Origin of the sequence: Streptomyces sp. NPDC048349 (assembly GCF_040651925.1) — a bacterium.
Classification (GTDB): Bacteria; Actinomycetota; Actinomycetes; order Streptomycetales; family Streptomycetaceae; genus Streptomyces.
In genome coordinates this window covers 1-54,088 of record NZ_JBEZLA010000056.1, presented here as the reverse complement: position 1 = coordinate 54,088, position 54,088 = coordinate 1, and the positions used below count along the sequence as shown (strand labels likewise).

Here is a 54,088-nt window from a genome sequence, read left to right as displayed (position 1 = left end):
CCCGTACTGGACGTACTTGGGCTTTCGGCCGGTGCGGCGAGAGTGCGTGCCGGGCACCGCGACGCCGCGGACCTCCGTCAGACACCCCCTAGACCCGCGCCGCCTTGTCGGCCTTGGCCTTGCGGATGTAGTACCAGGCCATGTTGGACGTGAGGCCCGCCAGCAGCACCCACACGATCCCGAGGAAGCTGCCCTCCACGAAGGCGACGACGGCTGCGGCGACGGCAAGGACGCAGACGACTACGGCGAACACGGCAAGGCGGGGCATGGGGGGAGCTCCTCGAAAACACTGAACGGGGTCGAGCCCCACCAGTGTCTCCCATGCCCCGCAATGGTTCCGTAAGGACGGCCGGAATCCCGGTCCGGCCCGGTCAGACGTCCGTGAGGCGCAGGCCCGCGTGGGCCTTGTAGCGGCGGTTGGCCGAGATGAGGTTGGCCACCAGGGATTCGACCTGGTGGGCGTTGCGCAGGCGGCCCGCGAAGACGCCGCGCATGCCCGGGATGCGGGCGGCGAGGGCCTGGACGAGGTCGGTGTCCGCGCGGGATTCGCCGAGGACCATCACGTCGGTGTCGATCTCCTCGATCGACTCGTCCTGGAGCAGGACCGCCGAGAGGTGGTGGAAGGCCGCGGTGACGCGGGAGTCCGGGAGCAGGGCGGCGGCCTGCTGGGCGGCGCTGCCTTCCTCGACCTGGAGGGCGTAGGCGCCCTGCTTGTCGAAGCCGAGCGGGTTGACGCAGTCCACGACGAGCTTGCCCGCGAGGTCCTCGCGCAGCGCCTCCAGGGTCTTGGCGTGACCCTCCCACGGCACCGCGATGATCACGATGTCGCTGCGCCGCGCGCATGTGGCGTTGTCCGCGCCCTCCACGCCGAGGCCCAGTTCCCCGGCGGCGGTGTGCGCGCGGTCGGCGGCGCGCGAGCCGATGATCACCTTCTGGCCGGCCCGGGCGAGCCGGTAGGCCAGGCCGCGCCCCTGGTCACCGGTGCCGCCGAGGACGCCGACGACGAGGCCGGAGACGTCCGGGAGGTCCCAGGGGTCCTTGGCGGGCGCCTTGGCTGGGGGCTGCTGCGTGCTGTCTGTGGAGGTCATGGGGGCGAGGGTACTGCCGAGTACCGCACAGTCGAAGGGGAGGGATCTCGGGAGGCGGGAGCGGAAGAAGTGCTCCCGCTTGTCCGGTTCATGGTGCAGGATGCCGCTATGGATGCCGTGAGAGTCGCGCTGCTGCGCGAGGTCCTCGCCGGTACGCAGTGGCCCGGCGCCGCGCGCCGCTTCGCCGGTTCGCTGCGGCGCTCGGTCGTCCCGGCCGGCGGGAACCTGCTGCTCGTGGGGACCGAGCGGTACGAGCCCTGGCACCTGGCGGCGCACCTGGTGGACGAGGCCGCGTGGTCGGGGCTGCCGGAGCTGGCGCCCACCCTCGTACGGCACCGCGTGCTGCCCGGGGAGCCGCCGCACCTGTCGGTGGGGCTGGGCAGGCTGGCGGCGGCCCGGCGCGGGCACACGCTGCTGGTGGTGGCTCCGCAGGAGCCGGGCGAGGGCCTGCTGGAGCGGGTCCACGACGCCCGGCGCGCGGGGGCGACCGTCCTGGCCCTCGACGGAGGCGACGGGGACCTGGGCACGCTCGCGCACGACGCGCTCTCGGTCCCCGGCGACTGCGCGGAGCTGGACCTGGACACCGTGCAGCACCTGGTCAGCGCGGCGGCCGGGGAGAACAGCCTGCCGGTGCAGCGCGGGCCGCGCAGGTTCCGCGACCGGCTGGCGCGGCTGGCCGATCAGCTGACCGCGCCGCCGCCCAGCCGCTGGTAGCCGCCGTCAGGGGGCGGTGCCCCCCTCTTCCTCGCGCGTCTTGTCGTTCCACTTGGGATCGGTCTGCCATTCGAGGTTGCGTTCCTGCGCCGTCTCCATGGCGTGCGCCGCCTCCTCCGGCGTCCCGTACGGACCGAAGCGGTCCTTGGCGGGGCACTCGGGACCTTCCTCGACCTTCTGGTGGACCAGGCAGTAGTACCACTCGCCCGGTTTGCCCACTTGGCGCTTCTTGAAAAGGGCCATTGCTGTCGGGCTCCTCTCGATACCGCTGCTACCGCTCTCTGCCGCCATGCTGCCCCATCCCCGCTGGATACACTCGCTTGCATGTCTGGCCAGTCGCTGCTCGTACCAGGCGAGCTCTCTCCCGCCCGTTCCGTCCCCGGAAACATCCGCCGTCCCGAGTACGTGGGCAAGCCCGCACCCACCCCGTACACCGGACCGGAGGTGCAGTCGGCCGAGACCATCGAGGCCATGCGCATCGCCGGCCGGATCGCCGCCCAGGCGATGGAGGAGGCCGCCAAGCTGATCGCTCCGGGGGTGACCACCGACGAGCTGGACCGGGTCGCGCACGCGTACATGTGCGATCACGGCGCCTACCCGTCGACGCTGGGCTACCGGGGCTTCCCGAAGTCGCTGTGCTCCTCGGTGAACGAGGTCATCTGCCACGGCATCCCCGACTCCACCGTGCTGCGCGACGGCGACATCGTGAACCTCGACGTGACCGCGTACATCGGCGGGGTCCACGGTGACAACAACGCCACCTACCTGTGCGGGGAGGTGGACGAGGAGTCGCGGCTGCTGGTGGAGCGCACCCGGGAGGCACTGAACCGTGCCATCAAGGCCGTCAAGCCGGGCCGCCAGATCAACGTCATCGGCCGGGTCATCGAGTCGTACGCGAAGCGCTTCGGATACGGCGTGGTCCGGGACTTCACCGGCCACGGCATCAATTCCTCGTTCCACTCCGGCCTGATCATCCCGCACTACGACAGCCCCCACGCCACCACCGTCATCGAGCCCGGGATGACCTTCACCATCGAGCCGATGCTGACCCTGGGCACCCACGAGTACGACATGTGGGACGACGGCTGGACGGTCGTCACGAAGGACCGCAAGCGGACCGCGCAGTTCGAGCACACGCTGGTGGTGACCGACAGCGGGGCGGAGATCCTGACCCTTCCCTAGGCCGCCTGGCCGCCTCCGAGCGCTGTTCCCCGCACGCGGGAGGCGCACGTCCGAGCGCCGAGCCGTGCTTGAATGCCCGCGTGAACGATCATCTCGACGTGTTGAAGGTCTTCTGCGCGGGCGACGGCCGGCACGGCAACCTGCTCGGTGTCGTACGCGACGGCCGGGCCTGCCCCGACGACGCGTCCCGGCAGGCCCTGGCCGCCGAACTGGGCTACAGCGAGACGGTGTTCGTCGACGACCCCGAGCGCGGGATCGTCGACATCCGCACCCCCGGTACGCGGATGTCCTTCGCCGGGCACCCGCTGGTCGGACTCGCCTGGCTGCTGGACATCGAGGAGCTCCAGCCGCCGGCCGGCTCCGTATGGGCCCGTGACGACGGGGAGTTCACCTGGATCACGGCCCGCCCCGAGTGGGTCGAGGGCAAGCGCACCGAGCAGTACGGGTCGGTCGCCGAGGTCGAGGCGCTGCCGGCGCCGCCGCCTGGCGAGGGCTGGCTGTACGCGTGGGCCTGGGAGGACGAGACCGCCGGCCGGGTACGGGCCCGCGGCTTTCCGCGCCGCGCCGACGGGGTCATCGCCGAGGACGAGGCCACCGGCTCGGCGGCGATCCTGCTCACCGCCCAGCTGAACCGCGCCCTGAACATCACCCAGGGCGAGGGCTCCCAGATCCTCACCGCCCCCGGCCCCGACGGCACCGTGGAGATCGGCGGACGCGTCCGCTTCGCCCCGGGGCGCGGCCCGGCGTAGCCGTCCGCGCGCGGAGCCCGCGGGTCCGACGCGGCGGCCCGCGCGCGAGCCCGAAGGGCCGGTCCGGTGCTCAGTGCACCGGACCGGCCCTTTCCGCACCCCGGGTCTACGCGCTGAGCGGGAACTCGCCGCCCAGCTCGCGGAAGACCGCCCCGTTGAAGTCGAAGGCGCGCTTGCACTCATCGACGATGCGCTGCTTCTCCAAGTCGTCCGCGGCGATCGCGTCGAGCAGCTCCCGGTAGGTCCGCTTGAAGGCCGCCGGGTTGGAGATGTCCGCGAAGACGTAGAAGCGGACGCCGTCGCCCTTGCGCTCGAAGCCCCAGGTGCGCTCCGCCTTGTCGCGGATGATCTGGCCGCCGGACAGGTCCCCCAGGTAGCGGGTGTAGTGGTGGGCGACGTAGCCGCCCGGCCATTCGGCGGCGCACTGGGCCACCCGGGCGGCGTAGGCCTCGGTCGCGGGCAGGGCCACCAGGCTCTCACGCCAGTGCGGTCCCCGCAGGTGCGCCAGGTCGCGCTCGATCTCGGCGACGCGCATCAGCTCGGGCTGGATGAACGGACCGGCCACCGGGTCGTCCTTCAGCGACTCGGCCGCGTCCTCCAGGGCCCGGTACACGAACCACAGCTGCTCGGTGTAGCGGGTGAACGCGTCCACCCCGAGCCGGCCGCCCAGCAGGTCGCTCATGAAGGTGGACGTCTCTGCTTCGGTGTGCTGCTCGTGCGAGGCGACGCGGATGACCGTAGAGAAGGCGTCCAAGACGGACCTCCAGGAAGGGGAACCAGACGTGGCGGCAAGCCCGCCCCATCCGATCTTCCTGCTCGGGTATGCCTCAGTCAATGCGTTCCCGACATCTTGTCGGTAAATTCCGGAGTACGGAACGGTCACCCGGGCTTGACCTCCGCTTGACCCGGCCATGGGGTCACCCTGAAGCGTCCGTGACGGGTCCGTGTCCGCCGCGAAAAGGTGAGAGCTGAATCACTGCACGGGTGGGTATGGGTCAGGTAAGCCTCGGTTAAGTTAGGTCCGCCTCACCGGCCTCTCCCCCTTGGGACGGCCCCCTCGTCCGACGCCCAGGAGCCCCCTATGCGCCCCGCCCGCCTCACCGTCATCGCCGCCGCCTCCGTGGCGGCAGCCCTGACCGCCGTCACCGGCTGCTCCCAGAAGAGCGACGCGGGCGGCGACGGCGTGATCAAGGTCGCGGCTTCCGACAGCGCCTGCGACGTGTCGAAGACGGAGTTCCCGTCCGGCAAGGTGCAGATCGACGTCGAGAACAAGGGCTCGAAGGTCACCGAGGTCTACGTCCTCTTCCCGGACGCCCGCATCGTGACCGAGCGCGAGAACATCGGCCCCGGCACCAAGGCCTCCATCACCGCCGAGATCAAGGCGGGCGACTACGAGATCGTGTGCAAGCCCGGCATGAAGGGCGACGGAATCGCCCAGAAGGTCAAGGCCACCGGCAAGGGCGGCGAGGAGAAGCGCAGCCCCGAGATGGACGCCGCGGTCGCCGCCTACCGCGCGTACGTGGTCCAGCAGGCCGAGGAGACCCTCCCCAAGGCGCAGGCCTTCGCGGACGCGGTCAAGTCCGGCGACGTCGAGGCCGCGAAGAAGCTGTACGCCCCCTCCCGCATCGGCTGGGAGCGCACCGAGCCGGTCGCCGAGTCCTTCGGTGACATCGACCCGAAGGTCGACGTCCGCGAGGACGGCCTGGAGGCCGGCCAGGACCCGGCGAAGGACTGGACCGGCTGGCACCGTCTGGAGAAGGCCCTGTGGGCCGACAACAAGATCGGCGACGAGGAGAAGAAGCTCGCCGACACCCTGATGGCGGACCTGACCGACTGGCAGAAGAAGGTCGGCCAGGCGGAGATCACCCCCACCTCGATCGCCAACGGCGCCAAGGAGCTCCTGGACGAGGTCGCCACCGGCAAGGTCACGGGTGAGGAGGAGCGTTACTCCCACACCGACCTGGTCGACTTCAAGGCCAACGTCGAGGGCGCGCAGAAGGCGTACGACGTCCTCAAGGCGATCGCCTCCAAGAACGACCCGGAGCTCGCCAAGCAGCTGGACACCCAGTTCGCGGCCATGAACGAGCTGCTGGACAAGTACCGCGCGGACAAGACCTCCTACGAGTTCACCTCGTACGACAAGGTCGGCGAGGCGGAGCGCAAGGAGCTCTCGGACGGCGTCAGCGCGCTGGGCGAGCCGCTCTCCAAGCTCGCCGCCGCGGTCGCGAAGTAACCGGCAGCCCCACGAGCAGGCGGGAGAGAGCACGATGAGCGAGTCGCAGACGGCGGAGCAGCAGCAGCCGCAGCAGGACGGCGGGGGGAGCGCGGCGGCCTCCGCGCCCTCGCGGCGCTCCGTCCTGGGCTGGGGCGGCGCCGGGCTCGCGCTCGGCGCGGCCGGGGCCGGCGGTGCGGTCGCGGTCTTCGGCGGCGGGTCGGACATGGTGTCGGCGGCCGCCGCCGGGGCGGCCGTGCCGTTCCACGGCGAGCACCAGGCCGGCATCGCGAGCGCCGTGCAGGACCGCCTGCACTTCGCGGCCTTCGACGTGAAGACGAAGGACCGCGAGGAGCTGGTCACCCTCCTCAAGGAGTGGACGGAGGCGGCCCGCCGCATGACCGCCGGCCTGCCCGTCGGCGAAGGCGGCTTCGGCGGCCTGCCGGAGGCCCCGCCGGACGACACGGGCGAGGCGCTGGGCCTCAAGGCCTCCCGGCTCACGCTCACCATCGGCTTCGGGCCGGGCCTGTTCGCCAAGAACCGGTTCGGCCTGGAGGGCAAGCGCCCCGAGGCGCTGGTGGACCTGGAGCTCTTCCCCGGCGACAACCTGGACCCGGCCCGCTCCGGCGGCGACCTCTGCGTCCAGGCCTGCGCCGACGACCCGCAGGTCGCCGTGCACGCCATCCGCCAGCTCGCCCGCATCGGCTTCGGCAAGACCGTCGTGCGCTGGTCGCAGCTGGGCTTCGGCAAGACATCGTCGACCACGCCCGAAGAGCAGACCCCGCGCAACATGATGGGCTTCAAGGACGGCACCCGGAACATCTCGGGCACCGACAAGGCCGCCCTGGACAAGCACGTGTGGGTGGGCGCGGGCGACGGCAGCGACTGGATGACCGGCGGCTCCTACCTGGTGGCCCGGCGGATCCGGATGAACATCGAGATCTGGGACCGCACCCCGCTCCAGGAGCAGGAGGACATCTTCGGCCGCGACAAGGGCGAGGGCGCCCCCGTCGGCAAGTCCAAGGAGCGCGACGAGCCGTTCCTGAAGGCGATGAAGCCCGAGGCGCACGTCCGCCTCGCCCACCCCGACTCCAACAACGGCGCGATGATGCTGCGCCGCGGCTACTCCTTCACCGACGGCACGGACGGCCTGGGCCGCCTCGACGCGGGCCTGTTCTTCCTCGCCTACCAGCGCGACGTCCGCAAGGGCTTCATCCCGGTGCAGCGCAGCCTGGCGAAGGCCGACGTCCTCAACGAATACATCCAGCACGTGGGTTCGGCCGTCTTCGCCGTCCCGCCGGGCGTCCGCGACAAGGACGACTGGTGGGGCCGGACGCTGTTCGCGTAGTCCCCGCCGGAGAGGAACAACCGCCGTGTTCGGCAACTATCTGATCGGCCTGCGCGAGGGGCTGGAGGCCAGCCTGGTCGTCTGCATCCTCGTCGCCTACCTGGTGAAGACCGGGCGACGGGACGCGCTGCGCCCGGTCTGGCTCGGCATCGCGATCGCCTGCGGGATCTCGCTCGCCTTCGGCGCGATGCTCGAATTCGGCACGCAGGAGCTGACCTTCGAGGCGCAGGAGCTGCTCGGCGGCACCCTCTCCATCATCTCGGTGGGCCTGGTGACGTGGATGGTCTTCTGGATGAAGCGCACCGCGCGGCACCTGAAGGCCGAGCTGCACGGCAAGCTCGACTCGGCGCTGGCCATGGGCACCGGGGCGCTGGTGGCCACGGCCTTCCTGGCCGTGGGCCGCGAGGGCCTGGAGACCGCGCTGTTCGTGTGGGCCTCGGTACGGGCCAGCGGCGAGGGCTCCTCCGCCCCGCTGGCCGGCGTCCTGCTGGGCATCGCGACGGCGATCGTGCTGGGCTGGCTGTTCTACCGCGGCGCCCTGAAGATCAATCTGGCCCGGTTCTTCACGTGGACCGGCGCCATGCTGGTGGTCGTCGCCGCCGGCGTGCTCGCGTACGGGGTCCACGACCTGCAGGAGGCCCGCTTCCTCGGCGGCCTCGGCGACAAGGCCTTCGACGTCAGCGCGGCGGTCCCGCCGGACAGCTGGTACGGGACCGTGCTCAAGGGCGTGTTCAACTTCCAGCCGGACCCCACCGTGCTCCAGCTGACGGTGTGGGCGCTGTACCTGGTACCGGTGCTGGTGCTGTTCTTCGCCGGCCGCGGCCGCCCCGCGGACGCGAAGGCGCAGCAGAAGGCGCAGCCCCCGCAGGCCCCGGCGTCCGCGGATTCCCCCGATTCCGCAGCCCCGGACGCCGCCCCCGCCGGCTGACCCTCACCCCGGGCGGTCGGTGCTCCCCCGGCTGGTGGGCGGGACGCGCAGGCGCGTGAAGCAGCCCGGTCCCGCCCCCGGGCGGCCGTGCGGGGTCACCTGCCTCAGGGAATGCGGACGCCCGTACCGCCCACCCGTACCCGCGGGTCCCCGGCGCGCAGTTCCACCGTGAGCACCCCCGGCCGGCCCATGTCCGCGCCCTGGTGCAGGGTGAGCACGGCGTCCTGCGGGACCAGGCCGAGTTCGCGGGCGTACGCGCCGAAGGCGGCCGCGGCGGCGCCCGTCGCCGGGTCCTCGACGACTCCGCCGACCGGGAAGGGGTCCCGCACGTGGAACTCGGCCGGGCCCGCCCGGTGCACCAGCTGCACGGTGGTCAGGTCCAGGCGCCGCATCAGCGCCTCCAGCCGGGAGAAGTCGTACGCGAGGTCCGCGAGCCGGGCCCGGGTGCCGGCGCCCAGCACCAGGTGGCGGGCTCCGGCGTAGGCGATCCGGGGCGGGAACGCCGGGTCCAGGTCCGCCTGCGGCCAGTCCAGCGCGGCCAGCGCCTCGGCGAGGTCGGCCGCGCCGATCTCCTCGGTGTGCGGCTCCACGCTGGTCAGCGTCGCCCGCAGCAGCCCGCCCTGCACGGTGACGGACACCGGGACGGTTCCCGCCCGCGTCGCGAGGACCAGCTCTCCGGGGCCGATCCGCTCCCCCAGCGCCACGGCGGTGGCGATGGTGGCGTGCCCGCAGAACGGGACCTCCGCCTTCGGGCTGAAGTAGCGGACGGTGAAGGCGCGGCCCGGCTCGCCGTCCAGCCCCTCGGGCGGGGCGGTCAGGAAGGCCGTCTCGCTGTAGCCGAGTCCGGCGGCGATGCCCAGCATCGCGGAGTCGTCCAGGCCGGACGCGTCGAGCACGACCCCGGCGGGGTTGCCGCCCGCCGGGTCGCCGGAGAAGGCCGTGTAGCGCAGTACCTGGGTACGGGTATCGGTCATGGCGCCATGATCGTCCGCGCTCGCGGCCCTGGCAACGGGGTTCCCGTACCGATCAGCCCCGCCCGATGTACGGCATCGCCGTCGCCATTACCGTCGCGAACTGCACGTTCGCCTCCAGCGGGAGCTGCGCCATGTGCAGCACCGTGCGCGCCACGTCGGCGGCGTCCATCACCGGTTCGACGGCCAGCTGCCCGTTGGCCTGGAGGATGCCGGTCTGCATCCGCTCGGTCATCTCGGTGGCCGCGTTGCCGATGTCGATCTGGCCGCAGGCGATCCGGTACGGGCGCCCGTCCAGCGACAGGGACTTGGTCAGGCCGGTCATCGCGTGCTTGGTCGCGGTGTAGGCGATGGAGTGAGGGCGCGGCACGTGCGCCGAGATCGAGCCGTTGTTGATGATGCGGCCGCCCTGCGGGTCCTGCGCCTTCATCTGCTTGAAGGCGGCCTGCGCGCACAGGAAGGCTCCGGTCAGGTTGACGTCGACCACCGAGCGCCAGGCCTCGTAGGAGAGGTCCTCCACCGGGACGCCGCCCGGGCCGAAGGTGCCCGCGTTGTTGAAGAGCAGGTCGAGGCGCCCGTACCGCTCGCGCACCGCCCCGAACAGCGCAGCGACCTCGTCCGGATCGCTGACGTCCGTCCGGACGCAGAGCACGTCGGCGCCCTCGCCGGCCGCCGCGGCGGTCTCCTCCAGCGGCTCCGCACGGCGGCCCGCGACCGCCACGGCCCAGCCGGCCGCGGCGAGGGCCAGGGCCACGGAGCGGCCGATTCCCGAGCCGGCCCCCGTGACTACAGCGATCTTCTTCGTGGGTTCGTCCATGGGGCCGCAGAGTACGTCACACGGCGCCCCGGTCCCCGGACGTTCCGATTGCTGAGAGCATGGGTCGGTCAGGGGTGCATAAAGAAGACAAGCAGACTGGAGTTCCGCATGTCGGAGAGAGGCCCCGTGACGGCCCGTTCACACGAACCGTCACCCGAAACGCCCTCCGCCCCCACCGCCGCCGCACCCCTGAAGGCCGCACGCCGCACCGGCCTGCTGGTCACCTTCATACTCGGCGGGCTCACCGCCCTCCCCCCGCTGTCCATGGACATGTACCTCCCCGCCCTGCCGGAGGTCACCAACGTCCTGCACAGCCCCGCCGCCACCATCCAGCTCACCCTCACCGCCTGCCTCGCCGGCATGGCACTGGGCCAGCTCGTCATCGGCCCCATGAGCGACAAGTGGGGCCGGCGCACACCGCTGCTCATCGGCATGGCCGTGTACGTCCTGGCCACGGCGATCTGCGCCCTCGCCCCGACCGCCGAGCTGCTGATCGCCTTCCGCCTGCTCCAGGGCCTGGCCGGCGCGGCCGCGATCGTCATCGCCCGGGCCGTGGTGCGCGACCTGTACGACGGGGTCGAGATGGCCCGGTTCTTCTCCAACCTGATGCTCATATCCGGCACCGCCCCGATCGTCGCCCCGCTCATCGGCGGCCAGGTGCTGCGCTTCTCCGACTGGCGCGGGGTCTTCGTCGTCCTCACCGCCGTGGGCCTGGTGCTCACCCTGATGGTGTGGCGCAGCCTGGGCGAGACCCTGCCGCCCGAGCGGCGCCAGACGGGCGGCGTCGGCGCGGCCCTGCGGACCATGCGGGGACTGCTCGGCGACCGCGTCTTCACCGGCTACACCCTGGCCGGCGGTTTCGCCTTCGCGGTGCTGTTCTCGTACATCGCCGCCTCCCCCTTCGTGGTGCAGGAGATCTACGGTGCTTCGCCCCAGGCCTTCAGCCTGCTGTTCGGCGTCAACTCCTTCGGCCTGATCGCCGTCGGCCAGATCAACGGCAAGCTGCTGGTCGGCCGGGTCGACATGGACAAGACCCTGGCCGTCGGACTCGCGCTCGTCACGGTCACCTCGGTGGCCCTGCTGCTCATGGCGTCCGGGGTGTTCGGCAAGGCCGGGCTGGTCCCGATCGCCGCCGCCCTGTTCGTGCTGATGTCCGCGATGGGCCTGGTGATGCCCAACACCAACGCCCAGGCGCTCATGCGCACCCCGCACGCCGCCGGCTCGGCGTCCGCGCTGATCGGCACCTCCTCCTTCCTGGTCGGCGCGGTCGCCTCACCGCTGGTCGGGATCGCGGGCGAGGACACCGCGGTGCCGATGGCAGTGGTGCAGCTGGTCTGCTCGCTGCTGGCGGTGGCCTGCTTCGCCGGCCTGTGCCGCCCGTGGCGCAGCCGCGCGTCAGAGCTGTCCGCAGCGCCGTAAACTTCGCAGGTGAACGCCTCCGCCCCCACCACCGCCGACACCCTCCGCAGCGCGCTCGGCGGGCTGCTCGACGGACTCCCGCCCAAGCAGGCCGCGGCCGCCGTCGAGCGGCTCATCGCCAGCTACCGGGGGCGGACCCCCACCGACGCGCCCGTGCTGCGCGACCGCTCCGACGTGGCGGCGTACGCGGCGTACCGGATGCCGGCCACCTTCGAGGCCGTCCGGGCCGCCCTGGACGGCCTCGCCGAGGCGGCCCCGCAGTGGGCACCGGGCTCGCACGTGGACGTGGGCGGCGGCACGGGCGCCGCGACCTGGGCGGTGGACGCGACCTGGGAGGGCCCGCGCGAGACCACGGTGCTCGACTGGGCCGAGCCGGCGCTGACCCTGGGCCGTGAGCTGGCGGCCGCCTCCACCTCGCAGGTGCTGCGCGGCGCGCACTGGCGGCGGGCGGTCATCGGCTCCGGGCTGACGCTGCCCGAGGCCGACCTGGTGACGGTCTCGTACGTGCTGGGCGAGCTGACCCCCCAGGCCCGTACGGCCGTCGTCGCCGAGGCGGCGCGGGCCGGCCAGGCCGTGGTGCTGATCGAGCCCGGCACACCCGAGGGGTACCTGCGCATCCGCGAGGCCCGCGACCAGCTGATCGCGGCAGGCCTGCGGGTGGCCGCGCCCTGCCCGCACGACGGGACCTGCCCGATCGAGGTCGGGAAGGACTGGTGCCACTTCTCGGCGCGGGTCAGCCGGTCCTCGCTGCACCGGCAGGTCAAGGGCGGCTCGCTCCCGTACGAGGACGAGAAGTTCAGCTACGTCGCCGCGACCCGCTTCCCGGCCGGGCCGGCCGCCTCCCGGATCACGCGGAAGCCGCAGATCCGCAAGGGGCTCGTACTGCTGGAACTGTGCGGGCCCGAGGGCGAGGGCCTGACCCGGGTCAACGTGACCAAGCGCCACGGGGACCTCTACAAGGCGGCGCGGGACGCCGACTGGGGCCAGGCCTGGCCGCCCCCTTCCGAAGAGGACTAGTCCGTCCCGGGCCGCAGCTCCTGGGTGCAGCACTTCACGCTGCCGCCGCCCTTGAGCAGCTCGCCCAGGTCCATCGGCACCGGCTCGAAGCCCCGGTCCCGCAGCGGCGCCAGCAGTCCGGTCGCCGCCTGCGGGAGCAGGACGTGCCGTCCGTCCGAGACCGCGTTCATCCCCAGGGCCGCCGCGTCCTCCTCCCCGGCGAGCAGCGCGTCGGGGAAGAGGCGCCGCAGTACGGCCCTGCTGCCCGGCGAGAAGGCGGGCGGGTGGTACATGACCTCGTCGCCGTCGAGGACGCACAGGGCCGTGTCCAGGTGGTAGTAGCGCGGGTCCACCAGGTCGAGGCCGATGACGGGGCGGCCGAAGAACTCCTGGGCCTCGTCGTGCGAGAGCGGGCTGGAGCGGAAGCCCCGGCCGGCCAGGATGTAGCTGGCGGTGACGGCGAAGTCGCCCTCGCCCTCGTTCACGTGGGACGGCTCGTGAACCTCCCGGTAGCCGTGGCTGCGGAACCACTCGAGGTGGATCTCGGCCTCGGCCGCCCGCTCCGGATGGGCGAACCGGGCCCCGAGCACCCGCCCGTCGACGACGAGGGCCCCGTTCGCCGCGAAGACCATGTCCGGCAGTTCGGGGTGCGGTTCGAGGGTTTCGACGGTGTGCCCGAGGGAGCGGTAACGGTCCCTCAGGTCCTCCCACTGGGCGAGTGCGAGGGGCAGGTCCACCGGTTTCGTGGGATCCATCCACGGGTTGATGGAGTAGGTGACCTTGAAGTGTGCCGGTGGGCACATCAGGTAGCGCCGGGGTGTGGCGACTCTGCGCAAAGAAGGCTCCTCACGACTTACGACGAGTGTGGAGAGAATCGTCTCTCCTCACGCCGGACACCGCAGTGAACTGATTGGGTGGTTTAGCGGACAAGAGGAAGACGAGACGTCTCGGTTGGTAGTTTCAGGACATGACCAAACCGCCCGCCAAGGCCCCTGATGCAACCCGCCGCAGCGACCGCTCCCGGCGGGCCATCCTCGACGCCGCGCTCGCCCTGGTCGGGGAGGTCGGGTACAACAAGCTGACCGTCGAGGCCATCGCCGCCCGCGCCGGAGTCGGCAAGCAGACCATCTACCGCTGGTGGCCGTCGAAGGCCGCGGTCCTCCTCGACGCCTCGCTCTCGCTCGCCGGGGACGCGGAGACGGAGGCCCGGTGGACCGGCTTCCCCGACACCGGGGACCTCGCGGCCGACCTGAAGTACGTCCTGCGGGCGACGGTGGACGAGCTGTGCGACGAGAAGTACGAGGCCCCCGCGCGCGCCCTGACGGCGGCCGGCGCCACCGACCCCGAGCTCGGCGCCCGCTTCAACGAGCGGCTGCTCGAGCCGCAGCTCGCCCTGTACGAGGCGCGGTTGCGCACCGCGCGGGACGCCGGACAGCTCGCGCCGGACACCGACCTGCGGCTGACGGTGGAGATGCTGCTCGGCCCGCTGACGTACCGCTGGCTGCTGCGGACGCAGCCGCTGACGCACGCCTTCGCCGACGCCCTCGTGGACCGGGTGCTGGGCGGGGTGGCCAACGTCACCGTCCCCTGACGCGAAACCAAATGGCCGGATTCTGTGGTTATGTGGGGGTTGCCGGTCACCCATCTCCAACCCCCCGGTCACCGAGACCGGTCACCCGGGGCGCAGGATGGTGGGACCATGTGAAGGTCCGCCGGGGATACGGTGAGGTGAGGGGATAGATGGGGTCTGAGTCCGGCCGCGTCAAACGCGGCGAGCAGAGCAGGATTTCCCAGTGGCTGCGCCGGCGGCAGAAACCCGTCGCCGAGGACCCCGGACAAGAGCGCGAGGCGCTCCTCCTGGCCGTCGCCGCCGCCGGCCTGCCGCTCGCACCCGCCGCCCATCCCGCCGGCTACCGGTGTTCGTGCGACCGCATCGGCTGCCCCACTCCCGCGCGACACCCCCTCTCCTTCGCCTGGCAGACCCAGTCGACCACCGACCGCGCCCAGGTCGAACGCTGGGCGCGCAACCAGCCCCAGGCCAACTTCATCACCGCGACCGGCATGGTCCACGACGTACTCGACGTCCCGCTGGAAGCCGGCGCCAACGCGCTCGCCCGCCTGCTGGAAGCCGGCATCGAGGTCGGGCCGGTCGCCGAGTCGGGCGGCACCGGGGACCAGGCGCGGATGCTCTTCTTCACCGCCACCCGCGGCACCCCCGAGGACGAGGACGAGTGGTGGCCCTGCGAACTGGACTGCCACCCCGAGACGATGGACGAGCACCCGGGCCTGCGCTGGCACTGCCGCGGCAGCTACGTCCTGGTCCCCCCGGCGGCCCTGCCCGGTGACCACTCGGTCACCTGGCTCCGTGGCATGGACCACCCCCTCCCGGACCCCCTCACCCTCCTGGAAACGCTGACGGACGCCTGCGCCACGTACGCGGGCACCACCGACCTGACCCCGGCCGCGGTCGCCTGGCCCCTGGGCCGCTAGGCCCCTGGCCCGCCCGGGACCGCTAGGCCCCTGGCCCGCCCGCTGGAAGGCCGGGGCAGGGCCAGGCCCGTGGCCCCAGGGCGGGGCACAGGACAGCAGGAGCGTGCGCGAGTTCCTCGCCTTCGGCCCCCGGCGGGGCCCTAAGGCGGCGAGCCGCGGGTCAGTGGTGGATCTGGGTCACGACCACGTCGAGGGACCAGGCCTTCGCGGCCTTCGCCGGGGCGTCGGCCTCGACCACGTAGCCCAGGTCCCGCAGGGCCTCGACCAGCTCGGCCGGCGACGCCGGAACCGCCCCCGCGAGCAGGAGGTCGCGCACCAGCCGTCCCTTCGTCGCCTTGTTGAAGTGGCTCACCACGGACCGCTTCTCCACGCCGTCCACCATCTGCGCGTGCAGCACCCGCACGGTGGCCGTCCGCCCCGCCACCTCGCCCTTCGGCTTCCAGGCGGATCCGTACGCCGCCGACCGCAGGTCCAGCACCAGCCCCTCCCCGGCGGCCTCGGGCAGTACCTGCGCCATCGGCTCCCGCCAGTACGCCCCCAAGGCCCCGCACCCCGGCAGCTTCACGCCCATCGAGCAGCGGTACGACGGGATCCGGTCCGTGATGCGCACCGCGCCCCACAGCCCCGAGAAGACCAGCAGCGCCTCCTCGGCCAGCGCCCGCGCCGCCGGGGTCAGGTCCGCCAGCCCCAGCGCGTCGTACAGCACACCGGTGTAGATCTCCCCGGCCGGCCGGGCCGGCGCCGACCGCAGCCCCGCGTTCTTGGCGACCTCGCCGCGCAGGCCCTCGCTCAGGCCCAGCACCTCGCGCGCCTTGAGCTCGTCGCCCGCGCACAGCTCGACCAGTTCGTCCAGGACCCCCGCACGGGCCGCGGCGAGACCGGGCAGCGACAGCGACTGCGGCTCCAGGGGTGCGCCGGAGCCGCCGGCGGCCTTTCCTTCGGACGGCGGCAGCAGCACGAGCACGGTGGATCTCCTTCGGTACGACACGACGCGGGGGTGCGGCCCCCCGGCCAGGGTAGACGCCTCGCCGTGCCGCCCGGCCCCCTCGCCCCTGGGTCGTCCCTTCCGGATCTTGCCGGTCAGGCACGAACCGAAGAGACGGCCTACGCTCGGTGCATGCCACGCCGCCAGATGCACATGACCGGCGCGGACGGGGCTGCCCTGCGGGCGGCCCTGCGCGCACTGCGGACGAAGCTGGGCGTGCCGGACGCGTTCCCGGCCGAGGTGCTCGCCGAGGCCGAGCGGGCCGCCCGCGAACCACGCCTGCCCGCCGCCGACGCCACCGACCTCCCCTTCTTCACCGTCGACCCGCCGTCCTCCCGGGACCTCGACCAGGCCATGCACCTGGCGAAGCGGCCGGCCGGCGGCTTCCGCGTCCACTACGCCATCGCCGACGTCGCCGCCTTCGTGGCCCCCGGCGGCCCGCTCGACGCGGAGGCCCACCGCCGCGTCACCACCCTCTACTTCCCGGACGGCAGGGTCCCCCTGCACCCGGCCGTGCTCTCGGAGGGCGCGGCCAGCCTGCTGCCCGACCAGACCCGCCCCGCGCTGCTCTGGCGGCTCGACCTCGACGCCGAGGGCCGGGTGGAGACCACCGACGTCCGCCGCGCCCTCGTGCGCAGCCGGGCCCGGCTCGACTACGAGGGGGTCCAGAAGGCCATCGACACCGGCGCCGCGGAGGAGCCGGTCGCCCTCCTCGAGGACATCGGCCGGCTCCGCGAGGCCCTCGAGGTGGAGCGCGGCGGCATCTCCCTGAACGTGCCCGAGCAGGAGGTCGTCGCGCACGACGGCTCGTACGCACTGGCCTACCGCGCCCCGTTGCCCGCGGACGGCTGGAACGCCCAGATCTCCCTGATGACCGGCATCGCCGCGGCCGACCTGATGCTGGCCGCCGGGACCGGGATCCTGCGCACCCTCCCCCGGGCGCCCGACGGCGCCGTCGGCAGGCTGCGGCGGGCGGCGAAGGCCCTGCGGATCGACTGGCCGCACCACGTCCCGTACGCCGAACTCGTGCGCTCCCTCGACCCGCACCGGCCCGCCCACGCCGCCTTCCTCCAGGAGTGCACGGCCCTGCTGCGCGGCGCCGGCTACACCGTCTTCACCGGCGGCGAGAGCCCGGACCCGGCGATCCACGCGGCGGTCGCGGCCCCGTACGCCCACTGCACCGCCCCGCTGCGCCGGCTGGTGGACCGGTACACCGGGGAGCTGTGCCTGGCGTCGGTGGCCGGGGCCGAGCCCCCGCAGTGGGCGGTGGCGGCACTGGACGCGCTGCCGAAGGAGATGGCGGACGGCGGCCGGCTGGCCAACGCGGCCGAACGGGAGTGCGTGGACCTCGTCGAGGCCGCCGTGCTCAAGGACCGCATCGGGGAGACCTTCGAGGCCACGGTGATCGACGTCAAGGACCACGAACCGCGGGAGGGGACGGTCCACCTGGCCGAACCGGCGGTGGTCGGCCGGGTCGTGTCCGCGGCCCGCGAACTGCCCCTGGGCGAGCGGATCCGGGTCCGGCTGACGGAGGCGGACCCGGGCGTCGCGAAGGTCCTCTTCGCCCTGGCGTGAGGCGGCGGGCCGCGCAGCGGTCCGGCTACACCGGCCGGCGCAGTGCGGTGACCAGCGCGCGCGGGTCGTCCGCGTGGAAGCGGATGGTCCGTGCCCGTCCCCGGGCGCCGAGCGGCCGGACGAAGGGCAGGGGCCGGATCAGCTCCAGGGTCACGGTGGTCTGGCCGCCCACGATCAGGTCGAGCACCCCGTCCTCGGACACCGTGACCAGCCGCCCCTGCGGGTAGCGCCGGTCGACCCGCACCGAGGCCACCGCGTCCGGCGGCACGACGAGGTCGAACAGGGCCCCGTACCGGATCCGCAGGGAGCCGTCGGACCGGACCACGTGCGGGCGGGTGACGCACGCGGCGTGCAGGGCGAGCACGATCAGGATCCCGTACACGTCGAGGACGAGCACCGCCCGGTGGACCGCCGGCCAGGGAATGAGCACGGCCAGCGCGACCGTCTCGATCGCCGACACGAAGAGCATCCCGTACATCATGGCGGTCTGCGGTGACGTGTATCCGGCGGCCAGGTCCCCGGCCCGTACCCCGTGCTGGCGGCGCAGCACCCACCAGCCGAGGGAGGCGGTGGCGCGCAGCTCGTGCCGCAGCAGCCGGCGCACCTGGACGGGCACGACCGTGTGCACGGCCTCCCGCCAGGCCGCCCGGGGCTCCGCACCCAGGGCGCGGGCGCCGGCGTACAGCGAGCGCAGCACCCAGGCCTCCAGCAGGAGCACGGCGAGCACCAGGAGCTCGGACGCCGCCACCGCCCAGGCGGGGGGCCGCGCGCCGGCGACCAGGCAGCAGACCAGCACCAGTTCCCCCGGTATGACGGCCACGGCCGTCATCCGCGCCACCCGCACCCCCTTCATCCCGTCCCCCTCTCCATGGACGCCTCCATGACCATGCGTACGACTTCCGCCTGCGCGGGCGCGTACTCGGCGAGCAGCGCCTCCTTGAACCCGGCGACGACCGGGCCCCGGGCGGGGATCGCGGCGAACACCTCGTCGGGTACGGCCGCGACCAGTTCCGCGGCCAGGACCGGGATCCGCGGATCGTCCTCGGCGGCGTCGGCGAGGGCGTCCAGCCGCTCGTAGAGCGCGAGCACGGCGGGGTCGGCGGCCAGTGACCCGAGGGCCGCGTAGAGCTCTTCGCCGCCGGGGCCCGCGGCGTCGAGGAGCGTCAGGTGCTCGCGGTCCTTGGCGGCGGCCGGCGAATCCGTGGGCGGCGCCTTGGCCAGCAGCGCGGCCAAGGCGGGGGACAGCGGTTCCGCCTCCCCGGGCGGGGCGGCCAGCAGCACGGCGAGGCGGCGCCGGCGCTCGGCGATCTCGGCCTCCTGGCGGGCCAGGTCGGCGTCGAGCTCTTCGAGTACGTCGGCCAGTTCGCGCCCGGCGTCGTCGGCGAGCACGTCCCGGACCTCGTCGAGGCTCAGCCCGAGCTCGGTGAGCCGGCGCACCCGGGCCAGCAGGACGGCGTCGCGGACGCTGTAGGCCCGGTATCCGTTGGGGCGCCGCTCCGGTTCCGGGAGCAGCCCGACGTGGTGGTAGTGCCGGATCGCCCGGGCCGTGACCCCGACGAGCGCGGCGATCTCTCCGATCCGCATGGCCCCCAGTAGAAACCCTGCCGCTGCGTCAAGGTCAAGGGCCGACGGCACAGCCGGTAACATGGTCGCCACGGCAGACGAGTCGGCCGGGCGGCCGCGTCGGGATCTCCGGATCCCGCCGAGGAACGTCCGGGCTCCACAGGGCAGGGTGGTGGGTAACGCCCACCCGGGGTGACCCGCGGGACAGTGCCACAGAAAACAGACCGCCGGGGGCTTCGGCCCTCGGTAAGGGTGAAACGGTGGTGTAAGAGACCACCAGCGCCTGAGGTGACTCAGGCGGCTAGGTAAACCCCACCCGGAGCAAGGTCAAGAGGACCCGTCTTCGGACGGGTCTGCGCGGACGTTTGAGGGCTGCCCGCCCGAGTCCGCGGGTAGACCGCACGAGGCCGGCGGCAACGCCGGTCCTAGATGGATGGCCGTCTCCCCGGCGACCGCGAGGTCACCGGGTGACAGAACCCGGCGTACAGGCCGGCTCGTCTGCCGCCACTCCCCGCAAGGGCGTGGATCCGGCCTCCCACGCGATCACGCAGTGGGGGGCTGTCGGCCCCCGCATTGTCACGGCCCGCGTTGTCACCGCACCCCCGGGTGCGCACCCGGAGTGGCCGGCCCGGCCACCGCACCGCACGCCGCCGAAAGGCGCTACGGCGGCGACTGCGACCCGCAATCACGGACTGCTGCCCCCCACCGAGAGCAGTGGCCCCGGGCCGGAAACACACGAACCCCCGCACGCAGGGCGGGGGTTCGTCTTCCGCGGGTGCGGGAGCAGAGGGCTACCGCAGGTGGGACGTGTCGTTCAGCAGCCGGACCGAGGCGTTGCCGTCCGCGTAGTACGCCACCGCCGACAGCGAGGCCGCCGAGAGCTCCATGCGGAACAGCGACTCCGGCGGGGCGCCCAGGGCGAGGCGCACCAGGATCTTGACCGGGGTCACGTGGGTGACCAGCAGGGCCGTGCGGCCCGCGTGCTCGGCGAGCAGCCGGTCGCGGGTGGCCGAGATCCGCCGGGTGGCGACGGTGAAGCTCTCGCCGCCGCCGGTGGGGGCCGCGCGGGGGGAGTCCAGCCAGGCCTGGAGGTCGTCGGGGAACCGCTCCCGCACCTCGGCGAAGGTCAGCCCCTCCCAGGCGCCGAAGTCCACCTCGCGCAGGCCCTCTTCGACCGCCACCGGGAGGCCGAGGCGGTCCGCGACGACCTGGGCGGTCTCGCGGCAGCGGCGCAGCGGTGACGTGATGACCGTCTGGACGGTGCCGCGGGCGGCCAGCGCCTCGGCCACGGCCGACGCCTGGCGGCGCCCGGCCGGGGACAGCTCGGGGTCGCTGCCGCCGCTGCCGGAGAAGCGCTTCTGCGGGGTGAGCGCGGTCTCGCCGTGCCGCAGCAGCACGAAGGTGGCGGGGGCGCCCATGTCGGGGCCCCAGCCGGGGCCTGCGGTGGCGGGCCGGGGCAGCCCGGTCCCGGCCGTGGCGGCGTGGCCGGGACCGGCGCCGGGGGCCGCGAGCTCCGCCGCCGCACCGGACACCGCTGCCGGGGCCGGAATCAGGCCCGGCTCGGCGAACAGCGTGTCGGCGCCCGCCGACCCGGCGGAGGCGGCGGCGCGGGTGTCCGCCACCGCGGCCGCGCCGAGCCCCGCGGCCGTGCCGGAGGCCATCGCGGCGCGGACGGCCGCGGCGCCCGCCGCGGCGTCCCCGGGCGGGCCTGCGGGTGCCGGGGTCGCGAGGGCGCGCGCGACGCCGTGGTCGAGGGCGGCGGACGAGGCCGACGGCTCCCACTGCTTGCCGCGCTTGCCGGCGTCCATGGCCTCGTTGGCGAGCCGGTCCGCGTGCTTGTTGCGGTCGCGCGGGATCCACTCGTACACCACCTGCGAGCGGGGCAGGATCGTCGCCGCCTCCGCCGCGAGCGGCTTCATGTCCGGGTGCTTGATCTTCCAGCGGCCGGACATCTGCTCGACGACCAGCTTGGAGTCCATCCGGACCAGGACCCGTGCGTCCGGCGCCAGTTCGCGAGCCGCCCTGAGCCCGGCGATCAGGCCCTTGTACTCGGCCACGTTGTTCGTCGCGATGCCGATGTACTCCGCGCGCTCGGCCAGCGTCTCGCCCGTCTCCGGATCCAGGACCACCGCGCCGTAGCCGGCGGGCCCCGGGTTGCCCCGGGATCCGCCGTCCGCCTCCACGACAAACCGCGGCATCAGATGCCCGAGTCGGCCGTACGGACCAGGATGCGGCCGCAGTTCTCGTGGCGCACGACCTGGTCGCGGGCCGCGGCCTTGATCTCGTTGACCTCCGCCATGTCGAGCTCGAGGCGGCAGCCCTCGCAGCGGCGCTGGTACAGGCGCGCGGCCCCGACCCCGCCCTGCTTGACGCGGATCTTCTCGTACAGGGCCATCAGGTCGGACGGCATGGAGCCGACGATGACCTCGCGGTCCTTGGTGACCTTGGCGGCCTCGGCGTCGAGCGCGCCGGTGGCCGCGTCGCGGCGCGCGGTGGCGTCGGTGAGCTTGGCCTCCAGGGCGGAGACGCTCGCGGTGAGCGCGGTGACCCGCTCCTGCGCGCCCTCCAGGCGCTCCATGACCTCCAGGACCACGTCCTCCAGGTCGGCCTGCCGCTTGGCCAGGGAGACGACCTCGCTCTGCAGGTTGGCCAGGTCCCGGGCCGAGATGCCCACGCCGGAGTCCAGGCGCTGCTGGTCGCGGGCCGCGCGCTGGCGCACCTGGTCCACGTCCTGCTCCGCCTTGGTCTGCTCGCGGGCGGCGTCGCTGGCCTGCGTCTGGGCGGCGACGAGCAGATCGCGCTGCTGGGTGAGGTCCTTGGTCAGCGAGTCGACCTCGGCGTGCTCGGGCAGCGACTTGCGCTTGTGGGCGAGCTGAGACAGCCGCACGTCCAGGGCCTGGACGTCGAGAAGTCGGATCTGGTCGGCGGGCTCGGCGTTCAGTTGGGGGCTCCAGAGATAGAAGGGTGTGTGACGGACGGCGCGTGCGCCGTCCACGGGTCGGTGACCGTGCGCGAGACGTGGGTCCGCAGACCCCATCCGTGGCGCTCGGAGATCGCGTCGAGCTGGGCCGCGGCCTGCTCGCACCAGGGCCACTCGGTGGCCCAGTGGGCGGCGTCGACGAGGGCGAGCGGGCTCTGCTCGCGGGCCTCGGAGACCGGGTGGTGGCGCAGGTCGGCGGTCAGGAAGGCGTCCACGCCGGAGGCGCGGACCTGCTCGAAGAGGCTGTCGCCGGAGCCGCCGCTGACGGCGACGCGGTGGATCAGGGCGTCCGGGTCGCCGGCGAAGCGGATGCCCTGGGCGGTCTGCGGCAGCCAGGCCGCGGCGCGGGCGGCGAACTCGCGCAGCGTCTCGGGGTGGTCCAGTTCGCAGATCCGGCCGAGGCCCCGGCGGCCGGTGGGGTCGGTGGGGTCGGGCACCAGCGGGCCGACGACGCGCAGGTCCAGGGCGCCCGCGAGGGCGTCGGAGACTCCGGGGTCGGCGGTGTCGGCGTTGGTGTGGGCGACGTGCAGCGCGATGTCGTTCTTGATCAGCGTGTGCACGACGCGGCCCTTGAAGGTGCCGGCCTCGACGGTGGTGGTCCCGCGCAGGTAGAGCGGGTGGTGGGTGACGATGAGGTCGGCGCCCAGCTTCAGGGCTTCGTCGGCGATCTCCTGTACGGGGTCCACGGCGAACAGGACCCGGGAGACCTCGGCGTCGGGATCGCCGCAGACGGTGCCGACGGCATCCCACTGCTCGGCCCGCGAGGGGGGCCAGAGAGCGTCCAGCGCGGCGATGACTTCAGAGAGACGGGGCACGGGCCAAGGCTACCGTCCGTGGCGCCCGCCCCACGGCCCGACCGCTCGTCGGTTCCTGGAGGCGGGCCTCCGCTCCCGGACGCGGACGCCGCGCAGGTCGACGCGTACGCGATCGGCGGCAGGCCGCGTCCCTCCGCTCCGGGCCGACCCGGCCGTCCGCGGCGCGCAGTCGGCGGCCCGGAGGTACCGGGCGCTCCCAGCACAATCGCCTCCCCGCCCTCACGGGAACCGCCGCCCGGCCACCCGTACGTGTGAAGCGGGGTTGGTCCTGTTGTTCGGCAGGAAGTGCGAAAACTAGCTTCCTCACCGGAGGTGACGCACGGATGACTGTCTGTGCCATCGAAACGACGAGCACGGCCCCGTTCACGATCGCCGCGGACGGTGCGTACGCCGCCCGGCTCGCCGGGGACGGTGACGCGCTCTACGCGGAGCGCTGGACCCTGGCCGGGCCCGAGCCGTACGCGGTGCCGCTGCCGCTCGCACAGCCCGAGGAGGCCGACAGCGAAGTGCTGCCGCTGGCCGACGGGCGGGTGCTGATCCACCGGCGGGTGGCGGAGCGGCACGCCTTCGCGCTGCTGTACCCCACGGGCGCGGCAACGGGGCCGCGCACGGGGGAGCTCCAGCTGGGCGGGGTGCAGCGGGAGGACGGCGTACGGGTCCGCCTGCTGCCGCCGTCCCCGGACGGGCACGGCGCCTTCGCGCTGGCCGCGGGCGACGGCGGGACCACGGTCTGGCAGGTGGCCGGGGGCGCCTTCGGGCCGCGGCGGGTGGCCGAGGTCCCGGGACGCTGCTCCGGTGGCGTATGGCTGGACCGGACGGGCCGGCTGCTGGCCCTGGACCGCGAGCTGGACGGGACCACCAAGGCCGTGGCCGTGGACCTGGAGCGCGGCGGCGAGGTGTCCCCGCTGCTCCAGATCGCGGAGGACAGCGAGGACCGGCTGCTGCTGGCCGACCCGGACAGCGGACTGCTGCTGATCCGCTCCGACGCGCCGGGTGAGCCGCGCCTGGGCTGGGGCGTGCTGGGCAGTTCCCTGCCGGTCCGCTTCCCGGAGTGCCTGCGGCACCTGGACGCCACCCCGTTCGCGCTCCAGCCGGGTCAGGCGCTGATGCCGGAGACCTGCGGGGTGGCGTTGCGGATGGGCCCCTCGGGGGAGGGGGGCATCGGCCTGTGGCGCCCCGCCGACCGGCACGTCTTCCGGCTCGGGGCGCCCCACGGCTGGCTGGGCGGTACGGGCCTGTGGAGCCCGCAGGGCCGCCTGCACCTGCCGTACGCGACCCCCGAAGTGCCCTGCGGGATCGTCGGGCTGAGCATGCCGCCCGCCCCTCCCCCGCCGGTCCGCGTGGACCCCGTACCGCCGCCCGCGCCCCGCCCGGTCCCCCTCCAGCAGGCGCCGCTCAGTCGTGCTTGAGGCCCAGCACCTCCGTCGCGGCGAAGGTCTCGTTCGCCGGACGGGAGTCGTAGTACGGGGTCAGGACCTCGTCGAGTTCCTCGTAGGAGAAGGCCTCCTTGGTCGTGTCGAACTTCGCGGCCACCTTGGGACGCTCCATGACGGCCACGATCCCGCCGTGTACGACGAACAGCTGTCCGTTGGCCTTGGCCGAGGCGGGTGAGGCCAGGTAGCCGACGAGCGGGGAGACGTGCTCGGGGGCGAGGGCGTCCAGCTTGCCCTCCTCCGGGACCTGGAAGCCCGCGAAGACGTCCTCGGTCATCCGGGTGCGGGCGCGCGGGCAGATCGCGTTGGCCGTCACCCCGTACTTCGCCAGGGCCAGGGCGGTGGACGTGGTCAGGCCCACGATGCCGCCCTTGGCCGCCGCGTAGTTCGGCTGGCCGGCCGAGCCGCCGAGGAACGCCTCGGAGGAGGTGTTGATGATCCGGCCGTAGACCGGGCCGCCCGCCGCCTTCGACCGTTCCCGCCAGTGCGCGGACGCGAAGTGCGTGGTGTTGAAGTGGCCTTTGAGGTGGACCCGGATCACCGAGTCCCACTCGGCCTCCGACATGGAGAAGACCATCCGGTCACGCAGGATGCCCGCATTGTTGACCAGGACGTCGAGCTTGCCGAAGGCGGAGACCGCCAGCTCGACCAGCTCGCGCGCCTGCTCGAAGTCGGCCACGTCGCCCAGGTGCGCGACGGCCTGCCCGCCGGCGGCGCGGATCTCGGCGGCGACCTCCTCCGCGGGGGCGGCCGAGGCCTCCCCCGACCCGTCCCGGCCCGGCTGCCCGAAGTCGTTGACGACCACGCTCGCGCCGAGCCGCGCGAGCTCGATGGCCTCGGCCCGGCCGAGGCCGCGGCCCGCGCCGGTGACGATGGCGCAGAGCCCCTCAAGTGGCAGTGACATCCGTACGGTTCCTCTCGCGGTGCGTCAAGGCGGTCAGGGCGGTCAGGGCGGTCAGGGCGAACAGACCGGTCGGAGCGGTCAGGGCGGCCGGAGCGTCCGGTGCGGTCACAGTTCGATGCAGGTGCGCAGGGCCACCCCGGTGCGCATCTGGTCGAGGGCGTCGTTGATCTCGGCGAGCTGCACCCGGTGGGTGATCAGGCCCGCCAGGTCCACCCGGCCGGCCCGCCACAGCGCGATGGTGCGTTCGTAGGACCGCAACACGTCGCCGCCGCCGTACATCGACGGAAGGATCTTCTTCTCGTCGAAGAAGAGCGAGAACATGTCGATCTGGAAGGTGTCGTCCAGGGCGCCCGCGCCGACGACGACCACGCTGCCGCCGCGCCGGGTCATCTTGTACGCGGTCTGCGCGGTGGCGGACTTGCCGACGACCTCGAAGACGTAGTCGAAGCCCTCGCCGCCGGTGATCCGGTTCTTGGCGTCGTCGAAGGCGTCGGGGGCCACCGCCTCGGTGGCGCCGAACCGCAGGGCTGCCTCGCGCCGGGACTCCACCGGGTCGACGGCGACGATCTGGGCCGCGCCCTGGACCTTGGCGCCCTGGATGACGGATATGCCGACGCCGCCGCAGCCGATGACCGCGACCGAGGAGCCGGCCTCCACGTCGGCGGTGTTGATGGCCGCGCCGAGGCCGGTGGTGACCCCGCAGCCGATGAGCGCGGCGATGTCGAAGGGCACGTCGTCGGGAATCGGGACGGCGCACGCGGCGTCGACGACGAGCTCCTCGGCGAAGGTGCCGGTCGCGGCGAACCCGAAGATGTCGCCGCCCGCGCGTCGGAAGTTGGGGGTGCCCGCGTTGACCAGGCTCTGCAGGCACAGGTGGCCCTGGCCGCGCTTGCAGGACGGGCAGTGGCCGCACGGCGGCAGCCAGCAGACGAGGACCCGGTCGCCGATCGCGTGGCTGGTGACGCCGTCGCCGACGTCGCAGACGACTCCGGAGCCCTCGTGCCCGGGGACGAAGGGGGCGGGCTGCGGCAGGACGCCGTTCATCGCGGAGAGGTCGGAGTGGCACAGGCCGGTGGCCTTGACCCGGATCTTGACCTTGCCGGGGCCGAGGCCCACGGCCTCCATGTCGTCGACGACCTCGAGCTTGTCCTGGCCGATCTCGCTCTGCAGTGCTGCGCGCACGGTGCGGCTCCTTCTGTGGATGCTACGAGTGTTCGACGACGGTGTCGGCGAGGACCGGCGCGTCGTCGCGGTCGGCGGCGCTCACGGCCACCAGGACGCGGCCGGGCTCCTGCCACATCCGGATGCGCAGCGTCTCGCCCGGGAAGACGATCCCGGCGAAGCGCGTGCGGTAGGCGCGGACCCGGGAGACGTCCCCGCCGAGGGCCGTGTCGACGACGGCCTTGAGGGTCATGCCGTACGAGCACAGGCCGTGCAGGATCGGCCGGTCGAAGCCCGCCAGCTTGGCGAACTCGGGGTCGGCGTGCAGGGGGTTCCAGTCGCCCGAGAGGCGGTAGAGCAGGGCCTGCTCCTCGCGGATCGGCCGTTCCTCGACGCGGTCCGGCGCGCGGTCCGGCAGCTCCTCGCGGACGGAGGGCCCGCGCTCGCCGCCGAACCCGCCTTCGCCGCGTACGAAGATCTGGGCGTCGCTCGTCCACAGCGGCCCGTCGGCGTCCGCGACCTCGGAGCGCAGCACGATCACGGCCGCCTTGCCCTTGTCGTAGACGGCCGCGACCTTGGAGCTGGAGGTGGCCCGCCCCTTGACGGGGATGGGCCGGTGCAGCTCGATGGAGTGGCCACCGTGCAGGACGTTGGCGAGGTTGACCTCGATGCCGGGCTGGCCGAGGCCGCCGAGCATGGCCATGCCGGCGCCGGCGACGGTCGCGAAGCTGGGGAGGACGTGGAGCTTGGACTCGAGGGTGTAGCGCAGCTCGTCGGGGTCGGTGGCCGGGAGTCCGGCGCCGAGGCCGAGGTGGTAGAGCTGGATGTCCTTGTGGTCCCAGCCGATGTCCCCCCGGCGGGGGTCGGCGGCGAGGGCCCTGGCGGCATCGATCGGCATGAGGATGCGGCTCCTTGTTCGTGGAAGACCTCGGTGCGGCCGTCCGCACCGTCGGCCGCACCGAGGTCGTATGCGGGGCCGGCCCGCGGGGCGCGTTCTAGAACGCGTTCTAGGACCGGTGAAGGAATGTATAACGCACGCCCCAGCACTTGGGAAGACTCCTGACTTCGCGTCAGATCGAGTCTTGACGGGGCGTGTTGCGCGCGCGGGGCACGGCGCGGCCCGTAGCCTTCGCGGGTGGAGGAAATGCCCGTGCACCACCGTCCGGCACGCTCCCTGCGGGTGCTGCTGGTCCCGCAGGACCCGGCCCTCGCGCTGCGGCTCGGGCTGCAGCCCGACATCGAGGTGGTGGCCTCGGCCACGGCCCGCCCGGTGGTGGCGCTGGTGCAGGAGGCGACCGCGGTGCCGGCGCTGCTGGCGGAGGATCCCGAGTGCCGGGTGCTGGTGATGACCGGGTCCGCGCACCCGGGCCTGGCGGCGTCGGTCCTGGCGGCGGGGGCGGCGGGGCTGATCCTGCGGGACGGCCCGATCGAGGACGTGGCGGACGCGGTGCGCCGCGCCGCGACGGGCGAAACGGTGATCGACCCCACCCTCTCCGCACCGTAACCCCCCCTGGGCCTGCGCCCCGGCCCCGCGCCTCCCGCGCCGACGGGGCCGGATCCTCCCGGCGGGGCGGGGTTGCGCCCGCGGGGCCCGAGGCCGAGCCGTGGGCCTCGAGCCCGGCCAGGGCGTCGCGGGGCCGGGTCGCAGGCCTTGGCCGGGGCGAGCGGCGGCGGGTCACCGGCGCAGGAGCGTCACCACCGCCGCGCCGCCCAGCCCGATGTTGTGCGCCAGCCCCACCCGCGCCCCCGGCACCTGACGCGGACCCGCCTGCGCCCGCAGCTGCCAGACCAGCTCCGCCGCCTGCGCCAGCCCCGTCGCACCGAGCGGGTGCCCCTTGGAGATCAGCCCTCCGGACGGGTTGACCACCCACCGCCCGCCGTACGTGGTGGCTCCGCTCTCCACCAGCTTCCCGGCGGCGCCGTCCTCGCACATGCCCAGCGCCTCGTAGGTCAGCAGCTCGTTGATCGAGAAGCAGTCGTGCAGCTCGATCACGTCCACGTCCTCGATCCCGAGCCCCGAGGCCGAGAAGACCGCCCGCCCCGCAGCCGCCGACATCGGCTTGCCGACCACGTCGATGCAGGAACCCGACGCGAAGGACTCCTCCGTGTCCGTCACCATCGCCTGCGCGACGATCTCCACCGCCTTGTCGTGCAGGCCGTGCCGCACCACGAACCGCTCCGAGACGACCAGCGCCGCCGCCGCCCCGTCCGAGGTCGGCGAGCACTGCAGCTTCGTCAGCGGCGCGTGGATCTCCTTCGCCGCCAAGACCTCCTCCACCCCGTACACGTCCTGGAACTGCGCGTTCGGATTGTTCGCGGAGTGCCGGTGGTTCTTGGCCCCCACCGCCGCCAGCTGCGCGGCCGTGGTCCCGTACCGCTCCATGTGCTCGCGCGCGGCGTTCCCGAAGATCTGCGCGGTCGGCGGCGACATCTCGAAGCCGTGCCGGGCCGCCATGATCCCGTAGTGCCGGGCCACCGGCGAGGTCGCGAAGTCTCCCCCGTCGGCCCCGCCCCCCAGCGCGCCCCGCTTCATCTTCTCGAAGCCGAGCGCCAGCACGCAGTCGTTCAGCCCGCCCTCCACGAACTGCCGCGCCATCATCAGCGCCGTCGAGCCCGTCGCGCAGTTGTTGTTCACGTTGTAGACCGGGACCCCGCTCAGCCCCAGCTCGTACGCCGCCCGCTGGCCGGCCGTGGAGGCCTGGAAGCAGTACCCCACCGGCACCTGCTCCACCAGCCCGTAGTCCACCCCGGCGTCCGCCAGCGCCGCGCTCCCGGCCTCCTTGGCCATGTCCCAGTACTGCCAGTCCCGCGACTCCGGCTTCTCGAACTTCGTCATGCCGACACCCACGATGTACGACTTGTGTGACTTCATGCCCGATGACTCCTAGTCCCTGGGAAGGCCGAGGATCCGCTCGGCGACGACGTTGAGCTGGACCTGCGTGGTGCCCCCGGCGATGGTCAGGCAGCGGGACATGAGCATCCCGTGCACCGCCCGCTCCCCCGCCCCCTCCCGCACCGCGCCCGCCGGGCCCAGCAGTTCGAGGGCGAGCTCCGCGGTCCGCTGCTGGTGCGGGGTCTGCACGAGTTTGCGTACGGACGCGCCCGCGCCCGGCTCCAGCCCCGACACCTGCTGGAGCGTGGTGCGCAGCCCGATGCAGGCGAGCGCGTGCGCCTCGGCGGCCAGCGCCCCGATCCGCGCCCGGTACGCGCCGTCGAGCTCTCCCGAGCGGGCGATCAGGGCTTCCAGACCAGTGTCGAAGGTCATCTGGTCGGCCATGTGGACGCGCTCGTTGCCGAGGGTGTGGCGGGCGACCTTCCACCCGCCGTCGGCCGCCCCGACCAGCGCGTCCGCCGGGAGCTGCACGTCGTCGAAGTACACCTCGTTGAAGAGGGCCTCGCCCGTGATCTCCTTCAGCGGCCGGATGTCGATGCCGGGAGTGCGTTTCATGTCGACGACGAAGTAGCCGAGCCCCTTGTGCTTGGGGGCTTGGGGATCCGTCCGGGCCAGCAGGATCCCGAAGTCGGCGCTGTGCGCGGAACTCGTCCACACCTTCTGTCCGTTGACCGTCCAGGAGCCGTCCCCGGCGCGCTCGGCCCTCGTCCGCAGCGAGGCCAGGTCGGAGCCCGCCCCCGGCTCGGAGAAGAGCTGGCACCAGGTCACGTCCCCGCGCAGGGTGGGCAGGAGGTAGGCCTCGCGCTGCGCGTCCGTCCCGTGGGCGAGCAGCGAGGGCACGACCCAGGTGGCGATGCCGAGGTCCGCGAGCCTGACGCCGGCCGCGCGCAGCTCCTGCTGGACGACGATCTGCTCGACGGGCCCGGCGCCCAGCCCGTAGGGGGGCGGCAGGTGGGGGGCGGCGTAGCCGGTGGGGGCCAGGATCCGCCGGGCGGCCGCCGGGTCGAGCCCGCGCGCGTCCTCGATGGCGCTGCGCGCCCGGGCCCGGTAGGCCTCGGCCTCCTCGGGCAGTTCCAGCCGCAGCTCCCGCCGGGCGCCCGCCGCCGCGAGCCGCACGGCCCGTACGCGGTGCCCGTCGCCCGGGCCGAGGAGCTGGCGGGCGACCAGGGCCCGGCGCAGGAAGACGTGGGCGTCGTGCTCCCAGGTGAACCCGATCCCGCCGAGCACCTGGATGCAGTCCTTGGCGCAGGAGTACGCGGTGTCCAGCGCGGCTCCGGCGGCCAGCGCCGCCACCAGCGAGCGCACCGGCGCCGGCTCGTCCGCAGCCTGCGCCGCGTCCCAGGCCAGCGCCCGGGCCTGCTCCAGCCGGACCAGCATGTCGGCGCACAGGTGCTTGACGCCCTGGAACTGCCCGATGGGCCGGCCGAACTGCTCGCGCACCTTGGCGTACTCGGCGGCCGTGTGCAGCGCCCAGGCGGCGGTGCCGCAGGCATCGGCGGCGAAGAGCGTGCAGGCCAGGTCCCGTACCAGGGCCGCGTCCAGTTCCAGCATCCGGCCGGGCGGGACGGTGACCCCGCGCGCGTGCACCTCGGCGGTGGGCCGGGTCGGGTCGGCGGCCTCGTGCGTACGGATGGCCAGCGCGGCGGCGTCCACGGCGAACCAGCGGGTGCCGTGCGCGGCCTCGGCGGCGAGCAGGACGAGGTCGGCCTCACCGGCGCCGAGCACCGGAGGCGCGGTCCCGTCGAGCAGGTACCCGCCGCCCTCGACGGCAACGGCGCGCACGCTCCCGGGGCCCAGGGCCACCGCCCCGACCCGGCCCGCGAGCGGCTCGGCGCCGGCCCGGTCCAGCAGGACGGAGGCCAGCGCGCTCGGCAGGTACGCCCCGGGCAGCGCCGCCCGGGCGGCCTCCTCGACGACGACGGCGAGGTCGAGCAGGGTCCCGCCCTCCAGGTGCGGCTCCAGCAGCCCCTGCGCGCCCATCGCGTCCCAGTAGGCGGGGCGCGCCCCGGTCTGCGGCGGGGTGTCGAGCAGCTTGCGCACTTCCTCGGGCGGGACGGCCCGCGCCACCCATCCGCGCACCGCCTCGGCCAACTCCCGCTGCTCTTGCGTGATTCCGATGCCCATGCGCGGCAGACTAGAACACGTTCCAATCTGACGGAAGGTCAGATGAGAACGTGTTCTCCGTCGGTCCGGGCCCGGCAGCCACTCTCGGCCACCGGACCCGGCGGCCGGATTCAGGGTCCGGACCCGTGGCGGCTTGCAGGCAGTGGCGCACCGCACGCCGGTTCGCCTCCCCTCCCTCGAGGCCGGGTCCGCCCGGCGCGCGCGGGGAGGGATCCGGTCGCGGGGGACCCGGCCGTAGCGCCCTACCAGCCGGTAAGGCACCATGGGCCGCCACACCGCCGTACCCGCCACACCCGCCACACCCGCTCACCGCCGGAGGAACCATGGCCACCCCCAAGCCGGAGACCCTCGCCGCCTTCGAGGCAGCCAAGGGGTTCATGCCCGTACGGGAGGGGCTCGCCCTGTACGAGGCCGCCGTCGCGGCCGGGGCGCTCGGGCTGCCGCTGCTGGAGGTCGGGACCTACTGCGGGCGCTCGACGATCCTGCTCGCCGACGCCGCCCGCGAGGCCGGAGTCGTCGCGATCACCGTCGACCACCACCGGGGCAGCGAGGAGCAGCAGCCCGGCTGGGAGTACCACGACCCGACGGTCGTGGACCCGGAGGTCGGCCTGATGGACACCCTGCCGACCTTCCGCCGCACCCTGCACCGGGCCGGTCTGGAAGAGCACGTGATCGCGATCGTCGGGCGCTCCCCGCAGGTCGCCGCCACGTGGGGCGGCCCGCTCGGCTTCGTCTTCATCGACGGCGGCCACACCGACGAGCACGCCACCGGCGACTACGAGGGCTGGGCCCCGCACCTGGCCGAGGGCGGGACGCTCGTCATCCACGACGTGTTCCCGGACCCGGCCGACGGCGGCCAGGCCCCGTACCGGATCTACCTGCGCGCCCTGGCCTCCGGCGCGTTCGAGGAGGTCTCGGTGACCGACTCCCTGCGCGTCCTGCGCCGTACGTCCGCCGAGGTCCGGCCTTAGGCCGTCGCGCGGCCCCCAGTCCACGGCCCACTCCGTATGGACGTGCACGACTTGCCGGGTGCCGAGCCCGCTCGCAGTGTGAGCGTGGGTCAGGTCGCAGGTCTTCCGCCTGACGGAGCCGACGCGTCGATCGCGTCGGCCGATCTCCCGTGGGGAAGGAACCGCAGTCATGATCTCGAGGTTTTCCAAGAGCCGGGCGAAGGCCGCGGAGGGAGCCGAGGACGGCGCGCACCACCCCCACGACGGAGGCGGGGGCGCTGCGATGCGCTTCCCCACCCGCGAGGAACTGGCCGACATCAGAAGGGAATGGAGGGCCGACGGAGCATTCGATGCGGAGCGGCTCTCCCTGCGATTTTCCCGATACCTGAGAGAGCAGGAGCAGGAGCAGGAGCGGGTGGCCCGGCCGGCCAATCCCCTGCTCCGGCTCGGCGGCAGGTTCGCGGAGAGGACCTCCACCGACCTGAACATCGGGACGCGCACCCTGGGGGAACGGCTCGGGGTGCGGAACTGGCCGGACGTCGTCTTCCAGGCAATGATGCGCAGGCGTCTCGACCACAGGGATCTCAGCCCTGCTCGCCGGAAGAAGTTCAACGACGCACTACGGGCCGCGCACGCCAGGGGCGACTACCCATGGCTTGCCGATTGGCACAAGGACATGAGCCATCGCATGCACAGCATGGCTCACGCCGGCCCTGCCGGCGCCCAGCGGTTCCTGCCCTGGCACCGGATCTACCTTTTCGCCTGCGAGGAGTTCCTCCGCACGACGCACCCGACCCTGACGATTCCTTACTGGGACTTCGCGAATGACCCCAGTCGACCCGACTGGGTGTGGCAGCCGCCGGGTGTCGTCCGCAATACGCCCGGCGCGAACGGTGGATCCCTCCCCAGCCAGGCCACGGTCGACGGGATCCTGCTCAGGTCGACGTACACCGACTTCACCGAGAGTCTGGAGTCCGACGCCCACAACGACGTGCACACCTGGTGCAACGGCACCATCAGCGATGTCGCCACGTCCCCACAGGACCCGATCTTCTGGCTCCTGCATGCAAATGTGGACCGCATCTGGGACACGTGGCAGCTGACCCATTCGGGGAAGCCGAACCTCGCCGGCGTCGACGCGTACCTCGACCCCACGATCCATTCCGTCGACGACGTGAACGACATCAGCAGTCTCGGGTATTCGTACTAGTGACCTGAGCGAGGCCGGCGGTCCGGCATATAAGCACACCACGCCCCCGGATGGCCCACGGTCCGGGCCCGGCCAAGGGCGTCGGTCTAGCATCGCGGCGTGCGCAACGACGACAGCCCCCCACGCCCCGAAGCCGCCGCGTCGGCCGGGCCGGACCACCGGCCCTGGTTCACGCGCCGCCCCGCCCTCGTCATCGCGGTCGCCGCGATGGCGCCGACCGCCCTGGCCGGCTGGGTCCTGGCCCAGGTGCTGACCGGCTCCGGGCCGGACGGCCGCGACGCGAAGCCGGCGGCCGCCCCGCGCGCCGCCCCGGCCACGCATGCCACCCCCGGGCCCTCCCCCGCCACACCCGCCGCCGCCCCCGCCAAGGGCCCGCTGTCCGGGCGGACCGTCGTCATCGACCCCGGCCACAACACCGGCAACTTCGAGCACACCGACGAGATCGACCGGCAGGTCGACATCGGCACGGGCCGCAAGGAGTGCGACACCACCGGCACGACCACCAACTCCGGCTACATGGAAGCCGAGTTCACCCTCGACGTTTCCCTGCGCCTGCGCACCGTCCTCGAGGCGCAGGGCGCCGAGGTGGTCCTCACCCACGAGGCCGACCGCCCCTGGGGCCCCTGCATCAACGAGCGCGCCCGCATCGGCAACGAGGCGGAGGCCGACGCCGTCGTCTCCGTCCACGCCGACGGCGTCTCCTCGGGCAACCGCGGCTTCCACGTCATCCTCCCGGCCGAGGTCAAGGGCGGCGCGGCCGACACCGCGGCGATCGTCGGACCCTCCCGCCGCCTCGGTGAGCGCATCGCCGGCAACTTCGCCCGGACCACCGGGTCCTCCCCCGCCAACTACCTGGGCGGCGGTACCGGTTTGGTCGTCCGTGACGACCTGGGCGGGCTGAACCTGTCGACCCGGCCCAAGGTGTTCATCGAATGCGGCAACATGCGTGACGCCAAGGACGCGGCGCAGCTGACGAGTCCGGACTGGCGGCAGAAGGCCGCCCAGGGCATCGCCGACGGCATCGTGACGTTCCTCGCTCCCTGACGCAAGCAGTTCCCCCCGGGCCCGCGCAGGCGGGCCTCGGGGCTTCGCCCATCCGTCCGCGCACGGTCCCTGCGTCCCGCGTCCGCCTCCACGCGCCCCTGTGCCCGCAGTTGCCGTCGGCACGGCCCGAACGCGGAACGGCCCGATGCTCCGTGTTCCGTTCCGGTATCCTCCCGGGGCTCCCCCGCCGCCCCGATCCCCTCGGCCGCGGGAGACGTCCGTACCATGGTGCCGCCCGCCCCGCTCCAGGCACGATCTGCGATCGCGGCACCACGAGACGACCGAGACCGAGAAGGACACCTAAGACGTGAACATCCGCTCCCTCACTCGAGGCGACGGCGTGGTGATCGGAGCAGCGGTGCTGCTGTTCATCGCCTCGTTCCTCGATTTCTACTCCACCACCGGTGGCGACCTCCCGAGCGCGTGGGACACCGACTCCTACCGGCTGGTGCTCCCCAGCGTCTTCCTGATCGGCTTCATCGCCGCGGGCCTGCTGATCGCCGGCCGCTTCCAGCCCGAGACCCGCAAGGTGCTGGGCCTGCCGCTGACGGCCTGGGGCTCCGTGCTCGCCGTCTCGGCCGCCTGGTCCGCGCTGTGGGCGCTGATCACCTGCCCGAGCCAGATCGACCTCGGCGCCGGCTCGATCCTCGCCTTCCTCGCCACGCTGGCCCTGGCCGGCGTCGCCCTGTTCGGCGCGAAGGTCCCGGCACTGGCCGGCGCCCTGATGCCGGAGCCGAGGCCCGCCGCCGTCCCGCCGTACGGGGGCCAGCCCCAGCCGGGCGCCGGGTACGGCTACCCGGGCGGGCAGCAGCAGCCCTACGGCTCCACCCCGCAGCCGGCCCCGCCGTACGGCGGCACCCCCACCCCCGCCCCGACGCCGAACCCGGCCCCGCAGGAGTCCGCCCCGGCGCCCGCGGCGGACTTCACCCCGTTCTGGTTCGCCGTCCCGGTGGCCCGCCCCCTCTTCGCCGAGGACGGCTCCCCCACCCCGATCGCCGAACTCGCCCCGGGCACCTGGTACCTGGCCGTCGAGCAGCGCGGCGCGGCCACGCTGATCGCCCAGACCCAGGACGGCCGCCGCGGCGTCCTGAACGACACCTCGGGCATCCAGCGCGGCTGATTCCCGAAGCTCCGGGGCAACGGCCCCCCGCCCTTCCGGGCGGGGGGCCGTTGCCCTACAGTCACCTGACGCACCGTCAGGACTGTAGCGCCGGAGGGGACCGCATGCGCCTCGGACTCGCACTCGGCTACTGGGGCCGCGGCCCCGGCCGCGACCACCTCGACCTCGCCACCGAGGCCGAGAGCCTCGGCTACGACTCGGTGTGGACCGCCGAGGCCTGGGGCTCGGACGCCTTCACCCCGCTGACCTGGATCGCCGCGCACACCTCGCGGATCCGGCTCGGCACGGCCATCGCGCAGATGGCCGCCCGCTCCCCCACCGCCACCGCCATGCACGCCCTCACCCTGGACCACCTCTCCGGCGGCCGGATGATGCTGGGCCTGGGCCTGTCCGGCCCGCAGGTCGTCGAGGGCTGGTACGGGCGCCCCTTCCCCTCCAGCCCGCTCACCGCGACCCGCGAGTACGTCGACGTCATCCGGCAGGTGCTGCGCCGCGAGGGCCCGGTCGCCCTCGACGGCCGCTTCCACCAGCACCCGTACCGCGGGGACGACGGCACCGGCATCGGCAAGGCGCTGAGGCCCATCACCCACCCGCTGCGCGCGGACCTGCCGCTCCTGCTGGGCGCCGAGGGGCCGAAGAACATCGCCCAGACCACCCACATCGCGGACGGCTGGCTGCCCCTGTACTGGTCGCCGACCCGCACGGACGCGTACCAGGCCTCGCTGGCCGACCTCCCCGACGGGTTCATGATCGCCCCGATGGCCCGGGCCAAGGTCTGCGACGACGTGGCCGAGGGGCTGTTGCCGGTCAAGGCGATGCTCGGCTTCTACATCGGCGGCATGGGCCACGCCGCCCGCAACTTCCACGCCGATCTGATGGCGCGGATGGGGTACGAGGAGGAAGCCCGCCGGATCCAGGAGCTGTTCCTCGCCGGCCGCAAGGAGGAGGCGGTCCTGGCGGTCCCGGACGCGTTCGCCGACGAGATCTCGCTGATCGGGCCGCGCGAGCGGATCGCGGAGCGCCTCGAACTCTGGCGCAAGGGCCCCGTCACCGACCTGCTCCTCACCGCCCCGGACCCGCACACGCTGCGCGTACTGGCGGAGCTCAACACCTAGGCTTCGACAGGACCGCCCCCCTCCGGCGTCGCACCCGGCCAGATCGCCGCCACCGGCTGCGGGGGTGCTTGCGGAGTCCTCTCAGGAGTCCTCTCCGGAGTCCTTCCCGGGAGCCTGCTCCAGCGCCGCCAGCAGTTCGCGCAGGTCCAGGGGCATGACCGCGATCTCGATGCTCCCGCCGTCCCCGTAGGCACAGCTGACGATCCGTGAGCCGGGGTTGATGGAGAGGCCCTCCTTCACGGAGGGGGCCCGCACCCCGGTGGCCCGGCCGCCGGGCAGGGGTTCGGGCTCGCCGCGCCGGGGGACCCAGCGGGCCGCCTCCTGGCCGGCGTAGACCCGGCCCAGCCTCCAGCGGCCCCCGCCCGCCGGCCGGCGGGCCATGCACGGGATGCCCGCCACGGGCCCGGCGGCCGTCCGCGCGAGGTGCTTGCGCCGCAGCAGCCATCCGGCTCCCGCGGCGGCGAGGACGGCCACCACGATCTCGATCACACGCCCATTGAAGCAGGCCGCCGGGTCCGGGCCCCCTCGCCCTACCCGCCCAGCTGGGAGGTGCTCGGAACCTGGTCGGTGACCTCGGCGCCCGCGCTCTTGCCGGCGTCCTTGACGCCCTTGATGACGTTGTTGAAGGCATCGATGTCGGCGTCGCCCGCCTCGCCCTTGCGCAGCTTGCTCGCGAGTCCCTTGAGGGACTCGATGCCGGCCGTCAGCGGGACCATGGCCTTCGACAGCAGCGGGTCGCCCTTGGCGTTCTCGGCGGCCGCCTTCAGCCGGTTGTACGCGAAGGCGCCCGCGAGTCCGGCCTTGATGAGGGCGAACGTACGTCCCTTGGCGCCCTTCTTGAACGTGCCCGCCCGGTACGGCTTGATGATCCACTGGTACGTCGCCCCGGCCGCGAGCCCCGCGTTGGCGACGAAGCGCGTCTTGGCGAACTTCTGCTTCTCGGCGGAGGTGCTCGGCGACGGCGTCGGCGCGGCCAGCTCGTCGGCTTCGACGGCGGCCGGCTCGGCAGCCGCCAGGGCCGCCAGCTCCGCCACCGAGGCGGAGGAGACCTCCTCGCGCAGGCTCCGGTCGCCGCCGGCGCGGTCACCGCCGCAGGCAGTGGCGCCGGCCAGCAGCGCGGTGGACAGGACCACCGCCGTCAGGGCGCGGCGGAATCGAACGGTGGTGGGTACGGACACGGTGTCCTCCGGGGAGTGGGCGTCCCCCGCAGCCTCGCCCCGGCCCGGCTGCCGCACCACCCGGGGCAGCCGTTCGGGGGTTTGCGAGGCGCCCGAGCGGCAAAACGCGCGACATGCCCTCACACACGCACACCCGAGTACACGCCCGAGGAAGCAATCAGGCAGGCCGGGCCGTCGCACTGGTGGCGGACGTGCTCGCCTTCGTCATCGTCCTGTGGATCCTGCTCTACCTGCTCGACGCCAACCGGGGCAACGAGCTCGTGGAGTTCGTCCACGACATCGCCACGTGGCTCTCCGGCTGGTCCTACGACCTGTTCACCTTCAGCCGCGAGTGGGTCCAGGTCGTGTTCGGCTACGGCCTGGCGGCGGTGGTGTACGTCCTGGTGGGCCACGCCGTCGCCGGCTGGCTGTACCGCCGCTAGGGGGTGTCTGACGGAGGTCCGCGGCGTCGCGGTGCCCGGCACGCACTCTCGCCGCACCGGCCGAAAGCCCAAGTACGTCCAGTACGGGGGCATCCGGCCGGCACGCCGAGAGCACGCACCGGACACCGCTCCTTCACCACGGACCTCCGTCAGACACCCCCTAGGCCGCCTCTTTCGGATCGTGCCGGATCGCCCGGTCAGGGCGCCTCGTGGAGACCGCAGCAGTCGGGCTCCAGTCCGGCCGGGAGCGAGGTCCCGCCGAACACCTCGGTGGTGGCCTCGTCCCCGCCCAGCGCGGCGACGGCGAGCAGCAGTGACCCGGCGGTCCAGGTGGTCTGCTCGACCGGCCACACCGCCCGGTCCTGGAACACGTAGCCCGTCCAGTACATGCCGTTGTCGGCGCGCAGGTGCGTGATCGAGCGCAGGATCTCCAGCGCCCGGTCCGACTCCCCCGTCGCCCACAGCGCGAGCGCCAGTTCGCAGGACTCGCCGCCGGTGACCCACGGGTTGGGCAGGACGCAGCGCACGCCCAGGTCCGCCACGACGAACTCGTCCCAGCGTTCCTCGATGCGCGCCTTGGCCTCGGAGCCGGTCAGGGCCCCGCCGAGGACCGGGTAGTACCAGTCCATCGAGTAGTGGTTCTTGTCGAGGAACCGCTCGGGGTGGCGGCGTATGGCGTGGCGCAGGGCGCCCGCCGCGAGTTCCCAGCCGGGCTGCGGCTCCTCGCGGTGCTCGGCGATGGCCAGCGCGCAGCGCAGGGCCTGGTGGATGGAGGAGGAGCCGGTCAGCAGGGCGTCGGTGACGGGCGTGCCGTCGGCCTCCCGCTTCCAGCCGATCTCGCCGCCGGGCTGCTGGAGGGTCAGCACCCACTCCACGGCCGCGTAGACGGCCGGCCACATCCGGTCCAGGAAGGCGTCGTCGCCGGTGGACAGGTAGTGGTGCCAGACGCCGACGGCTATGTACGCCGTGAAGTTGCTCTCCCGGCCGGCGTCCTGCGGCTCGGCGGTGTCCACGCCGTCGGGCCGGTCGGCGTAGGCCGCGTACCAGGAGCCGTCCTGGTTCTGGTGGCGGGCCAGCCAGGCGTACGCCCGCTCGGCTGCCTCGTGTTCGCCGGCCGCGTCCAGGGCCATCGCGGCCTCGGTGTGGTCCCACGGGTCGAGGTGGTGTCCGCGGAACCACGGTATGGCACCGTCGGCGCGCTGCGCGGCGAGGATCCCGGCGACGGTCTCGGCGGCCTGCTCGGCCGTCAGCACCCCGTCCAGCACGAGGTGTTCGGTGCGCCCGGGCGAGCTCACTTCGCGTCGCCGTCGGCGAGGACCGGAAGGTGCGGCTTGGTCGCGTAGGCCACGAAGCTCTTGCCGATGACCGGGTTGAGGGCCTGCTCCGCGAGGCGGGTCAGCGCGGGCTTCTTCATGATGTCCCAGACCAGGAGCTTGTGGTACGCCTTGACGGGCAGCGCCTTGTCGTTGTCGACGCCGAAGGCGCACTTGAGCCACCAGTACGGGGAGTGCAGGCCGTGCGCGTGGTGGGTGCCGTACGGCTTGAGGCCCGCGGCCTCCATCTTGCCGAGCAGCTCGTCCGCCTTGTAGATGCGGATGTGGCCGCCCTCGACCTCGTGGTAGGCGTCGGAGAGCGCCCAGCAGATCTTCTCCGGGCCGTAGCGCGGCACGGTGACGGCGATGCGGCCGCCGGGCTTCAGGACGCGGACCATCTCGGCGAGCACACCCTTGTCGTCGGGGATGTGCTCCATCACCTCGGAGATGATGACGACGTCGAAGGACTCGTCGGGGAAGGGCAGGGCGAGCGCGTCGCCCTCCATGGCGGTGGCGGTGGCACCGGCGGGGGCCTCGCCGGCCTCCTTCATCGCGGCGAACCACTTGGCGACCTCGCGGATCTCCTCGCCGTTGCGGTCGACGGCGACCACCTGGGCGCCTCGCCGGTAGCACTCGAAGGCGTGCCGGCCTGCGCCGCAGCCCAGGTCGAGTACGCGGTCGCCTGCGGCGAGCGGGAACCGGGAGAAATCGACGGTCAGCACGGGGTCCTGCCTTCGCGGTCGCGGGGGTGGTGAGGAGGAAGGGGAAGGAAACGAGGTCGGGTGGTCACCGCGGGCGGCGGGTACGGCCTGCCCGCTCGATGGCGGCGCGGTAGTGCGCGGCGGTGCCCTCGGCGGCCTTGGCCCAGGTGAAGCGGGTCAGGACCCGTTCGCGGCCGGCGGCGCCGAGGCGGGCGCGCAGCTGGGCGTCGCCGAGCATCCGGCCGAGGGCCGCGGCCAGGGCTCCCGCGTCGCCCGGGGGCACCGCGAGGCAGGTCTCGCCGTCGGGGCCGGCGACCTCGGGGATGGCGCCGCCGGTGGTGGCGACGAGGGGGGTGCCGGTGGCCATGGCCTCGGCCGCCGGGAGCGAGAAGCCCTCGTAGAGGGAGGGCACGCAGGCGACCTGGGCGCTGCGGACGAGGTCGACGAGTTCGGCGTCCGTGACCCCCTTGACGAACCGCACGGCGTCGCCGAGCCCGTACGTCTCGATGGCGCGGGCGACCGGTCCCTGCTCGGCGCGCTTGCCGACGACGACCAGGTGGGCGTCGGGCTGCTCGGTGCGCAGCTTCGCGAGCGCCTCGACGAGGTGGACGAGCCCCTTGAGCGGCACGTCGGCGCTGGAGGTGGTGACGATGCGGCCGGGCACCTCGGCCACGGAGGCGTCCGGCGACCAGAGGTCGGTGTCGGCGCCGATGTGCACGACGTGGATGCGCTCGTCGCGGACGCCCAGGTGCTGGGCGATCTCCTGCTTGGAGGAGCCCGAGACGGTGAGCACGGAGGGCAGGCGGCGGGCGACGCGGCCCTGCATGCGGGTGAAGGCGTACCAGCGGCGTACGGAGGCCCGCCCGAGGCGGTCCTTGGCGGCGTCGAGGTCGAGCCGGCGGTCGACGGTGATGGGGTGGTGGATGGTGGTCACCAGCGGCGCGCCGAGGTCCCCCAGCAGGCCGTATCCCAGGGTCTGGTTGTCGTGGACGACGTCGAACTCACCGGCGCGGGCGGCGAGGTGGCGCCGGGCCCGCAGGGAGAAGGTCAGCGGCTCGGGGAAGCCGCCGGTCCACATGGTGGCGACCTCGAGGGCGTCGATCCAGTCCCGGTACTCGTCGCGCTTGGGGGTCCGGAAGGGGTCGGGCTGCCGGTAAAGGTCCAGGCTCGGGAGCTCGGTGAGCGTGGCACCCGTGTCGAGCACCGGATAGGGCTGCGCTCCGATGACCTCGACGGAGTGTCCCAGGCGTACGAGCTCGCGCGAGAGGTGGCGGACGTAGACGCCCTGGCCGCCGCAGAACGGGTTCCCCTTGTAGGTGAGGAGTGCGATGCGCAACGGGCGGTCGCCGTCGGTGGCGGCACCCGCGAAAGGGCTCGTCACCATGGCCTCAGCGGTCACTCTCGGCCCCCTTCTCCCTGCAACTTTCGCCGGAGCGTAACCGCTCGGATAATGTAGAACAAGTTTCAGACTTGATCCGTTGAAGACCATTGAATCTACCGGCCGGAAACTACACCGTAAGAGGCGGAGCAGGTGATTCGCGCCACGGCTGCGGCGCCTGCCATGCTGGCTCCCGATCGGCCCGGAATCAGCTCGCGCAACGACACGGAACGGGACAACGGGACACATGACAGCGGAAGTGAAGGCCGTCACCACACCGGCGTCGCCTCCCCTGACGGAGCGCCAGGAGGCGCGCCGCCGCCGGATCCTGCACGCCAGTGCGCAGCTGGCCAGCCGGGGCGGCTTCGACGCGGTCCAGATGCGCGAGGTCGCGGAGGCGGCCGGCGTGGCGCTGGGCACCCTCTACCGCTACTTCCCGTCCAAGGTGCACCTGCTGGTCGCCACCATGCAGGACCAGCTCCAGCACATGCACACCACGCTGCGCAAGCGCCCGCCGGCCGGGGACGATCCGGCGGCACGGGTCGCGGAGACCCTGATGCGCGCCTTCCGCGCCCTCCAGCGCGAACCGCACCTCGCCGATGCCATGGTCAGGGCCCTGACCTTCGCGGACCGCAGCGTGAGCCCCGAGGTGGACACGGTGTCCCGGCTGACCACGGCGATCATCCTGGACGCGATGGGCCTGGACGCCCCGCCGACTGCGGAGCAGCTCTCGGCGGTCCGCGTCATCGAGCACACCTGGCACTCGGCGCTGATCACCTGGCTCTCGGGCCGCGCCTCCATCGCCCAGGTCAAGATCGACATCGAGACGGTCTGCCGCCTCATCGACCTGACGGCCCCGGAAAAGGCCTGAACCCGCCCGTGCGGGGGCGGGTCCAGGGCAGCAGCCAGGTCGTCTCTTTCGGATCTTGCGGGTCAGGCGAGATCCGAAAGAGACGGCCTAGGCGAGGGGCGTCCGCGGCCGCTCGGCCGGCGGGGCCATCAGGCGGCGCAGCAGCCGGGTGAGCGGCTTCTCCACCACGCGGTGCAGCACCCAGGCGACCAGCACCATCGCCGCGGTGACCCCGAGCAGGGTCGGCCAGGCACCCCACTGCTCGTTCCACCGCCAGATCACCCGCACGCCCAGCGACTGGTGCACGAGGTAGAGCGGGTAGGAGATCGCACCGGCGACCGGCAGCCAGCGCCACTGGATCCGGTCCAGCTTCCCGAGCGCGATCAGGCCCATCACCAGGTACATCACGGTGATCGCGGTCAGGCACACCTTCCAGTTGATGCCGTGCCCCTCGCCCGCCATGATCGCCGGGAGGTGGTGCTGCATCAGCAGCCAGGACAGTGCCAGGATGCCCAAGGTCTCGCCCTCGAGCCGGCCCGCCCGGCGGACCAGGTAGAAGGCCATTCCGGCGATGAAGAACGGCGCCCAGTCGGGCACCAGGAGCTGGGTCAGGAGCGGGATGTCCGATTTCGGTGCCAGGACCGATCCCAGCGCCCACACCCAGCAGAAGGTCGCGACCCGGCGGTAGCTCGTGCCCAGCAGCACGACCAGCGAGAAGAGCAGGTAGAAACGCAGCTCGACCCAGAGCGTCCAGTAGACGTTGTCCACGTGGTACACGCCGAGGGGCTCTTGCATCATCGTCAGGTTGGTCAGCATCTGGCCGACCGTGACCCTCTGCTCGCCCGGGGTCCGCGGGCCCAGGCGGGCGGCCGCCGAGGAGAGCACGACCGCCGCCCAGTAGAGCGGGAACAGCCGCAGGATCCGGCCCCGCCAGAACTGCTGGGCCGACTTGCCCCAGCCGGACATGCAGATGACGAACCCGCTGATCATGAAGAAGAAGACCACGCCCAGCCAGCCGAACCCGGCTATCCGGTGCAGCGTGGGAAACAGTTCGACCGCCGTCCGCTGCCAGGGGATGCTCCCCGACCCGGCCAGGTAGTGGAACAGGACCACGGAGAGCGCCGCGAGCAGCCGCAGCCCGTCCAGCACCGCGATCCGCGGCGCCCGCACCGCCCGCCCGCGCGTCGCCCACATCCTCGTGAGACGGCTCGGTGAGGGGGCCGGCTGTGGCTCCCCGGCGGGGGCCGGGACGTGGTCCCCGGTGAGGACGAGCCTGTCGGACATGACACCTCTGGCATTCCTGGGTGTCCGCGACACCGGTACGTAGGGGGGAGATAAAACCCCGCGATCGTACCGATGCCGGATGCCCCCGCGGGCACCCGCCCCCCGGAGCCGTCCGGGCCCGGGGCGGGGCCGGACGGCGAGGCGCCGGGCAGCCTTCCGGGGGGGCCGTCCTTTCGGATCTTGCTCTACCGGATCGTGCCGGCCGGGCGAGATCCGAAGGAGACGCCTCAGTCCTCCGGCGGGAAGACCGGTTCGCCCGTGGCGGCCAGGGTGATGAGGATGGCTTCGACCGGGCAGCCCTCCGCGGCCGTCAGGATCGGCTCGTTCGCGTCCGACTCCGGGGTGCGGGGATGGGACTGGCGGGCCGAGTCGAGGACGAAGCCGTCCGGGGCGTGGTTCACGCACATGCCCGAGCCGATGCAGACGCCCCGGTCCACCTCGACCTGCCAGCGGTCGCCCATCAGGCGCCCGCCTCGGCGGCGGCCGGCGCGTACCCTGCGGGCAGGTGGATCATCTTGTGCTCCAGGTACTCGCCCAGGCCCTCCGGGCCGAACTCCCTGCCGACGCCGCTGTTCTTGTAGCCGCCGAACGGGCCGAGCATGTCCAGGCTGAAGGTGTTCACGTTGAAGGTGCCGGTGCGGATCCGCCGGCCGAAGTCGATGCCGTGCTCCACGTCGGCCGTCCAGACGCTGCCGCTCAGGCCGAACTCCGAGTCGTTGGCCACCCGTACCGCCTCCTCCTCGTCCCCGTACGGGATCAGGCAGACGACCGGGCCGAAGATCTCCTCGCGGGCGATCCGCATGGAGTTGTCCACGTCTCCGAACAGGGTCGGCTCCACGTACCAGCCGCGGTCCAGGCCCGCCGGGCGGCCGCCGCCCGACAGGATCTTCGCGCCCTCCTCCTGGCCGATCCGGATGTAGTCCAGGGACCGCTGCTGCTGCCGCTGGGCGACGAGCGGGCCCAGCTGCGTCGCCGGGTCCAGCGGGTCGCCGACGACCAGGGCTCCGGCTGCCGCCGCGAGGGCCTCGGCGACCTCCTCGTACCGGCTGCGGGGCACGAGGATGCGGGTCTGCGCCACGCAGGCCTGGCCGTTGTTCATCCAGGCCGCGGGGACGATCCCGGCCACGGTGGGCTCCAGGTCGGCGTCCGGCAGGATCACGGCGGCCGACTTGCCGCCGAGTTCCAGGGTGACCCGGGTGAGGTTGCGGGCGGCGACCTCCATCACGCGCCTGCCCGCGGCGACCGAGCCGGTGAAGGCGACCTTGTCGATGCCGGGGTGGCCGACCAGGTACTCGCTGGTCTCGCGGTCCGCGGGCAGGATCGACAGCACGCCCTCCGGCACCCCGGCCTCGCGCGCGATGTCGGCGAGGATGTAGGAGTCGAGCGGGGCCTCCGGGGAGGGCTTCAGGATGACGGTGGAGCCGCTGAGCAGGGCGGGGGCGAGCTTGGCCGCCGCCACGAACTGCGGCACGTTCCAGGGGATGACGGCCGCGACGACCCCGACCGGTTCCCGGCGCACCAGGATCGGGCCGAGGACGCCCTGGCGGTGCTCCTCGAACGGGTAGGCGCGGGCCACGGTGATCGCGGCGTCGTAGACCATCATCGGGCCGAGCGCCTGGGCGAGGACGCTCCAGGAGTACGGGGATCCGTTCTGGGAGCTGATCGAGCGGGCGATCTCCTCGTGCCGGACGGCGATGGCGTCCTTGATCCGGGAGACGACGGCGATGCGCTCCTCGAGGGTCATCCGCGGCCAGGGCCCCTCGTCGAAGGCGCGGCGGGCGGCCGCCACGGCACGGTCCACGTCCCCCCGGGAGGCGTGCGGGACGGAGCCGATGACCTGCTCGGTGTGGGGGGAGACGATCCGGATCGTGTCGGTGCCCAGCGGATCCGTCCACTCCCCGCCGATGAACAGTTGTCCGTGTTCCACGAGCTCGGTCATGGCTGAGGCCTCCTGCGGCTTGGCGTTGCAGAACTGATACCAGTTCTAGTTAGAGGAGTCCACGGCCAGGACGGAACAACGGAGAAGATCCAACGACTAGTCAGGAAGCCCTGAAGATGGTCGACTTGGGCTACCACTGAAACACGTTCTCATCAGAGGGCGGCGGGAGGCGGAGGGCTCATGCCGGAGGTCACGTCACAGGTCACCGATCACGGCGGAGGGGTGTGGGCGATCAAGGTGCCCATCCCCGACAACCCGCTCGGGCACACCCTCGTCCACGTCCTCGACACCGACCGCGGCCCGGTCCTCGTCGACACCGGCTGGGACGACCCGGCCTCCTGGGACGCCCTGACCGCAGGCCTCGCCGCGCTCGGCACCGCCGTCGCCGACGTCCACGGCGTCGTCATCACCCATCACCACCCCGACCACCACGGCCTGTCCGGCCAGGTGCGCGCGGCCTCCGGCGCCTGGATCGCCATGCACGCCGCCGACACCGAGGTCGTCCTGCGGACCCGGGCCGCCGAGCCCGGAGTCTGGTTCGACTACATGAGCGAGAAGCTCGCGGCCGCCGGCGCCCCCGAGGAGCACATCGCCCCGCTGCGCGCCGCCCGCGCGAGCGGCCGCCTGCGCACCCTGCCCGGCCTGCGCGCCGCCGTCCCCGACCGGGAGATCGTCCCCGCCGAGCTGCTCCCCCTCGCCGGACGCCGGCTGCGCGCGATCTGGACCCCCGGCCACACCCCCGGCCACGTCTGCCTGCACCTGGAAGAGGACCACCCGGCGAACCTCCCCGGCCACGGCCGCCTCTTCTCCGGCGACCACCTGCTCCCCGGGATCTCCCCGCACATCGGCCTGTACGAGGACCCGGAGGACACCCGCGTCACCGACCCCCTCGGCGACTACCTCGACTCCCTCGAACGCATCGGCCGCCTCGAACCGGCCGAGGTGCTCCCGGCCCACCAGCACGCCTTCACCAACGCCCCCGGACGCGTACGGGAACTCCTCGCACACCACGAGGAACGGCTGACCGGCCTGTGGGCCCTGCTGGCCGAGCCGCTGACCCCGTGGGGGCTGGCGGAGCGGATGGAATGGAACCGGCCCTGGGAGCAGATCCCGTACGGCTCCCGCACCATCGCGGTCTCCGAAGCCGAAGCCCACCTGCGCCGCCTGGTGAAACAGGGCCGCGCGGAGGCGGTCCCGGGCAGTGACCCGGTGACCTACCGCGCCCTGCGGTAAGGGGCGCCCTGGCCGAGCACCCCCCGGCCCGGGCCCTACGGGCCGGTAGAGTGAAGGCGTCGTCCACACGTCCGTACGGGGGGAAGCCGGTGCGATTCCGGCACTGACCCGCAACCGTAACCCACCCCCGGCAGCGCCGGCGGATGGGGAGTCGGAATGCCCCGTGCCGGAGGTGCGGCTCGCGCCGCCGGGACCTCCGGCGGCCGGCACCGTCGAGGTATACGGAGCCGGAGCCGGGTGCCTGAGCGTGCCTGTCCCCAGCTCCCCAGCAGGAGAGGCACCCGCCCCCATGAACGTCCGCCGCAGCGCCGCCGCGCTCGCCGCCTCCGCCGTGCTCTGCACGGGTGCCGCCCCCGCAGCCCTCGCCGACACCGCGCCGCCCGCCTCGCCCTCCGCGCCGCCCGTCATCCCCTCCGGGCTGTACGGCAAGAACGACCCCACCTACGACGGCGTGTGGCGGCAGTCCTTCGCGCTGCTCGCCCAGCGCACCGTCGGCCTCAGGCCCGCCGAGCAGGCCGTCGACTGGCTGACCGGCCAGCAGTGCGCGAACGGCTCCTTCCCCTCCTTCCGCCCGGACACCGCCACGCCGTGCGGCGCCTCGACGTACATCGACTCCAACGCCACCGCGGCCGCCGTCCAGGCGCTGGCCGCGCTCGGCGGCCACGACGAGACGGTGAAGAAGGCCGTCGGCTGGCTGAAGTCCGTACAGAACGAGGACGGCGGCTGGAGCAGCAACCCCGGCGGCGCCATGGACACCGGCTCGGACGCCAACTCCACCGGCATCGTGATCAGCGCCCTGGCGGCAGCGGGCGAGAAGCCGGCCGAGGTCAGGTCCAAGGCGGGCACGTCTGCGTACGGGGCGCTGCTCTCCTTCCAGCTGGGCTGCTCCGCCGAGCCGGCCGCCGACCGCGGTGCCTTCGCCTACCAGCCGGTCGGCGGCAAGCTGCTCGCGAACGCCGACGCCACGGCCGCCGCGGCCCTGGCCGGGCTGGGCAAGGGGCCGGCCGTCGTGCCGTCCACCTCGGACACCCCGGCGGCCGCGCTGGTCTGCCCGGCGGCGGACCCCGCGGACCCGGTGGTCGCCGCCCAGGGCGCGGCCGGGTACCTGGCCGGGGCCCTGAAGAAGGACGGCCACCTCACGGCCGTGACCCCCGGCGCGGACCAGCCCACCCCCGACACCGGCAACACCGCCGACGCGGTGATCGCTCTGGCCGCGGCCGGGCACAAGCAGTCGGCCGCCGGCGCGCTGGAGTGGCTCAAGGCCAACTCGGCGCAGTGGGCGAAGGGCAGCCCGGCGGGCCTCGGCACGCTGATCCTGGCCGCGCACGCGACCGGCAGCGACCCGAAGTCCTTCGGCGGCACCGACCTGGTCGCGGCACTGAACGCGACCGGCCCGGCCCCGCAGGGCGCGGAGACCTCCGCGACCACGGTGGACGGTGAGAACGACAAGCCGTCCGGCGGCCAGAGCGTGTGGTGGATCATCGGCGCGGGCGCCGCGGCCGGCGTCGGCATCGGCATCCTGCTGAGCGGCCGCCGCAAGAAGAACCAGCTCTGATGCGCCGCTGCCGCCTGCCCTTCGCCTGCCTGGCCCTGGCCCTGGCCCTGGCCGGCTCCGTCCTGGCCGGACCGGCCGCCGGCCCGGCCCTGGCCTCGAGCTACCGCTACTGGTCGTTCTGGGACGGCGCCGGCGGTACGTGGGCGTACGCCTCCGTCGGGCCCTCCACGGCCCGCCCGGCGGACGGCTCCGTGCAGGGCTTCCGCTTCTCGGTGAGCAGGGACGCGGCGGCCGAGGCGGCCCGGCCGCGGGCGGCGGCGGACTTCGCGGCGATCTGCGGGGCGACCCCGGCGGACGAGGGCGCGAAGCGCGTGGCGCTGGTCATCGACTTCGGCGGCCCGGCGGACGCCCCGGCGGGCGAGACCCCGCCGCAGGCCGAGCCGCGCACGGCCTGCGCGCAGGTGGCCCCGCAGGCCACGGCGGCCGAGGCCCTGGCCTCGGTCGCCAAGCCGCTGCGCTACAACAGCGCGGCGCTGCTGTGCGGGGTCTCGGGCTATCCGGAGCAGGGCTGCGGCGAACCCCTCCCGGACGCCCCGCCCGCAACCCCCCAGCCGAAGGCCGAAGCCGACCCCGACGACGGCGGCCCGTCGGCAGGCCTCCTGGCAGGCATCGCGGCGGTGGCGGCCCTGGCCGCGGCCGGCATCTGGCAGTCCCGCCGCCGCACCCGATGAAGCCAGAACCCGAGGGACCGCCGAACACCCACGCCGGGGCACCGCCCAACGACGCACCACACGCCCACGACGGTCCGGGCGCCGACGCCAGGACAGCCGCCGACGTCGGGCCGCACGCCCAAGGCGGTGCGGACGCATACGGCCGGACGACAGCCGACGTCGGGCCGAACGCCCACGTCGAGCCGAACGCCCACGTCGGGCCCAACGCCCACGTCGGGGCGGCCGCCGACGGTGGCCGGCCGCCCACCGGGGCCACCCGCACCCGGGCTACGACCCGCACGGGTGGTGCGGGTTGGTACCGGGCCCGGCCGGAGGCCGGGCGCCGCCCCACCGGACCCGCACCCGCCCCCGCGACCGGGCCCGGGCGCAGCCGCCCCGCGGCGCCGGATCCCGCGCACGGGCCGACGTACAAGAAATGGCGGCCCCCGCACGCCACCCGCGCCACGGCCCTGCACGCAGGAGCCTGGTGGATCTGGGCCCTCGGTCTGGCCACGGCCGCCTCGCGGACGACCAACCCCCTCCTCCTCGGCCTGATCATCGGCGTGGCCGGCTACGTGGTCGCGGCCCGCCGCACCAGCGCCCCGTGGGCCCGTTCCTACGGGGCGTTCCTCAAGCTCGGCCTCTTCGTCATCGGCCTGCGCCTCCTCTTCTCCATGCTGCTCGGCTCCCCCATCCCCGGCTCGCACGCCCTCTTCACCCTCCCGGAGGTCCCTCTCCCCGCCTGGGCCCAGGGCATCCGCCTCGGCGGCAGGGTGACCGCCGAGCAGCTGCTCTTCGCCTTCTACGACGGCGCGAAACTGGCCGCCCTCCTCGTCTGCGTCGGCGCCGCCAACGCGCTCGCCAACCCGGCCCGGCTCCTGAAGTCCCTGCCGGCGGCCCTGTACGAAGCGGGCGTCGCCGTCGTCGTCGCGATGACCTTCGCGCCGAACCTGGTCGCGGACGTGGTCCGCCTGCGGACCGCCCGCCGCCTGCGCGGCCGCCCCACCGGCGGGATCAGGGCCCTCCTCCAGATCGGCCTGCCGGTCCTGGAGGGCGCCCTCGAACGCTCCGTCGCCACCGCCGCCTCGATGGACGCACGCGGGTACGGCCGCACCGCGCAGGTCCCGCCCGCCGTCCGGCACACCACCAACGTCCTCACCCTCGGCGGCCTGCTCGGCATGTGCGCGGGCACGTACGGGCTGCTCGCCGCCGAAGGCGCGGCCTACGGCCTGCCCGTCCTGCTCATCGGCCTGGTCCTGGCCCTGACCGGACTGCGCCTGGGCGGCCGCCGGTCGATCCGCACCCGCTACCGGCCCGACCGCTGGGGGCCGCGCGCCTGGCTGGTCGCCGGATCGGGTGCGGCCGTCGCCGCGCTCCTCGTCCACGCCGGCAGCGTCGACCCGGCGTCCCTGCACCCGGGCGTGGTCCCGGTGGTCGCGCCCGCGCTCCCGCTCTGGCCGGCGGCCGCGGTCCTGATCGGCCTGCTGCCCGCCTTCGTGGCCCCCGTACCGCCCAAGGAGGCGTCCCCGTGATCCGCTTCGAACAGGTCTCGGTCACCTACGAGGGCGCGGCCGGGCCCTGCCTCCAGGGCGTCGACCTGGAGATCCCGGAGGGGGAGCTGACCCTCCTCGTCGGCCCGTCGGGGGTCGGCAAGTCGACCCTCCTCGGCGCCGTCTGCGGTCTGGTCCCCCATTTCACCGGGGGCACCCTGCGGGGCCGGGTGACGGTCGCCGGCCGTGACACGCGGACGCACAAGCCGCGGGAGCTCGCGGACGTGGTGGGCACGGTCGGCCAGGATCCGCTCGCGCACTTCGTGACGGACGTGGTCGAGGACGAGCTGGCGTACGGGATGGAGTCGCTGGGCCTGCCGCCCGCGGTGATGCGCCGCCGGGTCGAGGAGACCTTGGACCTCCTGGGTCTGAACGAGCTGCGCGACCGCCCCATCGCCACCCTGTCCGGGGGTCAGCAGCAGCGGGTCGCGATCGGCTCCGTCCTCACCCCGCACCCCAGGGTCCTGGTGCTGGACGAGCCGACGTCGGCGCTGGACCCGGCGGCGGCGGAGGAGGTCCTGGCGGTGCTCCAGCGGCTGGTGCACGACCTCGGCACGACCGTGCTGATGGCGGAGCACCGGCTGGAGCGGGTGGTGCAGTACGCCGACCGGGTGCTGCTCCTGCCGTCCCCGGGCGCGGCTCCGGTGCTCGGCAGCCCGTCGGAGATCATGTCCGTCTCCCCGGTGCACCCCCCGGTGGTGGCCCTCGGCCGCCTGGCGGGCTGGTCCCCGCTCCCCCTCTCCGTCCGGGACGCCCGCCGCGCGGCTGCGCCGCTGGCCGCCCGCCTCTCCGCTGCGGGGACGCAGGCCCCCGACCCCGCCCGCGGCCCCGCTGGCTGCGCCCCCGACCCCGCGCCTCGAACGCCGGCGGGGGCGGGGTCGGACCTGCCCTCCGGGCACACCGGCCCGCCGGGCGGTGCGGCCGCGCCCGACGGACCTTGCCGGCCGCATCCGGCACCACCGGCCCGCGAGGCGCGGGTCCGGGCGGAGTCCGGCTCCGGGACCTCCGGGACGGGGCGGGGCCGGGGAAGCCGCCCGCAGGGCCCCCGCCCCGGCCTGCTGGCCAGGCTGCGCCGAAGCACGGCCGCATCGACCCCGGCGCCGGAGCCGCAACCCGACGCCGTCGCCGCGGCCCGCGGCCTCGGTGTCCGCCGCGGCCGCACCGAAGTCCTCCGCGGGATCGACCTCACCGTCGCCCCCGGCGAGACCATCGCCGTCATGGGCCGCAACGGCGCCGGCAAGTCCACCCTCCTCGCCGCCCTGACCGGCACGGTCGAGCCCGCCACCGGCTCCGTCTCGGTCGCCGGCGCCGTCCCCCACCGGACCGCCCCCGGGCAGATGGTCCGCCGCGTCGGGCTCGTCCCGCAGGACCCCCGCGACCTGCTGTACGCCGACACGGTCGCGGCCGAGTGCGCCGCCGCCGACACCGACGTCGCCGCACCCCCGGGCACCTGCCGGGACCTGGTCTCCGCGCTGCTCCCGGACGTCCCCGACGACACCCACCCGCGGGACCTCTCCGAGGGCCAGCGCCTGGCCCTGGCGCTGGCGCTGGTCCTCACCGGCCGCCCGGCCCTGCTGCTCCTCGACGAACCCACCCGCGGCCTGGACTACGCCGCCAAGGTCCGCCTGATCGACATCCTGCGCTCGCTCGCGGCCGAGGGCCACGCCATCGTCCTGGCCACGCACGACGTGGAACTGGCCGCCGAGCTGGCCCACCGCGTGGTGATCCTGGCCGGCGGGGAGATCGTCGCGGACGGCCCGACCGCCGAGGTCGTCGTCTCCTCGCCCGCCTTCGCCCCGCAGGTGGCGAAGATCCTCGCCCCGGGCCACTGGCTCACGGTGACCCAGGTCGCCGAAGCCCTGGCGGCCCGGTCCCGGACGACCCGGGCCCAGGCCCAGCCCCAGACCGAGACCCCGACCGAGAGCCAGCCCCAGACCGAGACCCCGACCGAGACCCAGACCCCGACCGGGCCCGACGCCCCGGCCCAGACCGACGCCCAGGCCCCGGGGACGGCCCCCGCATGAGCCGCCCGGCGCCCCGCCCCGTCCGCATCGGCCCCCGCGCCGCCGTCGCCCTGGTCCTGGTCACCCTCATCGGCGTCGCGGCCTTCGGGTGGCCGCTGCTCGCCGACCGGCAGTCGGGCCTGGCCCACTCCCAGGACGCCCCCTGGCTCTTCGCCGCGCTGCTCCCGCTGCTCGTCGCCGTGGTCGTCGCGACCATCGCGGACGACGGCATGGACGCCAAAGCGGTGGCGATGCTGGGCGTACTGGCCGCCGTCGGGGCGGCGCTGCGGCCCCTGGGCGCGGGCACGGCCGGCCTGGAACCCATGTTCTTCCTGATGGTGCTCAGCGGCCGCGTCCTCGGTCCCGGTTTCGGCTTCGTGCTCGGCTCGGTGACGATGTTCGCGTCCGCCCTGCTGACCGGCGGGGTCGGGCCGTGGATGCCGTTCCAGATGCTGGCCATGGGCTGGTTCGCGCTGGGCGCCGGGCTGCTGCCCGGTCCGCGGCTGATCCGGGGCCGGGCGGAGCTGTGGATGCTGGCGGCGTACGGCTTCGCGGGCTCGTTCGCGTACGGCACGGTCATGAACCTCCAGGGCTGGGTGATCCTGCAGGGCATGGGGCAGGGCGTTTCGTTCCACCCGGGCGAGCCGGTCGCGGCGAACCTCGCGCGCTTCGTCGCGTACTGCCTGGCGACCTCGGTGGGCTGGGACCTGGGCCGGGCGGCGCTGACGGTCGTACTGACGCTCACGCTCGGCGGCGCGCTCCTCAAGGCGCTGCGCCGGGCGACCCGCAAAGCTGCCTTCGACGCGCCCGTCACCTTCGATTCGGGGGCCGGAAGTGGTCCCCGACCACAACCACAAAAGGGACGAACGGGCACGGAAGGTGACATGCGGGCCCCTCTCCGGTGACCCGCCCCACAGGACCTAGGTCACACACTAACGGGGGTAGTAGTCCCCCAGACGGCCCCAGGCCCCCCTCTGCACCAGCCTCCACCTGCGAGAACACCACTCCGGGTCCGGAGGGGTCGCCGGTCCGCGGCTGAGAAGGTCCCTAGTAATCGGGGTCGTTGCCAGGGCCTGCGGGCGTCTGTAGAACTGGATGAGTCGCAAGGCGGCAGGGGTGCTTCACCCCCCGCCGACGAACCCCTCTCCTGCGTGTGAGTGGCTCACGCATGTCTTCGGCATGCCTGCGACCGCCCTTGTCCCCTTCGGAAGGTCAATCCGTGTCCAACGCCGTCATCCGCCGCATC

The 54,088-nt window shown here is 73.6% G+C and carries 52 protein-coding genes, 1 other RNA gene and 1 riboswitch; of the genes, 27 read left to right on the top strand and 26 right to left on the bottom strand.

Annotated features, from left to right (window positions below):
* Positions 1–88: 88 nt before the first annotated feature.
* Positions 89–268, bottom strand: a complete 180-nt coding sequence (locus AB0D44_RS26600; RefSeq protein WP_362595431.1) for a hypothetical protein — start codon at positions 266–268, stop codon at positions 89–91.
* A 103-nt stretch (positions 269–371) separates the two neighbouring features.
* Positions 372–1,088 carry an NADPH-dependent F420 reductase gene (gene npdG / locus AB0D44_RS26595; protein WP_362595429.1) on the bottom strand — a complete coding sequence of 239 codons (717 nt, stop codon included), beginning with the start codon at positions 1,086–1,088 and terminating at the stop codon, positions 372–374.
* A gap of 108 nt (positions 1,089–1,196) precedes the next feature.
* Here npdG and AB0D44_RS26590 point away from each other — a divergent pair, with 108 nt between their 5' ends.
* The gene (locus AB0D44_RS26590) at positions 1,197–1,802 is read left to right on the top strand and encodes a hypothetical protein (RefSeq protein WP_362595427.1); all 606 of its coding nucleotides are present in this window, start codon (positions 1,197–1,199) and stop codon (positions 1,800–1,802) included.
* Positions 1,803–1,808: 6 nt separating this feature from the next.
* Here AB0D44_RS26590 and AB0D44_RS26585 read toward each other — a convergent pair whose 3' ends face one another.
* Positions 1,809–2,045: a hypothetical protein gene (locus tag AB0D44_RS26585; protein ID WP_362595425.1), complete on the bottom strand. Its 237-nt coding sequence runs from the start codon at positions 2,043–2,045 to the stop codon at positions 1,809–1,811.
* A gap of 81 nt (positions 2,046–2,126) precedes the next feature.
* Here AB0D44_RS26585 and map point away from each other — a divergent pair, with 81 nt between their 5' ends.
* Both map and AB0D44_RS26575 read left to right on the top strand, forming a co-directional pair.
* Entirely contained in the window at positions 2,127–2,984 is an 858-nt protein-coding gene (map, locus tag AB0D44_RS26580; RefSeq protein ID WP_362595423.1) for a type I methionyl aminopeptidase, read from the top strand.
* An 80-nt stretch (positions 2,985–3,064) separates the two neighbouring features.
* A complete protein-coding gene (locus AB0D44_RS26575; protein WP_362595421.1) occupies positions 3,065–3,733 on the top strand; it encodes a PhzF family phenazine biosynthesis protein in 669 nt (222 codons plus the stop codon).
* 106 nt (positions 3,734–3,839) lie between these two features.
* Here AB0D44_RS26575 and AB0D44_RS26570 read toward each other — a convergent pair whose 3' ends face one another.
* Entirely contained in the window at positions 3,840–4,487 is a 648-nt protein-coding gene (locus tag AB0D44_RS26570; RefSeq protein ID WP_362595419.1) for a biliverdin-producing heme oxygenase, read from the bottom strand.
* A gap of 327 nt (positions 4,488–4,814) precedes the next feature.
* Here AB0D44_RS26570 and efeO point away from each other — a divergent pair, with 327 nt between their 5' ends.
* From efeO to efeU, 3 genes are read left to right on the top strand one after another with little or no spacing between them, the layout of a single operon-like run.
* Positions 4,815–5,966 carry an iron uptake system protein EfeO gene (efeO, locus tag AB0D44_RS26565; RefSeq protein ID WP_362595417.1) on the top strand — a complete coding sequence of 384 codons (1,152 nt, stop codon included), beginning with the start codon at positions 4,815–4,817 and terminating at the stop codon, positions 5,964–5,966.
* Positions 5,967–6,000: 34 nt separating this feature from the next.
* Positions 6,001–7,293: an iron uptake transporter deferrochelatase/peroxidase subunit gene (gene efeB / locus AB0D44_RS26560; protein ID WP_362595415.1), complete on the top strand. Its 1,293-nt coding sequence runs from the start codon at positions 6,001–6,003 to the stop codon at positions 7,291–7,293.
* Positions 7,294–7,318: 25 nt separating this feature from the next.
* Positions 7,319–8,221: an iron uptake transporter permease EfeU gene (gene efeU / locus AB0D44_RS26555; protein WP_362595413.1), complete on the top strand. Its 903-nt coding sequence runs from the start codon at positions 7,319–7,321 to the stop codon at positions 8,219–8,221.
* Between the two features lie 104 nt (positions 8,222–8,325).
* On the opposite strand, the gene AB0D44_RS26550 is transcribed toward efeU, so the two are convergent.
* Positions 8,326–9,195, bottom strand: coding sequence for a PhzF family phenazine biosynthesis isomerase (locus AB0D44_RS26550; RefSeq protein ID WP_362595411.1), 870 nt, complete (start codon positions 9,193–9,195; stop codon positions 8,326–8,328).
* 52 nt (positions 9,196–9,247) lie between these two features.
* The gene (locus tag AB0D44_RS26545) at positions 9,248–10,009 is read right to left on the bottom strand and encodes an SDR family oxidoreductase (RefSeq protein WP_362595409.1); all 762 of its coding nucleotides are present in this window, start codon (positions 10,007–10,009) and stop codon (positions 9,248–9,250) included.
* 108 nt (positions 10,010–10,117) lie between these two features.
* Here AB0D44_RS26545 and AB0D44_RS26540 point away from each other — a divergent pair, with 108 nt between their 5' ends.
* Together AB0D44_RS26540 and AB0D44_RS26535 are read left to right on the top strand one after the other, a co-directional pair.
* The gene (locus tag AB0D44_RS26540; RefSeq protein ID WP_362595407.1) at positions 10,118–11,428 is read left to right on the top strand and encodes a multidrug effflux MFS transporter; all 1,311 of its coding nucleotides are present in this window, start codon (positions 10,118–10,120) and stop codon (positions 11,426–11,428) included.
* A 9-nt stretch (positions 11,429–11,437) separates the two neighbouring features.
* Positions 11,438–12,445 (top strand): small ribosomal subunit Rsm22 family protein, encoded by a 1,008-nt coding sequence (locus AB0D44_RS26535; RefSeq protein WP_362595405.1) that lies wholly within the window; start codon positions 11,438–11,440, stop codon positions 12,443–12,445.
* On the opposite strand, the gene ddaH is transcribed toward AB0D44_RS26535, so the two are convergent.
* Positions 12,442–13,260: a dimethylargininase gene (ddaH, locus tag AB0D44_RS26530; RefSeq protein WP_362595403.1), complete on the bottom strand. Its 819-nt coding sequence runs from the start codon at positions 13,258–13,260 to the stop codon at positions 12,442–12,444. The two genes, AB0D44_RS26535 and ddaH, sit on opposite strands and share 4 nt — an antisense overlap.
* A 131-nt stretch (positions 13,261–13,391) precedes the next feature.
* On the opposite strand from ddaH, the gene AB0D44_RS26525 reads away from it, so the two are divergent.
* Positions 13,392–14,015 carry a TetR/AcrR family transcriptional regulator gene (locus AB0D44_RS26525; RefSeq protein ID WP_362595401.1) on the top strand — a complete coding sequence of 208 codons (624 nt, stop codon included), beginning with the start codon at positions 13,392–13,394 and terminating at the stop codon, positions 14,013–14,015.
* A 149-nt stretch (positions 14,016–14,164) separates the two neighbouring features.
* On the top strand, positions 14,165–14,914 hold the full coding sequence (locus AB0D44_RS26520) for a bifunctional DNA primase/polymerase (RefSeq protein WP_362595399.1): 750 nt from the start codon (positions 14,165–14,167) through the stop codon (positions 14,912–14,914).
* Positions 14,915–15,074: 160 nt separating this feature from the next.
* Here AB0D44_RS26520 and yaaA read toward each other — a convergent pair whose 3' ends face one another.
* Positions 15,075–15,878, bottom strand: a complete 804-nt coding sequence (gene yaaA, locus AB0D44_RS26515) for a peroxide stress protein YaaA (protein WP_362595397.1) — start codon at positions 15,876–15,878, stop codon at positions 15,075–15,077.
* Between the two features lie 153 nt (positions 15,879–16,031).
* Here yaaA and AB0D44_RS26510 point away from each other — a divergent pair, with 153 nt between their 5' ends.
* Positions 16,032–17,474, top strand: coding sequence for an RNB domain-containing ribonuclease (locus tag AB0D44_RS26510; RefSeq protein ID WP_362595395.1), 1,443 nt, complete (start codon positions 16,032–16,034; stop codon positions 17,472–17,474).
* A 25-nt stretch (positions 17,475–17,499) separates the two neighbouring features.
* Here AB0D44_RS26510 and AB0D44_RS26505 read toward each other — a convergent pair whose 3' ends face one another.
* Both AB0D44_RS26505 and AB0D44_RS26500 read right to left on the bottom strand, forming a co-directional pair.
* Positions 17,500–18,327 carry a hypothetical protein gene (locus AB0D44_RS26505; protein ID WP_362595393.1) on the bottom strand — a complete coding sequence of 276 codons (828 nt, stop codon included), beginning with the start codon at positions 18,325–18,327 and terminating at the stop codon, positions 17,500–17,502.
* Complete coding sequence (locus AB0D44_RS26500) at positions 18,324–19,058, bottom strand: MerR family transcriptional regulator (protein ID WP_362595391.1); 735 nt, start codon at positions 19,056–19,058, stop codon at positions 18,324–18,326. The genes AB0D44_RS26505 and AB0D44_RS26500 overlap by 4 nt, the downstream gene beginning before the upstream one ends.
* A 78-nt stretch (positions 19,059–19,136) precedes the next feature.
* Here AB0D44_RS26500 and rnpB point away from each other — a divergent pair.
* Positions 19,137–19,538: RNase P RNA component class A (rnpB, locus tag AB0D44_RS26495), an RNA gene on the top strand.
* A gap of 290 nt (positions 19,539–19,828) precedes the next feature.
* Here rnpB and AB0D44_RS26490 read toward each other — a convergent pair.
* The 3 genes from AB0D44_RS26490 to AB0D44_RS26480 are packed head-to-tail and all read right to left on the bottom strand — an operon-like array spanning position 19,829 to position 22,832.
* Positions 19,829–21,235 (bottom strand): bifunctional RNase H/acid phosphatase, encoded by a 1,407-nt coding sequence (locus AB0D44_RS26490; protein ID WP_362595389.1) that lies wholly within the window; start codon positions 21,233–21,235, stop codon positions 19,829–19,831.
* Positions 21,235–21,978 carry a C4-type zinc ribbon domain-containing protein gene (locus AB0D44_RS26485; protein ID WP_362595434.1) on the bottom strand — a complete coding sequence of 248 codons (744 nt, stop codon included), beginning with the start codon at positions 21,976–21,978 and terminating at the stop codon, positions 21,235–21,237. The genes AB0D44_RS26490 and AB0D44_RS26485 overlap by 1 nt, the downstream gene beginning before the upstream one ends.
* Entirely contained in the window at positions 21,975–22,832 is an 858-nt protein-coding gene (locus AB0D44_RS26480; protein WP_362595387.1) for a Nif3-like dinuclear metal center hexameric protein, read from the bottom strand. The genes AB0D44_RS26485 and AB0D44_RS26480 overlap by 4 nt, the downstream gene beginning before the upstream one ends.
* 323 nt (positions 22,833–23,155) lie before the next feature.
* Between AB0D44_RS26480 and AB0D44_RS26475 the strand changes: the two genes are divergently transcribed.
* Positions 23,156–24,241 (top strand): hypothetical protein, encoded by a 1,086-nt coding sequence (locus AB0D44_RS26475; RefSeq protein ID WP_362595385.1) that lies wholly within the window; start codon positions 23,156–23,158, stop codon positions 24,239–24,241.
* Here the strand turns inward: AB0D44_RS26475 and AB0D44_RS26470 are convergent.
* The 3 genes from AB0D44_RS26470 to AB0D44_RS26460 all read right to left on the bottom strand — a co-directional run bounded on the left by AB0D44_RS26470 (position 24,228) and on the right by AB0D44_RS26460 (position 27,228).
* Complete coding sequence (locus AB0D44_RS26470; protein ID WP_362595384.1) at positions 24,228–25,169, bottom strand: 3-oxoacyl-ACP reductase; 942 nt, start codon at positions 25,167–25,169, stop codon at positions 24,228–24,230. The genes AB0D44_RS26475 and AB0D44_RS26470 overlap by 14 nt on opposite strands.
* A gap of 105 nt (positions 25,170–25,274) precedes the next feature.
* Entirely contained in the window at positions 25,275–26,351 is a 1,077-nt protein-coding gene (locus tag AB0D44_RS26465; protein WP_362595382.1) for a Zn-dependent alcohol dehydrogenase, read from the bottom strand.
* Between the two features lie 22 nt (positions 26,352–26,373).
* Positions 26,374–27,228, bottom strand: a complete 855-nt coding sequence (locus tag AB0D44_RS26460) for a MaoC/PaaZ C-terminal domain-containing protein (protein ID WP_362595380.1) — start codon at positions 27,226–27,228, stop codon at positions 26,374–26,376.
* A gap of 246 nt (positions 27,229–27,474) precedes the next feature.
* Between AB0D44_RS26460 and AB0D44_RS26455 the strand changes: the two genes are divergently transcribed.
* Positions 27,475–27,834, top strand: coding sequence for a DNA-binding response regulator (locus AB0D44_RS26455; protein ID WP_362595432.1), 360 nt, complete (start codon positions 27,475–27,477; stop codon positions 27,832–27,834).
* A gap of 171 nt (positions 27,835–28,005) precedes the next feature.
* Here the strand turns inward: AB0D44_RS26455 and AB0D44_RS26450 are convergent, their stop codons facing one another.
* On the bottom strand, positions 28,006–29,202 hold the full coding sequence (locus AB0D44_RS26450; RefSeq protein WP_362595378.1) for a lipid-transfer protein: 1,197 nt from the start codon (positions 29,200–29,202) through the stop codon (positions 28,006–28,008).
* Positions 29,203–29,214: 12 nt separating this feature from the next.
* Complete coding sequence (locus AB0D44_RS26445; protein WP_362595376.1) at positions 29,215–31,347, bottom strand: acyl-CoA dehydrogenase family protein; 2,133 nt, start codon at positions 31,345–31,347, stop codon at positions 29,215–29,217.
* Between the two features lie 323 nt (positions 31,348–31,670).
* Here AB0D44_RS26445 and AB0D44_RS26440 point away from each other — a divergent pair, with 323 nt between their 5' ends.
* The 5 genes from AB0D44_RS26440 to AB0D44_RS26420 all read left to right on the top strand — a co-directional run bounded on the left by AB0D44_RS26440 (position 31,671) and on the right by AB0D44_RS26420 (position 36,786).
* Positions 31,671–32,318 carry a class I SAM-dependent methyltransferase gene (locus AB0D44_RS26440; RefSeq protein WP_362595374.1) on the top strand — a complete coding sequence of 216 codons (648 nt, stop codon included), beginning with the start codon at positions 31,671–31,673 and terminating at the stop codon, positions 32,316–32,318.
* 169 nt (positions 32,319–32,487) lie between these two features.
* On the top strand, positions 32,488–33,507 hold the full coding sequence (locus AB0D44_RS26435) for a tyrosinase family protein (RefSeq protein ID WP_362595372.1): 1,020 nt from the start codon (positions 32,488–32,490) through the stop codon (positions 33,505–33,507).
* Between the two features lie 99 nt (positions 33,508–33,606).
* On the top strand, positions 33,607–34,551 hold the full coding sequence (locus AB0D44_RS26430; protein ID WP_362595370.1) for an N-acetylmuramoyl-L-alanine amidase: 945 nt from the start codon (positions 33,607–33,609) through the stop codon (positions 34,549–34,551).
* A 307-nt stretch (positions 34,552–34,858) separates the two neighbouring features.
* Positions 34,859–35,671 carry a hypothetical protein gene (locus tag AB0D44_RS26425; protein ID WP_362595368.1) on the top strand — a complete coding sequence of 271 codons (813 nt, stop codon included), beginning with the start codon at positions 34,859–34,861 and terminating at the stop codon, positions 35,669–35,671.
* 104 nt (positions 35,672–35,775) lie between these two features.
* Positions 35,776–36,786: an LLM class F420-dependent oxidoreductase gene (locus AB0D44_RS26420; protein WP_362595366.1), complete on the top strand. Its 1,011-nt coding sequence runs from the start codon at positions 35,776–35,778 to the stop codon at positions 36,784–36,786.
* 81 nt (positions 36,787–36,867) lie between these two features.
* On the opposite strand, the gene AB0D44_RS26415 is transcribed toward AB0D44_RS26420, so the two are convergent.
* Together AB0D44_RS26415 and AB0D44_RS26410 are read right to left on the bottom strand one after the other, a co-directional pair.
* A complete protein-coding gene (locus AB0D44_RS26415) occupies positions 36,868–37,275 on the bottom strand; it encodes a hypothetical protein (RefSeq protein ID WP_362595364.1) in 408 nt (135 codons plus the stop codon).
* Positions 37,276–37,316: 41 nt separating this feature from the next.
* Complete coding sequence (locus tag AB0D44_RS26410) at positions 37,317–37,964, bottom strand: hypothetical protein (protein ID WP_362595362.1); 648 nt, start codon at positions 37,962–37,964, stop codon at positions 37,317–37,319.
* Between the two features lie 113 nt (positions 37,965–38,077).
* Here AB0D44_RS26410 and AB0D44_RS26405 point away from each other — a divergent pair, with 113 nt between their 5' ends.
* The gene (locus AB0D44_RS26405; protein WP_362595360.1) at positions 38,078–38,386 is read left to right on the top strand and encodes a hypothetical protein; all 309 of its coding nucleotides are present in this window, start codon (positions 38,078–38,080) and stop codon (positions 38,384–38,386) included.
* Positions 38,387–38,583: 197 nt separating this feature from the next.
* Here the strand turns inward: AB0D44_RS26405 and AB0D44_RS26400 are convergent, their stop codons facing one another.
* The 3 genes from AB0D44_RS26400 to AB0D44_RS26390 form a co-directional block, all read right to left on the bottom strand.
* Positions 38,584–39,681 (bottom strand): prenyltransferase, encoded by a 1,098-nt coding sequence (locus AB0D44_RS26400; protein ID WP_362595358.1) that lies wholly within the window; start codon positions 39,679–39,681, stop codon positions 38,584–38,586.
* Positions 39,678–40,421: a class I SAM-dependent methyltransferase gene (locus AB0D44_RS26395; RefSeq protein ID WP_362595356.1), complete on the bottom strand. Its 744-nt coding sequence runs from the start codon at positions 40,419–40,421 to the stop codon at positions 39,678–39,680. Before AB0D44_RS26395 ends, AB0D44_RS26400 begins: the two co-directional genes overlap by 4 nt.
* Before the next feature lie 64 nt (positions 40,422–40,485).
* The gene (locus AB0D44_RS26390) at positions 40,486–41,799 is read right to left on the bottom strand and encodes a glycosyltransferase family 4 protein (protein ID WP_362595354.1); all 1,314 of its coding nucleotides are present in this window, start codon (positions 41,797–41,799) and stop codon (positions 40,486–40,488) included.
* A 226-nt stretch (positions 41,800–42,025) separates the two neighbouring features.
* On the opposite strand from AB0D44_RS26390, the gene AB0D44_RS26385 reads away from it, so the two are divergent.
* Positions 42,026–42,649 (top strand): TetR family transcriptional regulator, encoded by a 624-nt coding sequence (locus AB0D44_RS26385; protein ID WP_266609890.1) that lies wholly within the window; start codon positions 42,026–42,028, stop codon positions 42,647–42,649.
* Between the two features lie 87 nt (positions 42,650–42,736).
* On the opposite strand, the gene AB0D44_RS26380 is transcribed toward AB0D44_RS26385, so the two are convergent.
* From AB0D44_RS26380 to AB0D44_RS26370, 3 genes are all read right to left on the bottom strand, one after another.
* Positions 42,737–43,912, bottom strand: a complete 1,176-nt coding sequence (locus AB0D44_RS26380) for an acyltransferase (protein WP_362595352.1) — start codon at positions 43,910–43,912, stop codon at positions 42,737–42,739.
* Positions 43,913–44,139: 227 nt separating this feature from the next.
* Entirely contained in the window at positions 44,140–44,373 is a 234-nt protein-coding gene (locus AB0D44_RS26375) for a ferredoxin (RefSeq protein ID WP_362595350.1), read from the bottom strand.
* Entirely contained in the window at positions 44,373–45,851 is a 1,479-nt protein-coding gene (locus tag AB0D44_RS26370; protein WP_362595348.1) for an aldehyde dehydrogenase, read from the bottom strand. The genes AB0D44_RS26375 and AB0D44_RS26370 overlap by 1 nt, the downstream gene beginning before the upstream one ends.
* Before the next feature lie 180 nt (positions 45,852–46,031).
* Here AB0D44_RS26370 and AB0D44_RS26365 point away from each other — a divergent pair, with 180 nt between their 5' ends.
* The 6 genes from AB0D44_RS26365 (at position 46,032) to AB0D44_RS26340 (ending at position 53,747) form a co-directional block, all read left to right on the top strand.
* Positions 46,032–47,084, top strand: coding sequence for an MBL fold metallo-hydrolase (locus AB0D44_RS26365; protein ID WP_362595347.1), 1,053 nt, complete (start codon positions 46,032–46,034; stop codon positions 47,082–47,084).
* A 51-nt stretch (positions 47,085–47,135) separates the two neighbouring features.
* Positions 47,136–47,265, top strand: a riboswitch (cobalamin riboswitch).
* A 108-nt stretch (positions 47,266–47,373) separates the two neighbouring features.
* The gene (locus AB0D44_RS26360; RefSeq protein WP_362595345.1) at positions 47,374–48,639 is read left to right on the top strand and encodes a prenyltransferase/squalene oxidase repeat-containing protein; all 1,266 of its coding nucleotides are present in this window, start codon (positions 47,374–47,376) and stop codon (positions 48,637–48,639) included.
* Complete coding sequence (locus AB0D44_RS26355; RefSeq protein ID WP_362595343.1) at positions 48,639–49,310, top strand: SCO2322 family protein; 672 nt, start codon at positions 48,639–48,641, stop codon at positions 49,308–49,310. The genes AB0D44_RS26360 and AB0D44_RS26355 overlap by 1 nt, the downstream gene beginning before the upstream one ends.
* Entirely contained in the window at positions 49,307–50,821 is a 1,515-nt protein-coding gene (locus AB0D44_RS26350; RefSeq protein WP_362595341.1) for an energy-coupling factor transporter transmembrane protein EcfT, read from the top strand. Before AB0D44_RS26355 ends, AB0D44_RS26350 begins: the two co-directional genes overlap by 4 nt.
* Positions 50,818–52,863: an ATP-binding cassette domain-containing protein gene (locus tag AB0D44_RS26345; RefSeq protein WP_362595339.1), complete on the top strand. Its 2,046-nt coding sequence runs from the start codon at positions 50,818–50,820 to the stop codon at positions 52,861–52,863. The genes AB0D44_RS26350 and AB0D44_RS26345 overlap by 4 nt, the downstream gene beginning before the upstream one ends.
* Positions 52,860–53,747 carry an ECF transporter S component gene (locus tag AB0D44_RS26340; protein ID WP_362595337.1) on the top strand — a complete coding sequence of 296 codons (888 nt, stop codon included), beginning with the start codon at positions 52,860–52,862 and terminating at the stop codon, positions 53,745–53,747. The genes AB0D44_RS26345 and AB0D44_RS26340 overlap by 4 nt, the downstream gene beginning before the upstream one ends.
* Positions 53,748–54,088 lie beyond the last annotated feature (341 nt).

Coding starts and splice junctions, on each gene's coding strand:
- AB0D44_RS26600 (WP_362595431.1), bottom strand. CDS start 268: ATGCCCCGCCTTGCCGTGTTCGCCGTAGTCGTCTGCGTCCTTGCCGTC.
- npdG (WP_362595429.1), bottom strand. CDS start 1,088: ATGACCTCCACAGACAGCACGCAGCAGCCCCCAGCCAAGGCGCCCGCC.
- AB0D44_RS26590 (WP_362595427.1), top strand. CDS start 1,197: ATGGATGCCGTGAGAGTCGCGCTGCTGCGCGAGGTCCTCGCCGGTACG.
- AB0D44_RS26585 (WP_362595425.1), bottom strand. CDS start 2,045: ATGGCCCTTTTCAAGAAGCGCCAAGTGGGCAAACCGGGCGAGTGGTAC.
- map (WP_362595423.1), top strand. CDS start 2,127: ATGTCTGGCCAGTCGCTGCTCGTACCAGGCGAGCTCTCTCCCGCCCGT.
- efeO (WP_362595417.1), top strand. CDS start 4,815: ATGCGCCCCGCCCGCCTCACCGTCATCGCCGCCGCCTCCGTGGCGGCA.
- efeB (WP_362595415.1), top strand. CDS start 6,001: ATGAGCGAGTCGCAGACGGCGGAGCAGCAGCAGCCGCAGCAGGACGGC.
- AB0D44_RS26550 (WP_362595411.1), bottom strand. CDS start 9,195: ATGACCGATACCCGTACCCAGGTACTGCGCTACACGGCCTTCTCCGGC.
- AB0D44_RS26545 (WP_362595409.1), bottom strand. CDS start 10,009: ATGGACGAACCCACGAAGAAGATCGCTGTAGTCACGGGGGCCGGCTCG.
- AB0D44_RS26540 (WP_362595407.1), top strand. CDS start 10,118: ATGTCGGAGAGAGGCCCCGTGACGGCCCGTTCACACGAACCGTCACCC.
- AB0D44_RS26525 (WP_362595401.1), top strand. CDS start 13,392: ATGACCAAACCGCCCGCCAAGGCCCCTGATGCAACCCGCCGCAGCGAC.
- AB0D44_RS26520 (WP_362595399.1), top strand. CDS start 14,165: ATGGGGTCTGAGTCCGGCCGCGTCAAACGCGGCGAGCAGAGCAGGATT.
- AB0D44_RS26510 (WP_362595395.1), top strand. CDS start 16,032: ATGCCACGCCGCCAGATGCACATGACCGGCGCGGACGGGGCTGCCCTG.
- AB0D44_RS26505 (WP_362595393.1), bottom strand. CDS start 18,327: ATGAAGGGGGTGCGGGTGGCGCGGATGACGGCCGTGGCCGTCATACCG.
- AB0D44_RS26500 (WP_362595391.1), bottom strand. CDS start 19,058: ATGCGGATCGGAGAGATCGCCGCGCTCGTCGGGGTCACGGCCCGGGCG.
- AB0D44_RS26490 (WP_362595389.1), bottom strand. CDS start 21,235: ATGCCGCGGTTTGTCGTGGAGGCGGACGGCGGATCCCGGGGCAACCCG.
- AB0D44_RS26475 (WP_362595385.1), top strand. CDS start 23,156: ATGACTGTCTGTGCCATCGAAACGACGAGCACGGCCCCGTTCACGATC.
- AB0D44_RS26470 (WP_362595384.1), bottom strand. CDS start 25,169: ATGTCACTGCCACTTGAGGGGCTCTGCGCCATCGTCACCGGCGCGGGC.
- AB0D44_RS26460 (WP_362595380.1), bottom strand. CDS start 27,228: ATGCCGATCGATGCCGCCAGGGCCCTCGCCGCCGACCCCCGCCGGGGG.
- AB0D44_RS26455 (WP_362595432.1), top strand. CDS start 27,475: ATGCCCGTGCACCACCGTCCGGCACGCTCCCTGCGGGTGCTGCTGGTC.
- AB0D44_RS26450 (WP_362595378.1), bottom strand. CDS start 29,202: ATGAAGTCACACAAGTCGTACATCGTGGGTGTCGGCATGACGAAGTTC.
- AB0D44_RS26445 (WP_362595376.1), bottom strand. CDS start 31,347: ATGGGCATCGGAATCACGCAAGAGCAGCGGGAGTTGGCCGAGGCGGTG.
- AB0D44_RS26440 (WP_362595374.1), top strand. CDS start 31,671: ATGGCCACCCCCAAGCCGGAGACCCTCGCCGCCTTCGAGGCAGCCAAG.
- AB0D44_RS26435 (WP_362595372.1), top strand. CDS start 32,488: ATGATCTCGAGGTTTTCCAAGAGCCGGGCGAAGGCCGCGGAGGGAGCC.
- AB0D44_RS26420 (WP_362595366.1), top strand. CDS start 35,776: ATGCGCCTCGGACTCGCACTCGGCTACTGGGGCCGCGGCCCCGGCCGC.
- AB0D44_RS26405 (WP_362595360.1), top strand. CDS start 38,078: ATGCCCTCACACACGCACACCCGAGTACACGCCCGAGGAAGCAATCAG.
- AB0D44_RS26385 (WP_266609890.1), top strand. CDS start 42,026: ATGACAGCGGAAGTGAAGGCCGTCACCACACCGGCGTCGCCTCCCCTG.
- AB0D44_RS26380 (WP_362595352.1), bottom strand. CDS start 43,912: ATGTCCGACAGGCTCGTCCTCACCGGGGACCACGTCCCGGCCCCCGCC.
- AB0D44_RS26375 (WP_362595350.1), bottom strand. CDS start 44,373: ATGGGCGACCGCTGGCAGGTCGAGGTGGACCGGGGCGTCTGCATCGGC.
- AB0D44_RS26370 (WP_362595348.1), bottom strand. CDS start 45,851: ATGACCGAGCTCGTGGAACACGGACAACTGTTCATCGGCGGGGAGTGG.
- AB0D44_RS26365 (WP_362595347.1), top strand. CDS start 46,032: ATGCCGGAGGTCACGTCACAGGTCACCGATCACGGCGGAGGGGTGTGG.
- AB0D44_RS26360 (WP_362595345.1), top strand. CDS start 47,374: ATGAACGTCCGCCGCAGCGCCGCCGCGCTCGCCGCCTCCGCCGTGCTC.
- AB0D44_RS26355 (WP_362595343.1), top strand. CDS start 48,639: ATGCGCCGCTGCCGCCTGCCCTTCGCCTGCCTGGCCCTGGCCCTGGCC.
- AB0D44_RS26350 (WP_362595341.1), top strand. CDS start 49,307: ATGAAGCCAGAACCCGAGGGACCGCCGAACACCCACGCCGGGGCACCG.
- AB0D44_RS26340 (WP_362595337.1), top strand. CDS start 52,860: ATGAGCCGCCCGGCGCCCCGCCCCGTCCGCATCGGCCCCCGCGCCGCC.